Here is a 57,671-nt window from a genome sequence, read left to right on the forward strand (position 1 = left end):
CAGGGTATGCACAAACACTAAAAACTATTACGGGTAAAGTAACTGATACTACAGGACTACCTATTGCAAATGCATCAGTTAAAGTTAAGGGTAGAACTACAGGAGTAATATCGGATGCCCAGGGTAATTATTCTATCAGAGCGGCGGAAGGAGATGTAATTGAGTTTTCCTCTGTGGGATACATAACCGAATTCGGTGATGTAAGGGGAGATCAGGTCAATATTTCTCTTTCTCCTGCAGTACAAGCTGCGGGTGACGAAATTGTTGTAGTAGGTTATGCAACTCAAAGACGTGAAAATCTTACAGGCTCTGTAAGTACAGTTGATACAAAAGCACTAGAGCAGAGACCTGTAGCGAACATAAGTCAGGCTTTACAAGGTGTTGTTCCAGGTTTAAACTTTACCGTAAATAGAAATGGCGGTGAACTTAATAATACAATGAGTATGAATATTCGCGGGGTAGGTACTATCGGTACGGGTTCTAATTCTGGTCCTTTAGTATTGATTGATGGAGTTGTTGGTGATATAAATACTTTGAATCCACAAGATGTTGCAAATATATCTGTTCTAAAAGATGCGGCTGCTTCTGCTATTTATGGTGCAAGAGCTCCATTTGGCGTGATTCTAATTACGACAAAGTCCGGTAAATCAGGAAGAATGACAATAAATTATAATAATAATTTCAGATATTCTGATCCATTGAATCAGCCTAAAATGATGGATTCTTATACCTTCGCAAGGTTTTTTAATCGCGCTGCTGAGAATGGTGGCCAGGCCGGGCCATTTTCTGAGGCCACATTGCAGAAAATTTTGGATTTTCAGGCTGGCAAGATCCCATATGGAACTGAAGAAGTTAGAAATGCAGATGGGACAGGATCGAATAGGTGGGCTGAATACAGTGGAGCTTTTGGAAATACAGACTGGTTTAATACATTATATACAAGATGGGTGCCCTCACAAGATCATAATTTAAGTGTGAGCGGAGGAGGCGAAAAAATGACTTATTACGTTTCAGGAAATTATATGCGGCAGAATGGATTAAACAAATTTGGTCAGGATAAATACTATCGTTACAATTTAACCGGAAAAATCAATGCAGATATTTCTGAAAAAATAAAAATGATGTATAATACACGGTGGATACGAACAAACTACGATCGACCGGCATATATGACTGGCCTTTTTTATCATAATATTGCACGCAGATGGCCCACAAATCCGGCATATGATCCTAATGGATATCCTACAATAGGTTCTGAAATCATTCAAATCCGTGATGGAGGCCGCGATGAAGAAGAAAGAAATGATTACTTAAACCAGTTAAGATTTACCATTACGCCAATTAGAAACTGGAACGTGGTAGCAGATGGTAGTATTAAAACATTTACCCGCTTCGGTCAATGGGCGGTGCTGCCCGTTTATGCACATGACGTAGCTGGTCAGCCGTATTTAATGTCATGGGATGGCAGGGCAGCAGGCGCTACGCAGGTAAATGCCACTGCATGGAAAGATAATTATTACAGTACAAATATTTATACCGATTATAGCTTTGCTATAAATAATATGCATAATTTTAAAGTGTTGGTGGGTTCAAATACTGAAAAAAATAACAGGAGGGATCTTTCTGCACAAAGAGAAGGACTTATTACGCCTAATCTGGTTTCTGTAAATACAGCAACTACCAATGACAGAGCAACGGGAGGGTATGCAGATTGGGCTGTTGCTTCTTTCTTCGGACGCTTAAATTATGATTTCAATAATAAATATCTCCTTGAACTTAATGCTAATTATCAGGGTTCTTCAAGATTTGTTGGCGATAAAAGATGGGGCTTTTTTAAATCAGCTTCTTTTGGCTGGAATATAGCTAATGAAGAATTCTGGGCATCAATCAAAGATAAGATCAGCATGCTCAAATTAAGAGCTTCATATGGTGAACTAGGAAACCAAAATACAGAAGCTCTTTATCCATTCTATCTTACATTGCCTTATACTGTAAAAGGAAGTAGTTGGCTGCCTGATCCCAACGGCATTAGACCAAATATAGCTTCCCAAGCCGGATTAGTAAGTCAGGATATGACGTGGGAGACAGTACAAGACTGGAATATTGGTGTTGACTGGGCAATGCTTAACAGAAGATTCACAGGAACTTTGGACGTTTATAACCGTAAAACATTGAATATGATAGGACCTGCTCCTACACTGCCGGCAACACTTGGGACTTCTGTGCCACGTGTAAACAATGCAGACATGGAGTCTTACGGCTTTGACCTGGAATTAAGCTGGAGAGACAATATTGGAGCGTTCGATTATGGCATTAAAGCTGTATTGTCAGATGGCCAACAAAAAGTAACAAGATATCCCAATGAGAATTATAATCTGGCAGATTGGTATATCGGCCGTTTGAACGGAGAGATCTGGGGATACGAAACAATCGGTATAGCAAAAACACAGGAGGAGATGGATGCACATTTGGCAAAAGTTGATCAAAGCGCTATAGGAAACAACTGGGGAGCAGGAGATATTATGTATAAAGACCTGAATGGCGACGGAAAAATTAATAGTGGAGCTAATACCTTGGATAACCCTGGCGATAGAAAAATAATAGGTAACTCTAATCCTCGCTACCGATACGGTATAACTTTAGATGGTACGTGGAAAGGAATTAATTTAGCCGTTTTTTTACAAGGCATAGGTAAGAGAGATATATTTATAGGAGGCCCTTATTTCTGGGGAGCTAATGGAGGCATGTGGCAGTCTGCAGGTTTTAAAGAGCATTGGGACTTTTTCCGGCCTGAGGGAGATCCTTACGGAGCAAATGTCAACGGCTATTATCCAAGACCAGATTTTAATAGAGGAGATAAAAACCAATATGCGCAGACGCGGTACCTGCAAAATGCCGCTTATATGCGTATAAAAAACATTCAATTATCTTACGCTTTGCCACAAAATATAATCAACCAGATAAAGCTAACGAATGCAAAAGTATATATATCAGCAGAAAATATGGTTACATTTACGAAGCTCTCCACCATATTTGATCCTGAAGCTATTGACGGGCCATGGGGTGAAGGAAAGGTGTACCCCCTATCAAAAGTTATTTCATTTGGCATAAATTTAACTTTTTAAAATCATTACATTCGAATAGCAATAACATGCCTGATACCAATTGAGTATGTGTATTGGTGAGTTCATGTAAAAAAAATAAAATATATATGAAAAATAATAAATTAATACTACTTTTTACTTATGCTGTAATCACAGCTATAAGCCTGCCATCCTGCCAGAAGTTTCTTGACTTGCAACCAAAATCTTCCATTACACCGGAAGCATATTTTAGCACACAGAGCGATCTTGCTGCATATTCTTTAAATCTTTATAACAATTTCGCAGTGCCAGGAGGCTGGAATGCTTGGCCTGTGAATGCAGATGTGCATACAGATGTAATGGTAAACGGAAATCCGAGCTATCAACGCTTTGCAAAAGATCAATGGCGTGTTCCTACATCCGGCGGGGGGTGGGATTTTGCCGGTATAAGAAATACAAATTTCTTTTTTGCTAATGTATTGCCAAAATGGCAAGCAAATAAGATTCAAGGAAATGCTGAAATGATTAAATTTCATATAGGTGAAATGTATTTTTGGAGAGCTTGGACATACTTCGAAAAATTAAAGTCTTTTGGCGATTTCCCTATTATCACAAAAGTTTATCCAAATGTAGAGTCTGAATTAATAGAAGCAAGTAAAAGACAGCCTAGAAATCTTGTTGCAAGATTTATTTTATCAGATCTTGATTCCGCTGCTTTGTTAATGGGAAATACAACTTTTAATTCGGCAAAAACAATGCTTAACCGGGATATTGTCCTGATGTTCAAATCAAGGGTAGCATTGTATGAAGGCTCATTTGAAAAGTATCATTCCAAGACTCCCCGTGTACCGGATGGGGCCAACTGGCCTGGTAAAGGAAAAGAATGGAATCAGGCATATTCTTATAATAATACAACAGAAGTGAATTTTTTCTTAGAGCAAGCGATGTCAGCGGCAAAAGAAGTGGCAGATAAATACACATTAACTCCAAACTCCGGAATAATTGAACCGCAAGGTAACCAGTGGGAAGGCTGGAATGATTATTATGATCAATTCTCTGCAGAAAATCTCAGCAAGTATCCCGAGGTAATGTTGTGGAAAGCTTTTAACAAGGACCAGAATATGATGCAGAATCTTGTTGAGTACTTGGGTAGTTACGGGCCAAATTTTTTTGGACTTACTAAAAATTATGTAGATGGATTTGTAATGAAAAACGGTCTGCCTATTTACGCTGCTGGTTCAGGATATAGCAATATAATGGATACAACCATCACTACACAAAAAGAAGGCAGGGATGATCGTTTGAGGATGTTTACAAAAGGAGAAAGGCAAAGAAGAGAAAATGGGTATTATTGGGGTGTACCTCAATTACTGGGAATCCAAGAGCATCGGTCAGTTACAGGATATGATGTCATCAAAGGTCTTTCATTCAATCCTTTATTTTATACAACCTCCTATCAGGGAATTAGTAAAACCAACGGATTTCTGGTATTGAGAGCAGCTGAAGCATACATGAACTATATAGAAGCATCATATTTAAGAAGTGGAAATATTGATGGTACAGCCGATAAATATTGGAGAGCCATTCGTACAAGGGCAGGGATTAATGCCGATTATAATACAACTGTTAATGCAATTGATTTAGCCAAAGAACAGGATTGGGGCAGATATTCGGGGAAAACATTTGTAGATAAAACAATGTTTGCTATTAGAAAAGAACGCAGCAATGAATTTTTAGCAGAAGGATTCCGCTGGAGTGATCTGGTTCGCTGGAGGTCTTTGGACATGGTAAATGGCTATATTCCAAAAGGCTTTAACCTGTGGTCGGTTGATTACAAAGATCCGTACTACTACGATAGCAAAACAGGAAAATTAAGGCTGGTTGAAGCAGGCAATCCTGGAGCTAACATATCATCCAGAACAGATCCGTATGCGGAAGGAAAATATATTTTGCCATATAGAATAAATGTCAGTGATAACAATCTGGTGAGAGACGGTTATTATTTTTCGGAGGCTAATTATCTAAATCCTTTACCATTCCAGCAATTCCAATTAACCCAAACAGGAAAAGATATAGGATCTTCAGTACTATATCAAAATCCGTATTGGCCTATTGAAGCCAATGGTACAGCTTTGCAATAATCTACAGCACAGTTAAAACAACAAGGCTGCCTGAAAAGGGCAGCCTTGTTGTTTATTTATCCAATGGTCCAAATGTGGGAACGCGCCTCGAGGCGCGTTCCCACCAATCATTCTCACCAATCATTCCCACCAATCATTCCCACCAATCATTCCCACCAATCATTCCCACCAATCATTCCCACCAATCATTCCCACCAATCATTCCCGCCAATCATTCCCACCAATCGTTCCCACCAATCATTCCCACCAATCATTCCTACCAATCATTCCTACCATGATCCTTGCAAACCCGTCAAACCTAAACCAGGCTTAGTTTATAGCTCGTAGTAAAAATATGCTTCTCTTCAGGCTTTGCATCTATCAGCCCGATTTTATTGTTAAATGCATCCGGCACGGAGCTGAGGTTTTCAATGGCAATGCTCTTCCTGTGCGGCGGCGTATAGATCTGCAGGATGGGATAAGATTTGTCCGGAATGATTTCCAGTTGCACGCCTGCGTCCTGATCTCTCATCACCAGTGCCGGGCCGTCGTGGTCGTTCAGTGTAAAACTGTTGTCAAGTTCAGTTGCCCCCAAAGTCTTGAATTCATTAAAGGTGTTGTAGGGGAAAAAATTGCCTGTAGGCAATAGCTCACTGCTGAATTCTGCAACTTCTTTGGCATTGAATTTCACTTCGGCCGTATTTATGGTTTCACCCAGTTTAAAATATGGATGCCAGCCGTCGCTCAACGGCATAGGCTCTTTGGAATGGTTGGTGATGGTGGTTCTTACGGTAAGTTTATTTCCAGGTTCTAATTTATAAGCCACATTTACTGAAAAAGCAAACGGAAAACCGTGCTCTGCTGTTTTATAATCGTAGTGCAGCGATACGGTAGCTTTATGGTCATCTATATGCGTAGCGCTTACGGTAAAGTCTGCATCGAATACAAGGCCGTGTATAGCCGACGGGCCAATGTTGAATTTTTTTATTGAAAAATCTTTCCCTCCGTAAGAAAACCTGCCGGCGTTAAGGCGGCACACAAAAGGTGTAAGCTTGGCGCTTTTGTGCAATTCCGTTACCGATTCCCGGGCATGGTCAACTGAATGGTAACCGTCAATAACATTGACAGGCTTACCATCTTTCTCAATCTCAAACCTGTTTAGCAGCGCGCCGAATGTATATATTTGGGCCTGTGTGTTTGTATGTGTGTCTTTCAAAATCAAGTTGTCGTTGTTGTCGATAATTTCAAAACGCATAGTTTTTTATTTAGATTGTTCGTTAATGGCAGAAATTATTTTACGCTGTATTTCCTGCATTTCTTCGGGTGAAAATTGTAATTTTTTTCTTGTGAAATTAGTATCGTCCATTTCATTGATGGGTAACAGGTGGAGATGCGCGTGTGGTACTTCCAGGCCTATTACGGAAAGCCCTACTCTTACGCAGTTCATTGCGCTTTCCAGGGCATGGCACAAAGGTTTTGCAAACACCAGCATCTCTGAAAGGTACGTATCATCAAGATCGTAGAGCTTGTCTACTTCTGTTTTGGGTATCACCAGTACATGGCCTTCTACCAGTGGATTTATATCCAGGAAGGCAAAGAATTTGTCGTTTTCTAAGATTTTGTAAGATGGAATTTCCCCGGAAATGATCTTTGAAAAAATGGTCATGGCAACAGATTTTTATTACTAACCAAATATAAAATAAAAAACATAAATGTGTAGATGTATTTTGGTTTTAGTACATCGTTTGCGCATTTTTGCTACATGTAGCAATGCCTGATAAGTTGCAGTTGCTGTGGCATTTTTTTTCGTAAATTGTAATGCGTTTATAATGAAATAAAATTCTTCATTATGAAACATTATACAGCCTGCATTTATAGTCGCGTTTTTCTCATTGCCTGTAGCAGCACAAAACAGTAAATTCTATATGTACATCTATAGGCATCGGCGCGGAGGCGCAAAAGGAGCATTTTAAAATAATTATGGTGTACGTGCAAATAACATGTATAACTACCTGACTACACTTACACTCACTTTATTTTCAACCATGATTTTGATATTTTCCAGGATAGCTTCTGCATCGTAGCCGCAGGCCCTGTGCAGTTCTTTCAGTGTGCCATGCTCCACAACAGTGTCGGGGATGCCCATAATTTTTACATGCGCGTGGTATGAATGCTTAGCCATAAATTCCAGCACCGCGCTGCCGAAACCTCCGGCTACAGTACCGTCTTCCACGGTGATCACTTTTGTATGTTTTTGGAAAACCTCGTGCAGCAATGCTTCATCCAGCGGCTTTACAAAACGCATGTCGTAGTGGGCCACGTCTATGCCGGCATTCTTTGCTTCGCGGATGGCGGCAGTTACAAAATTGCCGGGGTGGCCGATAGATAACACTGCCACATCATTGCCGTCTTTTAGCTTGCGGCCCTTGCCGATCTCTATTGCTTCAAAAGGTTTGCGCCAGTCTGCCATAACGCCGTTGCCGCGTGGATAGCGGATTACAAAAGGATGCGTGTTGCTGTCAAGCTGGGCAGTGTACATCAGGTTGCGCAGTTCCACTTCATTCATGGGTGCGGAAATGATCATATTGGGTATGCAACGGAAATAAGCAATATCGTAAGCGCCGTGATGTGTAGGCCCGTCTTCGCCAACGAGTCCTGCCCTGTCAAGGCAAAGTATCACCGGTAGTTTTTGCAGGGCAATATCATGTACTACCTGGTCAAAAGCGCGTTGCATAAAAGATGAATATATATTGCAGTACACACGCATGCCTTGTGTGGCAAGTCCTGCGGAGAAAGTAGCTGCATGTTGTTCGCATATGCCCACATCAAAAGCGCGTGCAGGCATTTGCTCCATCATAGGCTTTAGTGAGCATCCTGTGGGCATAGCCGGCGTAACGCCCATGATGCGGTCGTTTTGCTGCGCAAGTTCTATAATAGTTTCGCCGAAAACATCCTGGTATTTGGGAGGTTGCGGCAGATCAAATTTCTTTTTATAAATCTCGCCGGAAATTTTATCAAACAGGCCGGGTGCATGCCATTTGGTCTGATCTTTTTCTGCCAGTGCATATCCTTTTCCTTTGGTGGTAACGATATGCAATATTTTGGGGCCGGCAATTTTCTTCAGCTCTTTCAAAGTATCTACCAGGTTGGTAATATTATGGCCGTCAATCGGCCCGAAGTAGCGAATTTTAAGTGATTCAAAAAAGTTAGAGCTGCTGCTGATCATACCTTTCAGGCTGTCTGCCAGCTTATGCCCCATAGCGCGTGTAATGGATTTGCCTACAGGCAATTTGCCCAAAGCATTCCAAACATCGTCTTTGAATTTATTGTAGGTAGGTGATACCGTAATGTCTGTAAGATATTCCTTCAACGCGCCCACGTTCTGGTCAATGCTCATGCAATTATCGTTCAGGATAATGAGCATATCACTGTCACTGACACCCGCATGGTTCATAGCTTCGAAGGCCATGCCCGCAGTCATGGAGCCATCGCCGATAATAGCAACTGCCTTCCTGTCTTCTCCTTTGTATTTGGCAGCAATGGACATGCCGAGGGCCGCTGAAATGGAAGTAGAGGAATGGCCTACTCCAAAGGTATCGTATTCACTTTCGCTTCTTTTAGGGAAGCCGCTGATGCCCTGGTACTTCCTGTTGGTAGGGAAAATATCTCTTCTGCCGGTAAGTATTTTGTGGCCGTAAGCCTGGTGGCCTACATCCCACACGAGCTGATCGTAAGGAGTATTGTAGACGTAATGCAATGCCACGCTCAGTTCCACAACGCCAAGGCTTGCCGCAAAGTGGCCGCCATGCACACTTACAACATCAATAATGTATTGTCTCAACTCGTCGCAGACCTGGTGCAGTTGCGCCTTGTCCAGCTGCTTGAGGTCGTCTGGTGAGTTGATCGATTGCAATAATTTTCCGGCAGTGATTTCCATTCGCGTAAATTAATCAACAAATGTATGAAAAAAATGTTTGAAGGACACGTCTAAATAACTGAAAACATTACAACGCCCTGAAGGTAAAACCAAGCTCGGCAAAATGATCCAAAGTGCGCGGAAGTGCGTAGCGCAGTCTTTCAAATGCTTTCTCACTATCGTGAAAAACTATTATTGAACCGGCTGTAGCTTTAGATGTTACATTTTTCAGGCATTTTTCCCATGAAATATCGGTATCAAAATCGCCGCTGAGCACATCCCACATAATGATTTGCTTTTCCGGGTATTTTTGTTTGAATAATTTCTCCTGGGCAAAAGACATTCGTCCATAGGGTGGCCTGAAAAGATTCGAAGAAATAATTTGATAAGCCTCGTCTATATCCTCCAGATAGTGGTCGGCATTGGTTTTCCAGCCATTGCGGTGAGAAAATGTGTGGTTGCCAACGGTGTGTGCTTCTGCCAGTATGCGGTCGTAGATATCGGGATATTTCTGCACATTATTGCCTATACAAAAAAAAGTGGCTTTGGCATTGTATCTTCTTAATTCTTTTAAAACAAATGGCGTGATGTCCGGGTGGGGGCCATCATCAAAAGTGAGGTAAAGTATCTTTTTGCCGCTGGTATTTATTTTCCAATACCTGCCGGGATACAGTATGCGCAACGCAATATTTGATTTTACTAAATACACTTTTATTATTTTTCTATTACTACAATAATATCGGGCCTGCCTTGCAAGGGCTGCTCAGGAAGCTGTATGGAAAGGCTGCCGTTTTTCAATATAGCAGGCACGCTGGTTTTCGAATCAAACATATAAACTTTTTTCATTTTCTTCAGCGGGAAAGATGGCAGGGTGATCTGTGCGCCTGCTTGCAGCACATGTAAGTACATTTTATCTTTTGTTTCGGTAATGCAACCCCATGGCTGCGGTTTTAGGTATCCGCCCGTGGTGTTGTAAATGGTTTCACCGTATTTTGCCAGCCATTTGCCGGTTTCATGCAGCGTTTTCACAAATTCAGGCTGTATGTCCCCGTTAGGCATCGGCCCGATATTCAGCAATAAATTTCCACCGTGTCCGGCAGATCTTACCAGCAGGTTAATGACTTCGCTTAAAGATTTATAAGCCGTGTCTTTAATGTCAAACCCCCATGAATTGTTAATGGTGGCGCAGGTCTCCAGCGGCAGCTTGCTGATCTGTTGAAAGCTGAGCCCATGTGCATTTTCACCGGGAACATCACGCTCAAACATCTGGAAATCTTCACCGGGAAGGGGAGTAAGGTGATGGTTATTGCCTATGAGGCACTGCGGCTGCAGTTGATGGATGTGGTCGTAAATTTCCCGCATATGCCAGTCAATGAATACATCATCATCCTTACGCGTGGCGCTCTCTTCGGGCATTTGATCCCAATAGCCATCCAGCCAGATGCCGCCGATCTCACCATAGTTCGTCAGCAATTCTGTGAGCTGGTTTTTCATGAACTGAATATAATCTTTCCATTCCCCCCTCGTAGTTCTGCCTGTGCCTTTGCCGGTTCTGCCGGTCCAGTAGGAATAGTCATCGCGTCGCCAGTCGAGTATGGAATAATACAGAAACAGCCTGATCCCCTGTTTATGACATTCGTCTGCCAATGCCTTTACAATGTCTTTTTTGTAAGGCGTGTGCATAATGCTAAAATCAGACTCTTTAGTATCCCACATGCTAAATCCATCGTGATGGCGGGTAACCAGCGTTATGTATCTCATGCCTGCATTCCTGGCCATATCTACCCATTGCCGCGCATTGAAATTTATAGGGTTAAAAAAATGCTGCAAGCGCTCATAGTTTTTAACCGTTATGTTTTTATTATTCATTACCCATTCGCCATCTCCCAGGATGCTGTACAAACCCCAGTGAATGAACAGGCCGAATTTATTACCGGTAAACCATTTTCTTGCTTCCAGGTTTTCTGCGGAAGGGAGGTAAGGTTTTGTATCTTTTACGTATTGTGCTTTTGAAACCGACATGGTAACGAAGCATGCAACAGCAATAAAGATTTTCTTGATCATGATATCAGGAAGATTTTGGTTTAAAAATAAACATTTATTATAAAAACTGCACTAAGAAGCTTAGCTTATTTTTATACCTTTGGGTTTTGTTGAATATGCTTATAGATACGCACACACATTTATACTCCGAAGAGTTTGCCGGCGACCTTGAAAGCGTTATGCTGCGCGCTTTTGAAGCCGGTGTCAGCACGTTTTACCTGCCTGCGATTGACAGCGCCACCCATGATGCTATGTTCCGGTTAGAAGAAAAGTATCCGGAAAAATGTTTTGCTATGATGGGGCTCCATCCATGCCATGTAAAAGACAATTTCAGGGAAGAGCTGGCGCTGGCGGAAGAATATTTGCAACAAAGAAAATTTGCTGCTGTCGGTGAGATAGGCCTTGACTTTTATTGGGATAAAACTTTTATAAACGAGCAATACAAAGCTTTTGAAATACAAATGCAGTGGGCATTGGAAAACAAGCTGCCCATAGTGATACATTCAAGGGATTCCATGCAGGAAACCTTAGATTTTGTAAAACCGTTTGCTGATAAAGGGTTGCGCGGTATTTTCCATTGTTTTGGCGGGGATAAAAATGCGGCAGAGCAAATCGTTTCCATGAATTTTTTATTAGGTATTGGCGGCGTGCTTACTTACAGGAAAGCAAACCTCGCTGAAGTATTGAAAGATATACCCCTGGAATATATTGTGCTGGAGACCGACTCGCCTTATCTGGCGCCTGTACCTTACAGGGGCAAGCGAAATGAGAGCGCATACCTGGAATATATTGCACAAGCATTGGCAAGCGCAAAAAATATACCTTTTGAAGAAGTGGCTTCAATAACTTCAGCAAACGCAAGGAAATTATTTGCTATTTGAATTAGCGGCACGAGCCCTTAGAAAAAACTTTCAATAAACGCTTAGGAGCAGTTTTTTTATCCTCAATGGTATTGGTTTCTTTATTCTTGACTTTACGCTTGCTGATATAACTGAAACGCCATTTGTCTCCTTGCACAAATACCACCATTGCACCGGCTACCTGCTTGGTAATATCTTTCAATAAGTTTCGTAATGCTACACGATTACGGGAAAGATTTACTCTTCATTCAGTTCAATCTCAAAAATACCGATTTTGGTGTATTCGTTGATTTCATAATTGCCCAAACTCAGACATTGATTTCTGATGGTTTTATCAGATAAAGCGATCGTTCTATCTTCGGCATTCAGCTTGTTGTTGGTAAATTGCGTTTGCAGAAAATTTTCCAAACTTTTCTGTCGTATGGGCTTTCAAGGATGTGTCGCATTTCTGATATAGTCATTGTTCAATGTTGTTGTCTAGTTTTTCAATTTCTTTTTTTACCTCGTCAATCAATTGTTGCTCTGAAGGTAGGTAAAGTTGGTATTTACTGGCTATGATGGTGTTGTTATTTTCCGGTAAGGTAATTTTCACCATTGCATCATTTTTGTCGGTACAGAGCAAAATGCCTATGCTCGGGTTTTCATATGATTGTTTCTCGTATCGGTCATAATAGTTTACATACATCTGTAGCTGCCCTATGTCTTGATGAGTAAGCTTTTGGGTCTTTATTTCAATGACAACAAAGCTCTGCAACAAGCGGTTGTAAAATACCAAATCCACAAAATACTCGTCACCTCGATATGTATTCTTTTTTGCCGTGCCACAAATGCAAAGCCGTTACCTAATTCCAAGATAAAATCCTGCAGATGTGTAATGATTGCATTTTCCAAGTCCTTTTCATAATAGGAAGATTCTCGCTTCAATCCCAAAAACTCCAGTACCATGGGGTCTTTGATGATTTCCTTGGCTTCCGTTGGCAGCTTTTCCGCTCTGGCTATCGACAAAACAGATGCTACATCATTGCTCATCAGCAAACGTTCGTACAACTGACTGTTTGTCTGCCGTTCCAGTTGTCGTGCCGTCCAGTTGTTTTTTCTGCTTCGGCGATGTAAAACTCCCTTTTTTCCTGATTATCGATGCGGACAAGTGTTCTATAATGTGTCCAGTTGAATTGCGAACGCAGTGCGTTCGTATTTGGGAAAGTACGATAAAACTGTCTGTTCAATTCTAATTGACGTACAGTAAAACCAGTTCCAAATTGTGGCTGAATCTCATCGGAGATTGATTTAATCAGAAATTTGCCATAATCCGCACGTTCTTTACCATCCTGTTCTTCTTCAAAGATGACCTTCCCGATTTGCCAATACATCAGAACCCGTTGCGTATCAATCGACCGGATAGCCCTATCCCTTGCGGTAGCAATGATGGAATGGATTTGTTGTATAAGTTCTTTTTTGATGTTCATCACACAAATGTTTCTGATATAATTATTCTGGGCTGTATCGACTTTAAATCTGCTTTTTTCGGTCGCTTTTACTTTCGACGTGTAAAAAAGAGTAGGAAAAAGATACATAAACAATGTATAACCTGTATTTGGCGACTGGAAACAAAACAGAGGTTTTCCGCCGCACTAGCCTGCGTGGCAAAGAAAAAGTATTGATTGAAATAGGCCTGGTAGCCTTGGCCCATAACCTGCAAAAGTTTACAAAGTCCGATAAGTCAGTCTAGAACAAAAGTGGTTGCCTGATGAAGCCATTTAGTAAATCATCCCGCACAAGTTGCCACAGCTAACTTACCCCTAACAACGAACCAAAATCAGCAAACTCAAAAGCAGGGGAGACGGCGGGATTCGAACTCGCGATACAGTTTTGCGTATATCCCGAAAGCATTCGGGACTTCTTCAGCCAACGGGCACTTTCAATAAAGAAAAATCAGCAAACTCAAAAGCAGCGGAGACGGCGGGACTCGAATTCGCGATACAGTTTTGCGTATATCCCGAAAGCATTCGGGACTTCTTCAGCCAACGGGCACTTTCAATAAAGAAAAATCAGCAAAACTCAAAAGCAGCGGAGACGGCGAGATTCGAACTCGCGATACAGTTTTTCGTATATCCCGAAAGCATTCGGGACTTCTTCAGCCGCCGGCACGTGTCATTAGAAAAACTTTCAATAAAGAAAAATCAGCAAACTCAAAAGCAGCGGAGACGGCGGGATTCTAATTCGTGATACAGTTTTTGACGTATATCCCGAAAGCATTGGGGACTTCTTCAGCCACCGGGCAACCGTCATTAGAAAAACTTTCAATAAAGAAAAATCAGCAAACTCAAAAGCAGCGGAGACGGCGGGACTCGAATTCGCGATACAGTTTTGCGTATATCCCGAAAGCATTCGGGACTTCTTCAGCCAACGGGCACTTTCAATAAAGAAAAATCAGCAAAACTCAAAAGCAGCGGAGACGGCGGGACTCGAATTCGGGATACAGTTTTTCGTATATCCCGAAAGCATTCGGGACTTCTTCAGCCAACGGGCACTTTCAATAAAGAAAAATCAGCAAAACTCAAAAGCAGCGGAGACGGCGAGATTCGAACTCGCGATACAGTTTCCCGTATACACACTTTCCAGGCGTGCTCCTTCAACCACTCGGACACGTCTCCAATTTTTTTATTAAGAACTTAAAAGACTTACCATACACACTTTTCTCCCGAAAGCGTTCGGGACTCCTTCACTCAGACACGTCTCCATTTTTTAGGAAATGCAAAGATAATACATATGGTTGAATTATAATTAAACGAAGCAGACATAAAATTAAATCGTCAATACAATATAATCACAGCCTCATATGGCTATGCAGCCGGATATAAAAACGCTGTTAAATTTTACCCTAAAATTTTTAAAATATCATTTTAAAAGTAGTTTTTTAATCTACTATCCAAAATATAAATGTAATTTCAATTACCTAAAAACATATTCATGGATACCAACCAACGCAAAGTACAGCATTTGCTATGGCGTTCCGGCTTTGGCCCTGCATCCGCTGATATACCACGCATAATTAACAGCTACCCGGAGGAGTACTATAAATTCATTAAGCAACCTTCGATGCAGAAGCCGCAGAACATTAGGGTTGCTGACGAGGAATTAATCAGCCTTTACGATTTACCCGGCGAAAATAAAAGAGCACAGCTGGGTGAGGCAGAAAGAAAAAAGCTTACCAGGTTGCAGCGTGAGGCCGTTAAAAGGCTCAATCTTGCATGGATGCGGGAAATGATAAACGGCCAGGATCAGTTACGTGAAAAGATGGCTTTCTTCTGGCACGGCCATTTTGCAAGCAGGAACCAGAATATTTTTTTTAACCAGTTGCTGTTGCATACTTTTCGCGAATATGCGCTTTCGGATTTTGGCACCTTGTTAAAAGAGGTTTCAAAGTCGGCTGCCATGCTGAACTTTTTGAATAACCAGCAAAATAAAAAAGGCCATCCCAATGAAAATTTTGCGCGTGAATTAATGGAGCTCTTTACGCTTGGGCGCGGCAATTATACTGAACACGATATTAAAGAAGTCGCGCGAGCTTTCACCGGCTGGACAGCTGATAAAAAAGGAAATTTTATTTTCAGAAAAAATCAGCATGACAATGGTATAAAAAATATTTTTGGTAAAACAGGCAACTTCACCGGCGACGATGTTTTGAATATTATCTTAGAAAAAAAGCAAACTGCCAGCTTTATTGTAACTAAGATATACAAAAGCTTTGTACACGAAACTGCCAATGAATCTATAGTCGCTGAACTTGCTGCTGATTTTTATAACAGCAATTACCGTATAACAAAGTTGTTGGATAAAATATTTACTGCCGGTTGGTTTTATGAAGAAAAAATTATCGGCAATAAAATCAAATCACCGGTAGAGCTGTTGGTAGGCATGCAGCGTTTAATACCACTGGATTTTAAAAAAGAGCAGGTGTTGATCAGCCTGCAGAAAATATTAGGGCAGGAATTGCTGTATCCGCCGAATGTTGCAGGATGGCCGGGCGGAAAAACCTGGATAGACAGCAGCACACTACTGATGCGCTTGCGCATTCCTCAAATGCTGTATGGCTCCGACATTATGAATGTAAAGCCAAAAGATAATGATGACGTAGACATGGGCAGGGGTGAAGAGAATATTGTTAACTTGAAAAATAAAACAAATATTGCCAGGATAAATGCAAGTGCAGACTGGGGAGCTTATGTAAAGAATTTGACTAACATACCTCAAAACCGCGTTATACCCTCTTTGCATTCTCTTTTGCTGCAAACCACAAATGCTGAAACAGCCCATACATCTAATGACCATCCACCTTTTGCTTCTATAGATTCTCTTATAAAAACAACAACGCTGCAGCTGATGAGTACACCGGAATACCAGCTTTGCTAAACATTACTCCTAAAAAATTACAGCTATGCTCCTGAAAAGAAAAGAATTTTTAAGATTAGGTTCGCTTGCTTCGGGATCGCTTTTTATACCAAAATTCCTCAAAGCATTTGAAACACAAACCCGTATTGCAACCGGCAACAAGGTTGTAGTGATTATACAGCTCAGCGGTGGAAATGATGGTTTGAATACGGTAATCCCCGTGCGCAATGATCTGTATTATAAAAACAGACCTTCCTTATCCATCACCAAAGATGCTGCTGCAAAGCTCACCGATGAGGTGAGTTTACACCCTGCACTTACTGCTTTTCAACAGCTTTACGATGCCGGCAATCTGGCTATTTTAAACAACGTAGGCTATCCGAATCCAGACCGTTCACATTTCCGCAGTATGGATATCTGGCACAGCGCCAGCGACAGCAATGAGTACTGGAGCACTGGCTGGATTGGGCGCTATCTCGACGCACAATGTAAAGGTTGCGATAAGCCTACACAGGCTTTAGAAGTAGATGATGTGCTCAGCCTGGCTATGAAAGGAAAAGTTACCAACGCTATCGCGGTTAATGATCCCGGGAGATTATTTGGCAACACCAGTGAAAAATACTTTAAAAAATTATCTGCTGCACATAAGCACAGCTATGAGGAAGAAAAGCCGGTAGATTATTTATACAAAACCTTGGCACAAACTATTTCTTCTGCCGATTATATTTTCAATCAGAGCAGGTTGCATGCATCCCAGGCAACTTACCCGGACACGCAACTTGGCAAAGGTTTAAAAACCATAGCATCGCTGATTTTTTCTGAGATCAATACAAAAGTTTATTACATATCACTTGGCAGTTTTGACACACATGTAAACCAACAAGCGCAGCAGGCAAGGCTGTTCACACAATTGAACGATGCCGTAAAATCCTTTACTGACGATTTGAAAAAAAATAGCCGCCTCGAAGATGTACTGTTATTTACATTCTCTGAATTTGGCAGACGCGTAGCTCAAAATGCCAGTAACGGTACGGATCATGGCACGGCAAACAGTATGTTTCTTATCAGCGGGGCGCTAAAAAAGAAGGGTATATTAAACGAAATGCCTGATCTTGCTGATCTGAACGAGGGCGATCTTAAATTTAAGATAGACTTTAAAAATGTTTATTCCACCGTGTTGAATAATTGGCTGAAAGCCAATGCAGACGATATCCTTGGCAAACACTATACTGCCCTTGATTTTATTTAATGTAGTACCGGTATACGGAAAACATCATCGTGGTAAAGCTATTGCCCTGTATTATATAAACCATGTGCTGCCTGCCAACTGCCCCGCAGGCCACTATTTGACTATCGCTTTGAAACCAGTTAATAAGTACAACAGATACGGGTGATGCATTGAATGCTGACACCAGTATAGTTGATACGTTAGCTGTCATGTCATGTAAGGCATGATCAGGCCTTCTCTGACAAATTGCGCGCTTTTCCTGTCGCCATTACTGCCATACTTACTGTTATAAGAATTTTTTAATCAGGCGCAGATAGAATTGGCATTATGTTTGATAAATGAATGACCATTCACTCAATTAAACATTATGGCACGACTCATTGACGCATCAAAAATGGACAGCATTAAAGAAGTAACCCTGCAAATGGTAGTGGAAAAAGGATATGGCGGTGCTTCCATTGCAGAGATTGCTAAAAAAGCCGGCGTGGCGGACGGCTATCTCTACCGTTTTTACAACAGCAAGGAAGAGCTGGTTAATGACTTGCTTTTCAATGCGGTGGGCGACATCATGGACAACCTGGAAAAGCTGATGAAAGATGAAACACTTACAGTGAGCTTAATAGTTGAAAAGCTGATCCAGTATTTATTTGATGTGGCCAACAGGCAACCGGAAAAGATCAAATTCCTGTTTGTGCTGATGCATGAATACAAATTCAACCTTGAGAAAGAGCAGCAGAAAAAAATTATGCAATTATGTCACCGGTTGAAAGTAAAGGGTGAAGATACCGGTGAAATTTCACCTGATACAGATGAGGAGATTATATACCTGATGTGCGTAAGCCTTCCTATACAATACATTAACCTGAGGTTCAAGAGGTTTTTTAACCGTTCAGAGCTGACTAAAAAACAACTGAAATCCTTATTGTCAGTTTGCTTAAAATCATTGAAATAAGTGAAATGTCCATTCCGGGTAGCGATCGGGAGGGTGCATTCCCTGTGACAACTAAAAAACAAATAAATAAACACACATGCATAAAAAATATTTATCCTTTTTTATTGCCACCTTACCATTGTTCAGCATTGCACAGTCCGGCACACAAATGCAAGCCCTGACCTTTGGTGAGGCAATGCAGATCATGGAAAAAAATCACCATGCTTTAAAGCAGGCAGATTATCATGTTAAGGAGAAGCAGGCCGAAAGGCAGGCTCGCAAAGGGTTGTACTATCCCAAAGTAGGCATTAGCGGCAATTATGTGGCCATGCAAAAAGATGTTGCCATGAACCTTTCGCCGGTACGCGATGCCCTTATGCCTTTGTACAATACACTGGGCAATTATGGAAGCTTTTCCGGCGTGCCCAACCCAGATCCTGCCACGAATAAGCAAATGCCGGTATTGCCGGATAATTTATCCACCAAAGCTGTCAGGGAAAAGTTGCTGGAAGGCGCGCAGGCAGTGCAGAATGCAGACTGGGAGCCGACACTGGTAAACAAGTTTTTTGGTTCGGTCATGGCTACAGCGCAGCTTCCCATATATACCGGTGGAAAAATTCACGCGGCCAACCAGGCAGCTATGATAGAAGAGCAGGAGGCTGCCGAAGAAGTGGCTGTAAAAAAGGCTGAATTGACAAGCGAGCTTGCAGAAAGATATTTCGGGCTGAAGCTGGCTGAGCAGGCTATACTCGTGAGGAAGCAGGTGCTTGATGGCATGAACAAGCACCTGGAAGATGCCCGTAAAATGGAGGCACGCGGTATGCTGGCTCGAGCAGAGGTTTTAAATGCACAGGTACACCAGGCGCAGGCAGAAAGGGAATATAAGAAAGCTGTACAGACCGCTGCCATACTTACAAAAGCAATGGCTAATTCTTTATCTGTGCCGGAGCTGCAGATTGTACCCGTAACAGACCTGTTTTATGTTGCAGACCTTGAGCCGGTGGATTATTTTAAGGTATCTGCATTGCAGAATAACCCTCAGCTAAAACAGGTAAAAACCAAAATGGAGCTTGCCAGACAAGGCAGCAAGGCCGAGCGCGGAGCCCTCTACCCCACAGTAGCATTGATTGGCAGCTACAATATAGTGAATGCTTCAAAGCTGGCGCCGGATTGGTTTGCAGGTATTGGCGCCAAATGGACACTGTTTGACGGCTACAGCCGCAGCAATAAAATAAAAGCAGCCGCATACAAAGTAGAGCAGGTGCGTGAAGCAGAGCTGAAAGCCATTAACGACATCAATGCTGTGATTGATAAGCTCTATACTACGCTTGGCATGTACAAAGATCAGTTGGAGGCTTTGGAAGCAAGCCAGAAGCTTGCCGATGAATACCTCTATGTACGGCAGAAAGGTTTTGAGGCGGAGATGAATACAACTACAGATATTATGGATGCACACCTGGGAGTATCTAAAATAAAAATTGAAAAGCTTGAAGCCATGTATGGCTTTGATAAAACACTGGCAGAACTATTGAAATACGCCGGCATGGCAGAACAGTTTGAAGAATACCGCAATTCACACCAGCTCGTTATCGGTAAATTTTAATGAAGAAATATTATTTGAATAAGATAAATACAGCACAAGCCCCATTTCGTAAATATTGAACGATAAAACCAGTTGCGGAGCAGCTAACTAAAAAAATACACACATGAATCGATAGTTATTTCATGTGACAACTGAAAAACAATTAAATATACACACATGAAATAACCATAAAGATTAGCAATCTTTACCAACCGAGGATGATAATAAAGATTAAGGTTTTGGTTATTCCATGTGGCAAACAGAAAAAATTAAATATTAACACATGAAATAGCCATAAAGATTAGGAATCTATACCAACCGGGAATGATAATAAAAAATGAAGGTTTTGGTTATTCCGTGTGGCAAACAGTAAAAATTAAATATACACACATGAAACAAAAAGGATTTTTTTTATTAATGATTGGCCTGGCGGTCTTCATAGGGTTTATCATTTTTTCTTTTGTGGTGATCAACAAACCACAGCCACTGGAAGTGCAGGGCGAGGTAGATGCCAAAACCATTAAGGTGGCATCAAAGCTGGTGGGCCGCATCTCAAACCTCACCGTACATAAAGGCGACACCGTGCGGCAGGGGCAACTGCTGTATACTTTCAGCAGCCCGGAGCTCGACGCAAAAATGACGCAGGCTAGCGCTGCACTCTTAGGTGCAGAAGCACAAAACAGTAAGGCAATGAATGGCGCACAAAGTGAAGATATACAAGCCGCCTACGACATGTATCAGAAAGCTTTGACCGGTGCCGAACTTGCCCGGAAAACATTCGAACGCGTAAACAGCCTGTACAAAGACGGTGTAGTGCCTGCGCAGAAGAAAGATGAAGCAGAAGCACAATACCAGGCAGCCATGCAAACAGCCAACGCTGCCAAAGCTACCTGGCAAAAAGCACGCAATGGTGCACGTACGGAAGATAAAATGGCATCCGGCGCCATGGTAAAAAATGCCAGAGGCATGATACAGGAAGTGAATTCCTATAAAAAAGAGACTTCCATTTATGCGCCGCTCAGTGCAGAGGTGGCAGATATCATTGCAGAAGAAGGCGAGCTGGTTTCAGCCGGCTATCCCGTAGTAACACTGGTAGACCTGGAAGATATCTGGGTGGTGTTTAACCTGCGTGAAGACCTGTTGGCAGATATATCAGCGGGCTCAGTGATCAACGCGCGATTTCCGGCATTGAAAAACAGGCTGGTGCCGCTGAAAGTTACGTACATCAAGGTGTTGGGCCAGTTCGCTACCTGGAATGCTACCAAAACTTCGGGCGATTTTGATATGAAAACATTTGAAGTGCATGCGGTTCCGGTCAATGCTGTCAGGGGTTTGCGCCCTGGTATGTCAGCAGTTGTTAACTGGAATGATGTAAGAAATAAAAAGAGCTGAGGATGCAGGAGATTATTAAAGTAATGATCCGTGAGTTTCGCAGGATTGCCGCATCTCCGGTAGTATTCGCCATGGTACTGGCGGGCCCGGTAATAGCTTTCGTGCTTATCACTGTGATCTTCAAGGAAGGCGTGCCCCGCGATCTGCCGGTGGCTATTGTGGATCATGACCATTCCGCGCTCTCAAGGAAAGCAGCGCTGATGATAGATGCTTCTGCAGCAGCAGCCATCAACAAAGACTTTACCAGCCTTGCTGAAGCACGTAAAGCAATGGAAGCCGGAAAGGTAGACGCTGTTGTGTTCTTGCAGCAGGGTATGCAGAAAAATATATTATCAGGAAGCAATAGTGAAGTTGCGGTGTACATCAACAATGCCAACGTGATCAAGGGAAGCCTTTTAAACAGCGGCATTCAAAAGAGCCTCCAGACTTTGAGCGCAGGCATTAAGTTGCAGACGCGCCTTAAGAGCGGTGAGTCGGGTTATGATGCTATGGCTAAAATTTTACCGGTGAATATTCACTCCCAGGTATTATCCAATCCTTATCTTAACTACTCCTATTTTATCACTTTCATCCTCATGCCGGTAATGCTGGTATTGTTCACGCTCATCGGAACGGTGTATGCTATAGGGAATGACCTGTATGAAGGCACTGCGCCATCCTGGATCCGCGCTGCAGGCGGCAATATATATGTGGCGCTTTTTGGTAAAATATTGCCCTATACTTTCATGTACTTAATGGTTGCAGCTATTATGAATATTACGCTGTTCTATGTAATTGGCGCTCCCTTGCACGGCAGCTTCCTGTTCCTGTTGCTGTCGGAGTTATTGCTGATTATCAGTTACCAGTCTATGGCAATCGTACTCATCAGTATTACGGCTAACCTGAGGCTGTCATTATCTCTTGCAAGCGCTTATTCTATGCTGGCGCTTACATACGCCGGCCTGTCTTATCCTATTTATAATATGCCTGTTGCCGGGCAGGTATTCAGCAGGATATTCCCGTTGACTTACTGGCTTGATGCTTTTATGGGCCAGTCATTAAGAGCTGCGCCGGTTGCAGACAGTTATCCTTATCTTTTATACCTGGTGTTTTTTATACTTCTTGGATTTTTCTTTATTCCGCATCTCAAATATATATGCTACAACAATAAATACTGGGGCAGGCTGTAAGGGTTTATAAATATTTCATTGAAAATTATATCATGCGAATGATCCGATCAATAATAAATGGTTTCAGGCAAATACAGGTTTACTTCATTGGCGAGGTAAAAGAAATATTTCGCGACAGCGGTACAGTTGTCTTATTCATAATCGCCATGCTGGCTTATCCCGTAATCTATGCGATAGGCTATATGGAAGAAACTGCTACTGAAATCCCTGTGGCATTTGTAAACCTCAACGATGGTGCACTCAGCCACAAGCTGGGAAGAATGATAGATGCCACAGAACAGGTGCGTATTGTATCGCGGGTGAGCAGTTTGCAGGAGGCGGAAGAGCTGTATTACAGAAATGAAGTTGCCGGGGTAATTGTGGTAGACAGGGATTTTGAAAAAGATATTCTTTCCGGCAGGCAGGGCAATGTAAGTGTGTATAGCGATGCCAGCCACTTTTTATTGTACAAACAGGTTTACTCTGCTACCGTATATGCATCTCAGACGCTTGGAGCCGCTGTAGAGGTGAATAGTCTTATAAATAAAGGCAAAACCATGGAGCAGGCGCTGGTAATGAGAGAGCCGTTGAGCATAAAAACATACAATCTGTACAATCCTGCAGGTGGCTACGCCAGCTTTATTGTTCCGGCCATACTGATCATCCTGGTACAGCAAACCCTGCTCATCGGCATCGGGCTTTTGTATGGCAAGCACAATGAGCGCCGCAGTTATCATTACCTGAAAGATGGCATGCGAAGGCCTTTTGAAGAGATAAAAATAATTATCGGGCAAACTATGGCGTTCATGCTCATCTACCTGGTTACAACATTTTTGATCATGGGACTGTTTTACAGGTGGATGGCTTTGCCTGATAAAAGCGGCCTGCTGAACACATACTTGTTGATGATACCTTACCTTGCAGCGGTTTCTTTCATGGGCATCAGCATTGGCCTTTTATTCTCCAAGCGCGTTTATGCGCTGCTTTTCCTGGTATTTCTTTCTCCCATACTCTTTTTTATCAGCGGGGTGGCATGGCCTGTAGAAGCATTGCCGCCGCTGCTTTACAAGGCCTCTTATATTTTGCCAAGCACACCTATGGTAAATGCTTTTATCAGGTTAAGGGTAATGGGAGCAAGCCTGCAGTCTGTAAGCCCCGAATTCAACATATTGTTGGTTCAAATGCTGGCTTACTTCCTGCTTGCTGCCATTGTATATCGTATAAAATTAAAAAGATTGCGACAGGAAATGGCGGCTCTATAATTTATAAGTATATGGTGTACACATTTCTTAGAGGGAAAGATTCTAAAAATTTATTTAAAAAAATATTTTTTTAATTGTTTGGTAATTAGGAAAATATTTTTGTACATTTGTTATAGAAAAATTAATTATAACAATGTGCAACGTTTTTACTGGTAAATTTTTCTTAATAGTCGCCTTGTTTAGCTTTCAGGCAAGATTTGCAGCAGCGCAGCAATATGATGTAATCATCCTGGGAGGTGGCGCCAGCGGTACAACTGCAGGCATACAGGCTTCCAGGATGGGTGCCAAAACACTGATCGTGGAAGAAACAGAATGGCTTGGGGGCATGCTTACTGCTGCAGGCGTTTCAGCTATTGATGGCAATCATAACCTTCCTTCCGGTCTGTGGAATGAATTCAGGGAAGCATTATACAACTACTATGGCGGCCCCGCTGCAGTGGAAACCGGCTGGGTAAGCAACACACTCTTTGAACCTTCCGTTGGAAATAAAATCCTCAAAAAGCTGGCTGATGAAAAACAGCTCACAATACTGCATAAAGCAAAGTGTACCGGCGTAAACAAAAAAGCTGGCTTGTGGGAAGTAACTGTTTTTCAAAACAAGAAAACGCGTACATATACTTCTAAGATCATTATCGATGCTACTGAGCTGGGCGATGTGGCCGCGCTTCTCGGTGTAAAGTATAACATTGGGATGGACAGCCGCCACGAGACCAATGAATTTATTGCGCCTGAAAAAGCCAACCATTTTATACAGGATGTAACTTATGTGGCCACGCTGAAAGATTATGGCAAAAATGCCGATAAAACCATTCCAAAGCCACAAGGCTATAATGAAGCAGCGTTTGCCAATGCCTGCGATATTGCCGACCCGCTACATTACGAAAACCCCAACAGCAACTGCCACCGCATGATGGAGTACGGCAAGCTGCCCAACAATAAATACATGATTAACTGGCCGCGCGATGGCAACGACATCTACATGAATGTGATAGACAGCTCCGCCGCTGCCAGGGCGCGTGAATACGAAAAAGCCAAGCTGCATACGCTGCGTTTTGTGTATTTTATACAAACCAAGCTGGGTTATAAGCACCTGGGCCTTGCTGACGATGAATTTCCTACCAAAGACAAGCTGCCCATGTTCCCGTACTTCCGCGAATCAAGAAGAATCCAGGGTTTGGTACGCCTGACATTGAATGATATGCTGGAACCTTTCAGCCAGAAAACCGCTTTGTACCGCACAGGTATTGCCGTGGGAGATTACCCGCTTGACCACCACAGCAACGAAAACAAAGACGCTCCAAAAATTGACTTCATCAAAGTAAAAATACCTTCTTACAATGTGCCGCTGGGCAGCCTCATTCCTAAAGATGTTGACGGATTGATAGTAGCAGAAAAAAGTATCAGCGTTACCAACATCGTCAACGGCGCCACACGCCTGCAGCCGGTGGTGTTGCTGATAGGACAGGCAGCAGGATCGCTGGCAGCCATATCCGCCATGCAGAATGTAGAGCCTAAGCAGGTGCCCGTAAGGGCAGTACAAAAAGCATTGCTGGCATCTAAAGCTTACCTGATGCCTTATATTGACGTAAAACCGCAGGACAAATATTTTGATGCCATACAAAGAGTCGGGGCAACGGGTATACTCAAAGGCTATGGTGTACCTTACAACTGGGCAAACCAGACCTGGTTTTATCCCGAAAGGCCGATCAGCGAATATGAATTATTGCAGGGCCTCCGAACCTATTATCCCATACTGGATGGCTTCCAGGGCTCAGGCAGGGCGCTGACTGCGGGCTATGCATGGCAGGCTTTCTCTAAAATAGATTCAACACTCACAGAAGATAAATTTTCACTTATGTGGAAAAATATTTCCGGAGAAAAAACCTACAGCGCAACGGCAGCTGTAAACAGGGGCCTGGCTGCCGCAATGATTGATGCCTGTCTGCATCCTTTTGATATCCCCGTGGATATGAATGGTATTCCTCTTAAATAAAAACTTTACAGCAATATGTCTTTAAAAAACAGAAGAGATTTTATTAAGAACAGCGCACTGTTAGGCGCATCTGCATTCATAGGCGCCAATGCATTAGGTAGCACGCTTCACGAGGCCCAGCTATCTTCTGAAACCGAAAGCGGGCCGTTCGGCAATTTATTGGCTCCGAAGAACCAGGGGCTCAAGATCACCGGTACTTTCCTCGATGAAATTTCTCACGATATTCCACATCAGAACTGGAGCGAAAAGGAGTGGGACCGCGATTTCCGCCACATGAAAGCCATTGGCATAGATACGGTGATCCTGATCCGTTGCGGCTATAGGAAGTTCATTACTTACCCATCCAAATACCTCTTAAGCAAAGGCTGCTATAAACCTTCAACGGATTTGCTGGAAATGTACTTAAAGCTGGCAGATAAATACGCGATGAAATTTTACTTCGGCCTCTACGACTCCGGTAAATACTGGGATACAGGCGATATGAGCTACGAAGTGGAATCCAACATGCACGTGATTGAAGAAGTGTGGAAACATTACGGCGAAAGGCACAAAAGTTTCAAAGGCTGGTACATCAGCACCGAGATCAGCAGGGGCACCAGGAGCGCCATCCCTTCTTTCCGCGCCATGGGCAAGCAATGCAAAGATATGTCTAAAGGACTGCACACATTTATCTCTCCCTGGATAGATGGTAAAAAAGCCGTGGCAGCAAGCGGCAGCACGCTTACCAAAGAAGATGCCGTATCGGTAGAGCAACATGAAAAAGAGTGGAACGAAATCTTTGCCGGCATTCATGAATACGTAGATGCATGCGCCTTCCAGGATGGCCAGATCGACTACCATGAATTAGATGCTTTTTTTGAAGTGAATAAAAAACTGGCAGATAAATACAATATGGATTGCTGGACCAACGCGGAAACTTTTGACCGGGACATGCCCATAAAATTTCTGCCTATCAAGTTTGATAAGCTGCGCATGAAGCTGGAAGCGGCAAAACGGGCGAAATACGATAAGGCCATCACCTTTGAATTTTCTCACTTCATGAGCCCTCAATCAGCTTACCTGCAGGCCGGACATCTGTACAACAGATACAAGGAGTATTTTAATATAAAATAATTTACAAATTTCAATTAAAAAAGTAAGCATCACACACATTCCAAATTACCCATTATCCATTGTCAACTGTCAATTCAAATGAAATAACCATAAAGATTAGGAATCTATACCAGTGTAAATGATAATATAGAATTAAAAATGTAAAGTTATTCCGTGTGGCAAACAGAAAAAATAAATATTAACACATGAATAAACCTGTAAACATCGGCTATGTAGCATTTCTCTCCGTTGTGGCTGCGCTGGGCGGCTTGCTCTTCGGCTACGATACGGCTGTAATCTCCGGAACCATCTCGCAGGTCACTGCACAGTTTCATCTCGATACCATTGAAAGCGGCTGGTATGTAGGCTGTGCGCTGGTGGGCTGTATTCTTGGTGTGATCGTAGCCGGCAAATTGAGCGATGGCATCGGCAGAAAATGGACAATGATCATTGCTGCCGTATTCTTTACCGCCTCCGGCCTCGGTTGCGCCTTGTCTGAAACTTTTAACGAGCTGATCTTCTGGCGTATTATCGGCGGTGCAGGCATCGGTATCGTATCCGTAGTTTGTCCTTTGTATATTTCAGAGATCTCACCTGCATCGCACAGAGGCAGGCTGGTGTCGCTGTATCAACTGGCCATAACGGTTGGCTTTCTTGCAGCGTACCTGGTAAATTTTTACCTGCTCGAGCATTCGGCAACTTATACTTCCTCATCAGCATTGATGCAAAAAATATTCGGGGCTGAAGTGTGGCGCGGCATGCTGGGTTTTGGTGCATTGCCGGCAGTTGTATTCCTTATTGTTTCATTCCTGCTGCCTGAAAGCCCGCGCTGGCTGCTGGTGAAAAAACGTGAGGGCGAGGCGTCTGAAACCTTTTATAAAATATATGGCAGCCGGGAAGAAGTAGCTTTCCAGGTAAATGAAACAAAGCAGATGCTTCTGCAATCTACTCAACAACAATCGAGCTTTAAACTATTGCTGCAGCCGGGCTTCAGAAGCGCGGTGTGGATAGGTTGCGCCATTGCTATTTTAGGGCAGTTTATGGGTGTGAATGCCGTGCTCTACTACGGCCCGTCTATATTTGAAGCCAGCGGCCTGTCAAGCGGCGATTCGCTTTTTTACCAGTCACTGATCGGTGTGGTGAATATGGTTACTACCATCATCGCCTTGCTCATTATTGATAAAGTGGGCAGGAAAAAGCTGGTTTATTTTGGTGTGTCGGGCATGATCCTTTCTTTGGTGATGATCGGCATTTATTTCCTGTATAGCAAAGCCTGGGATTTGTCCGCTACGTTCCTGCTGGTGTGTTTCCTGGCCTATATATTTTTCACAGCCATTTCCATCAGTGCGGTAATTTTCGTATTTCTTTCAGAAATGTATCCCACCAAAGTGCGCGGCCAGGCAATGTCTATCGCTACGCTTTCCCTGTGGATAGGCACTTTTCTCATTGGTCAGCTTACCCCGTGGATGCTTGAAACACTGGAACCGTCGGGCACCTTCTTCCTGTTTGCTTTCATGTGCATACCGTATATGCTTATCGTGTGGAAGCTGATGCCGGAGACTGCCGGAAAATCGCTGGAAGAAATAGAACGTTTCTGGCTGAAACAAAAAACAAAAATTTAAAATTAAAGATAATGGACCTTAAAGAACTTGAACAGCTCTATGCCGATGAATTGTTAAACAATGTTGTGCCTTTCTGGCTGCAGAAATCGCAGGACAAAGAATACGGCGGATATTTCTCCTGCCTGGATCGGGAAGGAAATGTATATGATACTGATAAATTCATCTGGCTGCAAGGCCGTCAGGTGTGGATGTTTTCGCTGCTGTACAATAAAGTGGAGCAACGCCCTGAGTGGCTGGAATGTGCTGTGCAGGGAGGAGAATTTTTAAAAAAATACGGCCATGACGGCAACCTGAACTGGTACTTTGCACTTGACCGGAAAGGCAACCCGCTGGTGCAGCCTTATAATATTTTTTCCTACACGTTTGCCACTATGGCATTTGCGCAATTAGGCCTTGCTACAGGCAACGCGGAATATGCAGACATCGCTAAAAAAACATTCGACATTATTCTTTCAAAAAAAGATAATCCCAAAGGCAGGTGGAACAAGGCTTTTCCCGGAACCCGCAACCTCAAAGGGTTTTCGCTGCCCATGATCCTGTGTAATCTGTCGCTGCAAATAGAGCATCTTTTAGAAGAAGATTTTCTACAGCAAACTATAGAGCATTGTATTCAGGAAGTGATGGAGGTATTCCTGCGGCCCGAGCTCGGCGGCATTATTGTAGAAAATGTAAATACCGACGGCAGCCTTTCAGATACTTTCCAGGGCAGGCTGGTAAACCCAGGGCATGCCATTGAAGCCATGTGGTTTATTATGGACATCGGTGTACGGCTCAACAGGAAAGACCTGGTAAAAAAAGCAGTGCAGACAACCCTTACCATGCTGGAATACGGGTGGGATAAACAATACGGCGGCATCTTTTACTTTATGGATCGCAAAGGTTATCCTCCGCAGGAGCTCGAATGGGATCAGAAACTATGGTGGGTACACGTGGAGGCGCTTATCTCACTGCTGAAAGGGTACCAGCTTACCGGCTCTGAAGAATGTTTGCAATGGTTTGAAAAATTGCACAGCTACACATGGGATCATTTCAAAGACCCGCAGCATCCCGAATGGTGGGGCTACCTGAACCGCCAAGGAGAAGTGCTGCTTGACCTGAAAGGGGGCAAATGGAAAGGCTGCTTCCACGTGCCGAGAGGGCTGTACCAATGCCGCAACATCCTGCGCGAAATCAATCAGCGTGAAAACAAACCTCGGGTCAACATCCGAGAAAATAGTATAGTGTAAAAAGTGTAAACAATAACAACATGCATCCACAGGAATCAAAAGGACGAAGAAATTTTCTCAGGAACATAGCCATGAGCTCTGCGGGTATGGTGGTGCCGGGTATGGTGGGATATGGCAGTGTATCAACAAGCACGCAGAAGGAATCTATAAGAAATGTGGCTGGAGAAAAGTTGTCTAATAAAATGTTCGAGACGCCACATGTCTTAAAAGGAATGAAAATTCATGCCACTTTCTTAGATGAGGTTAGTTGGGATATCCCACACCAGAATTGGGGTGTTGCAGAATGGGATAAAGATTTTAAAGCCATGAAAGCGATAGGTATTAATACTGTTGTAATGATACGTTCAGGCCTGGGCAAATGGATATCTTCACCTTTTGACTGTATTTTAAAAACCGAAGATGTATACTATCCTCCTGTTGATCTCACAAAAATGTTCCTTACCCTGGCAGATAGACACAATATGCATTTTTTCTTTGGCATGTACGATTCAGGCAAGTATTGGATAGAAGGCAAGTTTCATAAAGAAATTGACATTAACCGGAGGTTGATAGATGAAGTTTGGAAAAAATACGGACATCATAAGTCGTTCAAAGGGTGGTATCTGTCCCAAGAGGTTAGCAGGCGCACTAAGAACATGTCGAAAATTTATGCCGAAGTAGGAAAACATGCCAAAGCAGTTTCTAATAATCTTACTACGCTCGTTTCGCCTTACATACATGGTTTAAAGACTGACCAGGTAATGTCGGGCGACAAACCTATCACACTGCGCCAGCATGAAGAAGAATGGAATGAAATTCTGACTAATGTAGAAGGAGCAGTAGATATTTTAGCCTTCCAGGACGGGCAGGTAGATTATCATGAGTTGCCGGAATATTTGTCTGTAAATAAAAAACTTGCTGATGCACACAAAATGCGATGTTGGACAAACATTGAATCTTTTGATCGTGATATGCCTATCAGGTTTCCGCCCATAAAATGGGAAAAGCTGCTGGTAAAGTTAGAAGCCGCACGCCTGGCAGGCATGGAAGATGCCATAACCTTTGAATTCTCACATTTTATGAGCCCAAATTCTACGTATTCACAAGCCCCATATCTTTATGAAAGATACAAGGAGCATTTTAATATCAAATAAATTCAATCTATTTTTTAAAAATTGAAATAATGAAAAAACAACAAAAACTCTTCGTGGGTATTAAGTGTCTCAGACTCTTACCGGTTGGTATTATGTTGCTTTGTACAGGTATTATTGCAAGTGCACAGATTGCCATTAAGGGGAAGGTCACGAACGCAAATGGAGAACCTTTGCAAGGCGTGAATGTGTTGGTTGTAAACGCACAGGGTGGAACAATTACAAATGATAATGGCGAATACAATGTTTCAGTTCCTAATTTAAACAGCGTTATTGAGTTTTCCTATGTTGGTTATAAGACAACAGCACTGCCCGTAAATGGAAGAACGGTACTGAATGTAACTTTAGTTGAAGATGCCCAGACATTAGATGATGTGGTAGTTGTTGGTTACGGCACACAAAGAAGGTTAAGCATCACCGGCGCTGTCTCTACGCTTTCTGATAAAGAGTTGCTCAAGTCACCGACTATTGGTGTAACAAACGTTTTGGGCTCACGCGTTGCGGGGGTTACTATGCTCCAGTCAACGGGACAGCCGGGTTATGATGCTGCTTCGTTATTAGTTCGTGGTGAAGGAGCTACTTATATTGTAGATGGTGTTCAACGCAGCATCAATGAAATTGATCCTAATGAAATAGAATCAGTTTCTGTATTGAAAGATGCTACTTCGGCTTCTGTGTATGGATTGAATGCCACCTCGGTAGTTATTGTTACTACCAAAAAGGGACAATCTGGCAAGACAAATATCACTTATAACGGATCCTATGGCATCAGCCAGAATGCCAATCAGCTTGAATGGCTGGACGCTCCCGGTTATGCCTATTGGTATAATCAGGCAAGAGAATTAGACGGAGATAAACCGGTATTTAATTCAGAACAAGTACAAAAGATGATTGATGGTGTAGATGGATGGGGTAATACAAACTGGTACAAAAAAGTATTTGGCACTGGTTCAAATTCCCATCATAATTTGAATGCTTCAGGTGGTAATGACAGAGTAAAGTTCTTTACATCTGTTGGTGCATTTCAGCAACAGGGTAATGTAGATAAATTCCTGTACGACCGTTACAACTTCCGTACAAATGTTGACGCCAAAATCACGGAACATCTATTGCTTTCTGTAGGCTTTTCCGGCAGAGAGGAAAAAAGAGATAATCCCCGCTACCCTGCAGATCCTAACAGCTGGCATAATATTCCTCAACAGGCGGTACGCTCATTGCCTTATGTGCCCGAGAAATGGACTGTAGATGGTAAAGAGTATTATGTTTCCACACCCACAGCGTCATCACCCGTGAGCCCACTGGCCGCAATTTACGAGTCTGGGTATGCAAGGTATAAGAACACGTTTGTGCAATCAAACTTTACATTAGAATATAAAGCACCCTGGCTGGAAGGGCTAAGCTTTAAATTTATGGGCGCTTACGACAGGTTCTTTCAGTTTAATAAAGTGCTTGCCATCCCGTATAAAACAATGCTTGCTACACAGCCTAATATATCAACAGAAACTATTAGCTACCGCTTATTCAGTGATAATTCGGGCAATACTTCTCTGACAGAATCTTCTCATAGCTCTACAAACGTGGTTACTCAAAGCAGTATACATTTTAACCGCACATTTGACAAACATAAAATTAATTTCCTTGGACTGGCAGAAACAAGAAACGAGTTTGGAAATGGACTGGGTGCTACCGGTTTTGGACTTGACTTCATCAGCCTGGCTGAGCTTAGTAAAATTACCAATCAGACAGGGAATGGTGCAGAGAAGATTCCATCTATAAGTGGCGGCAGCAGCCAGTCTCGCCTGGTTGGGTATGTTGGCAGGTTAAACTATGAATATAGTAATAAATATCTTGGAGAATTCTCTATCCGCCGTGATGGCAGTTATTTGTTCAGCGGTATGAATGGTGCGCGTTGGATCAATCTGCCGGCATTTTCGCTTGGATGGAGAATAAATAATGAAAGCTGGTTTAATGCACCCTGGGTTGATAATTTAAAACTTAGGGGCGGAATCGGAAAAACGGCTACTTCTGCTGTAAGCCCTTTTCAATATCTGAACCTGATGGTAATAGCTCCGAATCAATTTGTCCTGGGCCAGTCAAGCCAAAGTATAGTTTACACAAGTACACTGGGCAACCCCAATCTTTCATGGGCTAAAGCAATAACCTACAACATGGGCTTGGATTTCAATGCATGGAAAGGTTTGTTCGGTTTCGAATTTGACGTATTCTACAAATACCAGTACGATTTACTGGGAACTATTGCAGGCGCTTACCCTCCGTCAATGGGCGGCTATTACTTCAATACAGCTAATGTAAACAAAATTGATTACAGGGGTTTTGATATGACTTTAAGCCACAACAATCGTTTAGGAGATTTCCATTATGGCGTAAAACTTATTGCATCTTATGCAAAAAGAAGGTGGCTGTATTTTGCAGGCGATTCCGAGAATACTCCTGATTACAGAAAGCTTACCGGAAAAGAAGTGGGCTCTCAACTTGGTTTTATTGCTGATGGGCTGTTTCAATCACAGGAAGATATTGCTAACTCTCCCACAATTCCAGGTGCCCCGGTATTGCCCGGATACATAAGATATGTAGACAGGAACGGCGATGGTAAAATTACTTATGCACAAGACATGGGTTATGTAGGAAAAAGCGCTTTCCCTAAGTATCAGACATCTTTAAACTTGTTCGGTAGTTGGAAAGGTTTTGATTTTGACTTGTTGTTGCAAGCTGGTCTTGGCCGTACAGTAGCTTTAACCGGCGTGTATACTGCAGATGGAGCAGCCGGTGTGATGGATAATACAGCGTTTACCAAGTTGTTTTACCATGGAGGTAACTCACCGAAGTTCCTGCCCGAAAATTCATGGACGCCTGATAATACTAATGCACAGTTTCCACGATTGTCTTTGGTTACAGTCAGTTCCAACAATGCTTACTCTTCAACTTTCTGGTACAGGCCGGGAGATTACTTACGCTTAAAGTCTTTCCAGGTAGGCTATAGCATACCGGCATACATCATGAAGCGGGTAGGTATAGAACGTGTAAGGCTTTTCGTACAGGGCTCTAACCTTTTAACGTTTAGCGGACTTACAAAATACAACATTGACCCGGAACAGCCGGGAGTAAACAATGGATATTATCCTCAACAGAAAACTTTTTCTTTTGGTCTTAATTTATCAATATAAATATAAAAAAATGAGAAAGATACTTCAACTGATTACCGTAACTATACTCGCTATGTGTTTGCATAGTTGTAAAAAATGGTTGGATCTAACACCAACAGATCAGCTTACGGACAAAATTGTCTGGAACGATCCGTCGAGCGTAAATCTGTACGTTAATGGATTCTATACCTATTTACATCAGTATAGCCAGTTTGGTTCTGCGCAATTTTCGGGCAGCCTTACCGAAAGCCTTACCAACACTTTTAAATATGGTTCTTACGCACTCGGCCACAAGGCAGGCCATCCTAACAACTATGTTTTTAATCCAAGTGTTATCACCTCCGCAAGTGTATTCTATGATAACTGGAGCGATGCGTACAACAAGATCAGGCGCATGAACGAGTTTTTGAGTTCTATGGGTAAATACTCTTCATTTTCTGCGGAACAAAATGCAAAGTGGGAGGCCCAAACCCGCTTCTTCCGGGCATTTATTTACTTCCAGCTTGCAAAGCGTCATGGCGAAACAATTATATATACAAGCCTTGATCAAATGGAAAAAGACAAAGCGCTGAGTTCTGAACAGGAAACCTGGAACCTTGTTGAGTCTGATTTAGACTTTGCCATAGCTAACCTGCCGGAAGACTGGCCGGTTGCAGAAAAGGGCCGGGTAACAAAATATGCTGCATTAGCATTTAAGTCCCGCGCTATGATGTATGCACAAAGATGGCAGAAAGCTTATGATGCTGCAAATGCAGTAATAAGTTCAGGCCGCTATGCTTTGGTGGCTAATTATGCAACTGCCTGGAAAGGAAACAATGCGGAATCTATTTTAGAATACAGATATAATGTAGCCGGCCCGAACCATATATTCGATAAAGATTATGTACCGTTAAGCGATGGATATGAGTTCGGAGCATTGGGCACGCCCACTCAGGAAATGGTTGAGAGTTATGAGAAGAAAGACGGCACAAAAATGAATTGGTCAGATTACCATAAATCCAACGCTTCCCGTCCTCCTTACGAAGACCTTGAACCACGTTTCAAAGCAACCATTATCTATCCCGGAAGTGTTTGGAAAGGTAAAGTAATGGAAAACTCTGTAAATGGAACTAACGGAACATTTATGGCATACAGGGCGCAGCCATATTCATATGGGTTTACAACTACCGGTTATTTCTTAAAGAAATTGCTCGATGAGAACCTTATTGATATTAAGGGTACACCAAGCACCCAACCATGGGTAGAAATACGGTATGCAGAAGTTTTGCTCAATAAAGCTGAAGCAGCATACCGTCTCAATAAAATGGGTGAAGCAAGAGAAGCAATGAACCTTGTACGTGCCAGGGTTGCATTGCCTGCTAAATCTTCCGGTGGCGATGAATGGTTTAAGGATTATGTAAATGAGCGGAAAGTAGAACTTGCATATGAAGGTCATTTGTTTTGGGATATGCGCAGGTGGAAGTTGGCACATATAGAGTACAATAATATCCGTGCGCATGGTTTTAAAATCACCGGCAGCAATTATGAGTATATAGATGTAGACTACCAGGATCGTAAATTCCTGGAGAAAACCTATATACTTCCTATTCCTGATAGTGAATTAGAAAATAACTCTTTGGTTCAACAGCATCCTGTATGGAAATAAATCAAAAAATTTATTTTATGAAATGACCATTAAGATGGAGGATGTACACCAACCGGTAATAAGTATTGAATCTAAAAAAGATGGTTATTCCATGTGACAACTGAAAAACAATAAATATACACACACATGAAATAGCCATAAAGATTAGAAATCTATACCAACCAGGAATGATAATAGAGAATTAAGGTTTTGGTTATTCCATGTGACAAACAGAAAAAATTAAATATACACACATGAAATAGCCATAAGCAAAGTTGCCTACCAACCGCGGATGAATAAAGGCTATTCCATGTGACCATAAAAAAAATAAAAAATATACACATGAAATAGCCATAAGCAAAGGTGCATACCAACCGCGGATGAATAAAGGCTATTGCATGTGGCAACTAAAAAACAAATAAAATAAATACACATGAAAAAAGATATTTTATTAAAGCTCCTGTACGTTACAGCTGTTTTCCTCGGAATATATAGTTGTCAGAAAGTAGCGGATCTTACGCCTTCTGTCTCAAGACAGGGTATAAATAGTATAACTGCTTCTTTTGAAAATGACAATAGCTCGGAAAATGTATTTGAAAGTGTGATAGATCATGAAAATAAACTCATCACCATCATTTTCCCATACAATTATCCGCGCACGTCAAACAATGTATTGGAGAAAGAGAAACTCTCAAGAGTAAGAGTTGTGGCGAACCTGGATGATAATGTTACCATTTCTCCGGCTTTGCTTTACCTGGATTTGAGGAAGGAAAACTACATTACAATAACAGACCAGTCAAAAAATACAAAAGAATACAAGATTGTTGCGGAGATCAGGAAAAGCACTGAAGCAAAAATCACAAATTTTGAGCTGAAATCAATTGGCATAAACGGTGTTATTAATGAAGAGCAAAAGACAATTTCTCTTATCTCCATTGAGCCTCTTGGCGCTGTTGCGGCACATGTGGATATATCTCACGGAGCTACAATTACTCCTGACCCGGCTAAAACAGCTTTAAATTATGACCAGGAAGTAAAGTTAACAGTTACTGCCCAGGACGGGAAAAACACATCAGTATATACTGTAAAAAAAGCTGTTCCGGCCAAAATTCCATTGGGCATAAGGCAGGGTAGCGCCAAAATACTTTGGGCGAAGAAATTAAATACCGATTTAGGTATTACAACCCTCAACATCACTGGCGGCCTGGCAGCTACAAAAGACTATGTTGTTTTAAACACAAGAGGCCAAAATAGTATCTACCTTGACCGTAAAACTGGCGAAATTGCAGGTACAGTCAATTTGGGAAGCTATGCCGGCAACCTTACTAATTTCTATAGCACTGCAGATGACAACAACAATATTTTGGTATGTAACCTGGCTCCAAACGCAGGTGCGTTTAAAGTTGTGAGAATAAAAGGAGTGAATGGTACGCCTGAGCCTTACATAGAATGGAACGGAGGCGTGCCTATCGGCAGGAAACTATCAGTGAAAGGAAGCCTTGATGCAGCTGCAGTGATCACAGCGCCAATATTGGCAGCAGGCAATATGTTTGCGCGTTGGGAAGTGAAAGGCGGCGTTCTGCAATCTCAGCAGCCGTCAATTATTACTATTACAGGTTTGGGAGGCAACTGGAATAACAATGCAGATGTAGTACATACCGAAGCTACTGTCAACAGTGATTATTTTGTAGCTTATTATGCAGCGCCATATAAGTTTGCATGGGTAAACGGCGCCACCAACACGGTGAAAGCATTCGGACCTGCCATCAGCTCTAATTGGGTATCTAATGCCGCCGACTACGTTATGTTTAATGGCAATGGCTATGCTGCGCAAAATTCCATTAACTCATTTACTTGGGGAAGTGATGATGCAGTTTACTTGTACGACGTAAGTGCAGCTTCTAGTTTTGCATCAGCTGTATGGAGCGCGCCCATTGGTACTTATGGCGGTAAAGATAACGGAGGCCAGAATGCCAACGCTACGGGAGATGTAGCTCTGAAAATCTCTGATAACGGATATTATATGTACCTCTATTTTATGTTTACCAACGGACAGGTAGTCTGTGTGCAATTTGATTGTATTGACATGTAAAAAAAAATAAAAACTATGCGTAAACTGAATTTCATAAAAACAGCGCTGTTGTTAGCGGGTATTGTCTTCTACTCATGCGCTCAAAAAAGTAAAAACATTGAATATACATTCCCGGATCCCCCTAAGACCAATGATAAGAAGCCGAGGTTTATCTGGATAGATGCGGCTGCCAACTTTAATGACTTTGCTAATAGCAAAGAAAATATTGCAAGAGATTTATCGCTGGCAAAAGATGCAGGTTTTACAGATATTGTTGTAGACATCAGGCCCACATCCGGGGATATATTGTACAAGTCTGCGGTGGAAGGTGCAAAGCAGGTAGAATGGCTGCCTGCCTGGGTGAAAGGTACTTACACAAAAGTGCAGCGTACTGAAAGCTGGGATTATTTACAGGCTTTTATTGATAAGGGTCATGCCTTAGGATTAAAAGTACATGCAGGTTTTAACACCATGGTAGGCGGCCATGGAGGTGTTTTGGGCAACCAGGGCCTGCTTTACCGTGATGCAGGAAAAAAATCCTGGGCCACTTCCGAAAACTTATCCACAGGCATAAAAAATACCATGGATAACGGTTCCGGCACTAAGTTCTTTAATCCGGTAAATGAAGAGGTTCAAACATACTTGGTTAATCTCTTAAAAGATCTTGCAAAATATGATCTCGACGGCATATTCATTGACAGGGGGCGTTTTGACGGGATTCAGTCCGATTTTTCAGAGATTACCCGGCAAAAGTTTCAGGCATACCTGGGAAGTACAGTAGCCAATTTCCCAGGCGACATCCTTCCGCCGGGAGCAACAATGACTAATGTTATGGCTATGTCTACCTACCCGCAGCACTTTACAAAGTGGCTGGAGTTCAGAGCAAAAGTTATTTATGATTTTATGGCCAAAGCACGAACTGCTATTAAGTCTGTAAACGCTAAGGTGAAATTTGGCGTATACGTCGGAGGCTGGTATTCTACCTATTACGATGTAGGCGTAAATTGGGCCAGTCCAAAATACGATCCTTCCGCAACCTATAAATGGGCTACTAAAGATTACAGGAATTATGGCTATGCTGCTTTGATGGATCAAATGCTGATAGGAGCCTACGCTTCTCCCCTGAAAGTGAATGGAAGTACTGAGTGGACCATGGAAGGCTTTGCAAAGCTTGCAAAAGAAAAGACAAGAAACGATTGCCCCATGGTTGCCGCCGGGCCTGATGTAGGCAATTGGGACCCGGACAATAAAGCTACTGCTGCTGAAGAAAATCAGGCAATTGTCAACTCTGTTAAAGCTTGCATGGATGTATGTGACGGCTATTTCCTATTTGACATGATTCACCTGAAACTTGCGAATCAGTGGCAGTTTGTGAAAGAAGGCATTCAAAAAGCTACAGCTCAGAAATAAGCTTCTGGAGGGTTGACAGCAAGCGTCCCCGTACGGAACAGCCGCAGCTGTATTTTATACGGCTGGTTATTATGTATCTATTTATTGATGATATTGAAAAACCTACTAAAGATGAATTTATATTTTAAGCAAAGAATCTTTCTATTAGTGCTAACTGTGATTTTTGTTCAGTCGGCACCTGCCCAGCACTTATCCGCCCAGCTCAACAGTGTTATTCTTAATACGCAGCAAGGGCACATCCTTCAACTTCCCGGTTTTCTAACTGAAAAACTGCCGTCAATTGACTATCAAAAAGTTGTTCTGCCCGGCCCTCAATATATTATTTCCGACGATCCGGAATATATACGTGTGCCGGAAATTATAGCTGTAAAAGAAGCAGTACAGCCAGGTTCAGTGAGGTTGTATGTTTACAATGTTAATGGGATTAAAGAGCCCGGGAAGATTGACCGCAAGATCACTGCCGTTATTAAAAATACAGGCACTGGAAACATGCATATGCGCATGTTGAGGTATTCTTCACAACCCCCGACTACCAATTATTTTCTGGCAGGGAAGAATGGATTGCGCGATTATTTTTTGTCGAAACCTGATGAGAAGTCCAGGTTGGTGAAGCCCGGAGCAATTATTCCTATTGATGAAAAATTAGAGCGCCAGTTGGTGAAATATGATGAGCTTGTGCATGGATTCTACGAATTTGTAATTGACCAGCCGGCGGAAATCAGCATACTGCAAACCAGCCCGGAAACACCCGGGCCAAAGGCGGCTGCCCGTATCACGGAGGTAGCATCTTCAAGGCACACAAATGCCGGCCGCGGCCTGTTTGGCGTAAGTAATTATTTAATTATTGCGAAGGATACCTTAGATACAAACAATGGTCCGGTTAATCTCATAGTTGCTGACGGCAAATCCGATCCGTGGGTGATCGGGAAAGACGCAAGTACAGGCGGTTTGGCTAAGTTGGCAGGAAATTATGGGGTGATGTATAACATAGAGATGAAATGGAAAAGCACAAACGGTAAGGGATTAGCTCTGGTGACCTGGAATGCAAGGGCAGGCGACAATAAATGGTGTGGTGGCATGGCTAATACTATTATTATCAGCAAAGGTAAATTTAAAGAGGGCGTGGTGCAGCTGCCTGCCAATGAACTGCTTACAAAAGCTGCACCTGAAGCTGTGCTTGTGCAAATATTTCCACCGGGAAAGCAAGGAGAAATACAAACCATACATATGACTTATTCACCACCGGGTGCATCTTGCCTGCCCACACCATTTGTTTTTATACCTGTTGATATGAAATAGGAATTTGGTGCAATTGCATAATTGTTTTTGTGAGGATATGTCAAAAGTAAAAATGAAAGCGTTGAGAATCGCTTAGACAACAACTTCCTCCACCGCTTATCAAATAAAAGAGGCTGCCCCGGACTTTGAGATAGCCACTTTTTAAATTCACTTTGCATGCATTATTCTTGGTGGTTATGAAGTATAAAAGGCTTGGCGCCAGGTAAACAGACTAAACCATACTTTGCAGCAGCCTGTAGCAATACCATTCCTGTCTGGGCAGATGAAAGGGTCCTTTGAACAGGTTGCCTTTGGCGGTTTGTGCTATACTTCCGTCGCGGTGCAGGTAGCCAAACCATTCGCCATTTTCTTTATCATGAAAATGCTTGTATGCGTAATTGTGGATCTGCTCATGCATGAATTTATATTTCTCGTTCCCCGTAAGGGTATATGCCAGTAAGGTCGCAATGATCGCTTCGTTTTGCGGCCACCAGAATTTCATATCCTGCCAGTATTCCTGTACAGGTTTGCCATATACATCTCTGTAATATATAATACCTCCGTACTCTTGATCCCATCCGCGTTCCCACATATAATCCAGCATCCTTAAGCCTAAAGATATCAGCTGCTCATCATGGTTCCTGCATTTTGCCTCGTGCAGGATAAACCATGCTCCCTCAATGGCATGTCCCGGGTTAAGGGTGCGCTGGTCAATGTGGTCTATAATGGCCCCGTCGGGAGCTACCTGCTCCATTACACAACGTATATCGTCTTTTACGAAATAAGTTTCTATCTCCTTTATCCATTTGCCTATCCATTCATCGCATCGCGGATCGCCGATAGTATCTCTTAACTGTTGTGCAGTGTTGAGCATGATCATAGGCGCCCCGATACCTCTTACGGGCCTGGTATCTGTAAATTTTGGCGGCAGCTTTTTTTCTCCATTGATATAAGCCAGGCAATTCCCGAAAACTTCTCTGGCCTTTGCAGCATATTTTTCATCGCCGGAAGCCTGGGCATACGCCGCAAGTGCAATCACTGCAAAGGTTTCTGAAAAATAGTATCTGCGCTTTCTGATAGGTTTTCCATCGCGCGTTACGTGAAAAAACATTTGCCCGTCGGCATCAAAACAATGATTGAGCAGGAAGTCTACACCGCTCTTTGCGCCTGTAAGCCATTCTTGTTTTTTTTCAACAGTATTGTACAGTGTAGCTAACAACCAGCTAGCCCGCCCCTGGATCCATACAGCTTTATCGTCATCTATTAAGGAGCCATCTGCATCGCGCATCAGCAAAAAACCGCCATACTCTTCATCAATGCTGCGCGGGAACCAGAACGGCACGGTATCGTTGAGTAGCTGATCCCTGTAAAATTCTTTCAGTTTTTTTAAATATTGTATATCCATAGTATGTAAGTATAAATTTTTGTTTGATTGTTATTACATGCATCCAGTTTTTCTATGAATTTCTCATTTGAATATGCCCCTATTTGCAATCAATCATTTTCGGCCGTAAGCATAACAACTGGATGATCAGCGCTAAGGCTACAATTGCAGCTAAAACAGCAAAGCCGGAGCCTAAATCCCCGTCATCAGTGAATATTCCTAAAACCTGTGTAACTGCCGCGCCTGCAAATACACCTACCATATTCATAAAACCATAAGCAGTAGCCCTTAGGTTTGGCGGTACGAACTGGCAGAGTATGGGCATGTTGTTTGCATCGAACATGCCAAAACCAATACCGAACAACACTGCTGCGCCCACAACCGATACAAACGTATCTCCGTAGCCTAAAAGTATTAAAGAGGGAATGGTCAGCGCCAGGCCAATGGCGCCGGTGTATACCCGGCCTCGTAAATTTTTCATAACCCATTTGTCGGATAAAATACCTCCTGCTATAACGCCGGCAAAGGAAGAAACTGCAATAGTTATTGTAGACATCGGCCCTGCTTCAGACATAGGTATGCTGAGGCTTTCTGCAAATAATGTAGGCAGCCAGTTTTTAGTAGCCCAACCCGGAAGGCTTGGCGCGGCAAAGTAAAAAAGTATTACCCAGAAAGCAATCATAGAGAAAAGCATGCTCAGGCCTTTTATGAAGGGTATTTTGTCCGGCGCAGTTCCTGCTGGTGTAGATGCCGGCTGAGTTGCAGTTTTCTTTTCCCGCAGGAAAAATATTAATACGGCAGCGTATACAATGCCGGCAATGCCAAACCAGTGAAAGGCTGTATGCCATGTGTAGTTAGCTGCCACAGTTGCACCAAACCCGCCTAATGCCTGGCCGGTATACAAACCTGTCATGTGTATGCCTACTGCAAGCGAGCGCGTTTTACCGGTGTGATAGTCTGCGATCATTGCCAGGCCGGCAGGAATATACAAAGCTTCACTTACACCCATTAATGCCCGCAGCCACAGCAATTGATTGTAGCTGGTGGCCATGCCCATACCATAAGTAACCATGCTCCACACAAACAAGCTGGCTACGATCAGCCATTTCCTGTTTACTCTATCGGCAATACTGCCTGCAACAGGACTCATAAAACCATATATGTACAGGAATATAGCCATTAAGAAACCGAAGGCTTCGGCAGACTGCAGTTCTGCAATGTCTGTCTGCATAGCATCCTTCATAGTACTGAGCATTTGCCTGTCCATATAATTGAGCAATGCTACCATCCACAATAAACCTACCACTACCCAGGGGTAATATTTTTTATTTTGCATTGTGCTGCTGTTTTTCTAATTGTATTCTTATTATTTTAGGGCTTCTTACACCCGGGCGTATTTCGCCGCTGCAAATAAACAGGTCTTTTCCCCATGGCACAGCGCTGGTGGTAACCTGCGCTGCATAAGGCATTCCGGCAATTTTGCTCCATGCGTTATTTTGTATGTTGTATAACAAAACATCGGTGCTAAATCCCTGGTGATGCAGTATCAATTGATTTTTCTCTGCAAGCAGCTGAGCCTTCTGATTATCAGATGCCGTATGCGCCATTTGGTACAAGTAATTTTCTATGCGGTGAAATACATCTCCTTTATCTCCTCCAGCGAGCATAATGTTTTCATCACCGATATTGAAAGCCGCTGTTGCCGTAAACGGAGTATTGTAGTTGCCATCGGAAATATTTGCCGCGTTATACCATTTGTTTTTATCTAAATCAAAATAATAAACACTGCTGTGCAGCCGGCTTATTCCTGCCGGGCTTTTGGTGCGCCCGCCGATCAGGAATAGCTTTTTTTTCACCGCCACCAGCGCAGCATTTGCCAGGGGTACAGGTATATCCGGCAATCTCTGCCACTCAGGTTTTTTGGCAGTAATATTTATATAAAAAAATTTACCGGAAGAATTTACCGCTTCATCGCCGCCGGCTATATACACAATGTTGCCGACAGACGCAACCCCGGCAGCCGTTACCGCGGCCGGCAGATCCGGCAGTGAGGCTTTTTCTACCTGCTGTGTACGTTTATTCCAGCTAAGAACATAAGCTTTGGAAGAAATGCCTTTTTCATTTTCGCCGCCTATATACACAATGCCACCGGGCGTAGCGGTATGGCCTGCATAGGCTATAGGTTCGGCAAGCTTGGTTTTATTTTTTTTATTCCAATAAAAAGAATCATTTATTCTTTCAAGGATAAATATGCTGTCTGAAAAATGTTTTTTGCCCCCCTGGAACGGAAGCTTGTCAGGAAAGTTTGCTCCTCCGGCTATGATCAGTGCATCGTTAGACACGCCGCCTACCATACCTGCAAAACCAAGAGCGGCGCTGCTTCCATTCATCAATTCGGCTGCTACAGACCAGTGTAGCACTACATCAACCGGAGCTTGTGCTTTTAAATTTTTACCTATCATAATAACCTGAAGAAGTATAAAAATGTATTTAAAATTCATAACATGTATCTTTATAGTTTGATACAATTTCAAAATTTATTGACTCATACGTGGTAGATGGTCATGCATATGCCGTTGAGTTTACTGCGCTATACAGCGCTAATAAACTACGGTACTGGCATTTGCTTCATTTCAATAAAAAATATTTACCTGGAACAGAAAGACTCAAAATTCAAAGCGTGCACGTCTTTCCTGAATGCTTCGAATTGTTCATCGCTCATATTTCTAACAGGCAATCTGAATCCGCCGCAATCAATGCCAACCAGCTTCATATAAGCTTTTCCTGTAGCAATACCTCCATATTTGCCCAAAAGCCTTATCATATCTATAGATAGTTGTTGCAGGTCGCGTGCTTTTAGTAGATCGCCGTCTTTAAATGCCTGCTGCATATCGTTGTACAAAGGAGCGGCATAATTGTATGTACTGCCTACTGCTCCAAAGGCGCCTAAGGCAAGTGCAGACAACATGTTCTCATCTCTGCCCCAAAGCATATCATACCTTCCATTATCTACATACATGCAAGAGAGGAAGTCCATAAAATCTTCATGTGTATACTTAATGCCCGCAAAGTTAGGAATAGCGCCGTTTACAGCATTTAGCAAATCATACATAGCTATATGGCAGCCTGTAAGTACCGGGATATGGTAATAATAAAAGGCTGTATCAGGCGCGGCAGCAGCTACTTCGGCGCAACATTCGGCCAGCGCCTGTGCCGAGCCCGGTTTAAAATAAAAAGGCGCCGTAAACGAAACTGCATACAAGCCTGTTTCCTGTGTATGCTTAGCCATTTCCTTACAATCGGCCAACGAAGTACCGCCTACGAGATTGATCACTTTAAAATCTTTATCGTTCCTGGTAGCTGCCGCCCACGCTTCTGCCACTTTCTTTTTTTCTTCTTTTGTTTGCGAAACCCCCTCTCCGGTTGAGCCGTTGATAAAAGCGCCTATTACTTTGTTCCTTTTTAAAAGCGCATAATACTGTGGTATCACGGATAGATTCAGCTCACCGTCCTTATTCATTGGTGTGAAAGGCGCTGCAATTAAGCCTTCCAGTTTTTCATTTTTCATTTATTCATATTTAGCCTGCTCAATTCTCCAACAGAAATAAGAAAGCAGTAAAAAAAACTTATTATTTCAAAATATCATCCACAGGAATGCGCATGAAGTATATATATCTTACGCCTTCGTATAAGATGCCAATCGTTTTATCATCGATCGGGGTCATACACGAATATCCGAACTGTTCTCTTTCGTCCAGCAATAGCTGATCGGCGGGATTCCAGCTTTCTGCCAGATCGCGGCTGGCTTTAATAGTCATATCTACACGCTTATAAGAATGAGCAGGGTTGCTGAAAAATACAATGTCTTTTTTTGTGCCGTTTATGTTCACATTTGCTTTGATAATACTTGCCATACAAACCGGATCTTTTAAAACCGAGTAGGATGTTGCATGTTCTTTCCAGGTTTTGCCCATGTCGGCAGTAGTGGCTACGCTGCGGAATTTACCCCTGTTGTCGCGCATGGAAATCATAATAGTTCCCGGTGTAGTTTCTATCACTTGTGCTTCGGTAGTATTTGACTTGGCCCCAACACCTGCCTGCCATGTTTTGCCATGATCTTTTGAATAAACAATGGTAGACCAGGGCAGTTTATTTTCATCCCAGTACTGCGCAGCAAATACAATAGTCCCGTCCTGCATAGCGATTCCGTTTCCGGGGCCGTTGAAAAATATTTTCCATTTAGGATCTTTGATGTGGGGTGTAATGCTATAGGGCTTGCTCCAGGTGTTGCCATCGTCTTTACTGGACACCAATACAAACTGGCCTGTAGAATCAGGAGATATGCCGCCTAAAGAACCATGGATAGAGCGATTGCCTTTGCTCCACAAGGCGGCTGTCCATAAGGTTTTGGTTGCCGGATCGAATAATACAGCAGGATCGCCAACCCCGTTGTTTTTATGCGGCTCACCCATATCCATGATCTTTTGCATGGGCAGCCATGTGCGGCCTCCATCAGTACTTTTATTCATGCCCACATCAATATTGGCGGGCAGGTCACCGGAATGTTCGTATCGGATATCATACACGGCTATTAAAGCGCCGGTATTAGTATGTATTAAACCAGGTATGCGGTAGGAGTGCGAGTTATCATCCATAGGTTTTCTAAGTGCAATACCTAATCTTCTCACCACATCTCCCTGCTCTGAAAAATTGATGTGCCGATTGCCGGAAGTTTTTATTTTATGTACTTTTAGCATCACTTTATCGTCTATGCCGGCATCATCTTTCAGCACAACGCTTATCCAGTAATTGCTTTTACCTGTTACGGGCATACCATCTAATTTTAAGGAAGCATTTTTACCGGTTGGCACAAGGGAGGTTACCAATACATTGGCTGAGAATTTAGCTGATGTATCAGTACTATATAAGTCGATCCGTGCAAAATTCTTTACTGCCGCATCGTTTAGCAGCAATTCAATCTGGTTTAACTGTATGCTTTCCGCGGCGGCCATATGAATATGCGCCACGAGATTATGGGTTTCCCTTGTAAATATGGGCGCTTTGATATTTTTTACTGAAGCTTGTGCCATGGAGCTGTCCAGAGGTTTGTAAGTAGCATTACAAGCTATAAGCAACATGTTTAATATGATGGCAAGCTGAAATTTTTTTTTGTTTATCATGATAAAAAAAGCTGATGGTTAAAAATAGCACAAAGGTTGCCCATAAAAAAGCAACCTTTGTTTTTTATTCAAAAATTATGTGCCTGGATAGCCCGGGTTTTGTTCGAGAGTTTCATCCTGGTTAAGTGTGCTCCTGTCTATCGGTAATAAGAGTTTGTGTTTTTCAGTAGCTTCGTTTAGCACACCCACCAAAGGTAAGTCTGTTCTAAATGCTAAAGGCTTTCCATTTGCATCCTGCATTCTTCTAAGATCATACCAGCGTTTCCCTTCTCCTACCAGCTCTTTTGTTCTTTCCCAGAAAATGGCAAGTTCATTTTGTTCAAACGTGCCGTTTACAAATTCCTGTCCGGCAGGAATGGCTCCTCCGAAAGCTCTTTTTCTTACAATATTCACTTCATTGCCTGGATCTTGTCCTTGTTTGTTTTTGATTTCTGCTAAAAGAAGATATGCTTCTGCCAGCCTGTAAACAGGCACATCGTCGGAAAAACTTCTGTTGTTGTTTACCACAGTTCCAATAAATTTTTTCATGAGAATGTATCCATTGGCGTTACTAACAGGTTTTTTGTAGATGGGGAAGAAGGTAAGGTCGGCTCTTTGGTCGCCGGAAGCGTATTGTTTGTACAAATTGTAGGTGTATTCGTAACGCAGTATAGATCCTCCGCCTGCGATATTCAGCGGGTCGCCTGAAAAAGCAACGCCGTTTTTATCTACAAAACTTCCCATTGCATCAGCTTGCGCGTAAAGAAATTGACCAAAATTGTTTGTTGCCTCACCCTGTAGGTATCTAAGGGCAAAGATGATTTCACTATTGCCTTTTTTGTTATAGTTAAACACATCTGCAAAAGAGGGTTGCAGGCTATATCTTGGTATTACGTCTTCCACCGCGGACCTTGCTGTGGCTAAATCCGCTACTGTATTTGCGGGTGCTGCATTATCCATATTTACCTTTGCCGTCCACAGATACACTTCTGTCTTGAGCATTTGCGTCGCGGCCAGGCTCCATTGGCCTTTATTTGCCTTGGTGGTATAATCCCCATTGAAGTTGGTGATTGATTTATCAATGTCCGATTTAATTAAATCAAAAGTCTCTTTTTCGGTTTTGCTTCTTGGTACGAAAGCTTCTGTTTGTGATTTCGGCGTATTGACAACCACCGTTGGCTGTATAACCAAAGGAACTCTTCCATATGCGCGCGCTAACTGAAAATAATAAAACGCTCGTAAACCATAGGCCTGTCCGAGATAATAGCTTTTTTGGGCATCCAGTAAAAAGCTCGCATTATTTTCAACCTGATAAATGAAATTGTTTACCTGCACTAAGGCTCGGTAAAGTTGCCCCCATGATGATACGCCGGGATTTGATTCCCTTAGATCCTGTGTGATATAAGAACCGGAGTTTAAAGAAGAAGTGCCTGTTGCGCCGGTGCCTGTCTTCAGCAGGCCGCCTCTCATTTCGCCAAAAATATAAAAGGTAAACTGGTAGTCTCTTAGTTGTGCATGCAGGCCGGTCATAGCTCCGTCTACTTGCGCAGCATTTTTCCAGAAGTTGCCGCTTGCATAATAATCTTCGGGCGCCAGATCAAGTTTACCGCAACTGCTAACCTCAAATAAACTGATCAGGATGAGACTGTATATGAATATTTTTTTCATAAGATTTATTTTAAGTATTAAAATTTGAATTGGAAGGATAAAACAAATATTCTGGGTAAGGGATAGCCCGCTTCTCCTGCACCTCCAGTGCCGATGCTTCCCGACTCAGGAGAAAATAGCGTTGATTTGCTTAAGTATCCCAGATTCTGGCCGGTAAGGCTTATCTGCACACCCTGGCTTTTAATTCTTTCAGCATATTTTAAGGGTAAACTGTACATTAAGCTAATTTCTCTGAATGAAAGATAGTCTCCTCTGCTGTAAAACATGCTGCTCGGCCTGTCAACATTTCTTTTATACAACTGATCTGCCCAATAATAGGTAGGATATTTTGCATTGACATTTTCAGGAGTATAGGTGTCGAACACTTCAGAAATGGTATTGAAGGAGCCCTGCATATTGCCCATAAACCAAGCCCGCGGACCGTCATATGCCCAGAAGCCCAGTGCATAGTCCATGCGTGCAGATAAAGAAAATGCTTTGTAAGACGCGAACACAGAAAAGCCACCTGTCCAGCGCGGGATTGTACTTCCAATATACTGCCGGTCTCTAAAGTCAATCGTATCGTTGTTGTCCAAATCTTTCCACATTATATCTCCTAAAGCGATTGGAAAATAGGTTTTGTCCTTTTCAGCCTGAGTCAATGTATTGTAAATGGCAGGAGAAACCAGCTTTCTGTACCCTTCCAGGTCTACACGTTTAGCATGTTTATCTAAGTCTGCCTGGGTTCTGTAAAGATTTTCTGCAACAAAGGCGTAAGCTACACTTGGATTTTGCCCTTCCTGAAAACCTCCTACCCATATTATTTTTCCAGATGACGGATCATAAACCTGAAAGCCGCCTTGCCTGTTATTGGGCAACCCGTTGTAAGGAAGTTTAAGAATTTTATTGTAATTGTACGCGCCATTCAGGTTAACGGTAACTCTCCAGTCCTGATTTTGTAAAGCACGGTAGTTTATATTAAATTCCACCCCTTGGTTTTGCAGGCTTCCATTATTGGTGGTAAGACTTGTAAAGCCGGAGGTAGCAGGGAGAGTAAGGGAAGAAATTTTATCAGTAGTAATTCGGTTATAATAAACTGTTGACAAATCTATTTTACGAATAAAGGTAGCATCAAAGCCGAACTCAAATGTTGATGATCTTTCCCAAAGCAGATTTGGAAAAGGCAATCCGGTAAGCAGATATCCAATGTTAGAATTGTATTTATTGGTGCCATAAGAACCCTGAAGACTATACCGACCGATACCTGAAACGTTACCATTTTGTCCATAGCTACCTTTTAGCTTCAATTGATTGATAGTACCTGCGAGATTTTCAAAAAATTTCTCACGATGTACGTTCCAGCCTAATGAAATGCCCGGGAAGGTGCCCCAGCGGTTATTGAGCAATTTGGAATATCCGTCTCTTCTTAAGGTAAAAGTCATTAAATACCTGTTATCATAATCATAGTTTAAGCGCCCGAAGAACGACAATATTCTTTCTCTTGAATGATAAGAGTCTATGTCTCTGAACGGCGCCGCATCTTTTATTGTCAATACTAAATCCATGAAGTCGTCCGTTGGCGCTCCTTCGCCTGCAGCAGAGAAGCCTTGGGAATAAATATTGTAGTATTCGGTTCCTGCCATAGCATTTACATTGTGTTTAGACCCCAAAGTGGATGTGTAATTCAGATAGGCGTTGTACAACTGGCTTACTGCTTTATCTGTGCTTGCCGACGACCTCCTGCTCCTGTAATAGCTGCCGGGGCTTCTTAAATAATCTCTGTCAAACGATTCATAATATCCTAAGTCATAATAATAAGTAGCATTGGCTTTCAAATAAAGCTCTTTCAAAAAATCAACTCTTATGCCCTGCACCATTGTAAATTTATCGGTATTATTCCTTCGGATAAAAGCTGAATCTGTTACCTGCGGATTGCCATCCTGATAGTCTCTTCCTACAAGCAGCTCGCCTTTTTCATTTAGGCCGCGCATAGTCGGAGGAGCTCCTAATGACCTTGCCATGTATCTTCCCTCAGTGTTTGTTACCGGGTCTCTCCAGTTAGCGGTTACAAAATTCAAATTCGAATTGGTTGTTAGCCATGGCTTTATTTTGTATTCGCCATTAAGTACAAAAGATAGTCTTTTATAATAAGTATTTATCGGCAAGCCCAGTTCGTGATAATAGCCTACGCCTGCATAATACTTTCCTTTATCATTGCCACCCATAGCGGAAACATTTACGTCATTTGTATTGGCATGATCTCTAAGGGCGGCTTTCTTATAATCAAAAAAATTATAAATGAGTGTGTCCCCATATACAGGATCTATCATTGTTTTCCATCCATCGGCAAGTTTTTTGCGATTATACTGGTCGAGTTTCATTGTACTCCAAACAGCTGAGGCGGTTTGATTGCCATCATAATATGTATTGTTAGTTGGGTTGTAAAACAAATTTCCTGTACCGAAAGGGCTTGCTGCTGTTAGCTGCGACAATCTGCCTGGCTCGTAAATACCCGAAACCTGAATAGCTTTTCTTGACCAATAGATATAATCTTCTGCATTGAGAAAATCATAGGGGTTGTTTATAGTATTGATGCCTCTCTGATATTTTATCTCTATTTCAGAACGGCCTGTTCTACCTTGTTTCGTAGTGATTAAAATCACCCCATTATTAGCGCGCGCTCCGTAAATGGCAGTTGCAGAAGCATCTTTTAGAACTTCAATACTTTCAATATCGTTTTGATTGATGTCGCTCATGCTTCCTCTGATAATACCGTCTACTACTACGAGAGGCGAACCGCTCCCATCGTAATTTGTGCCCCCTCTGAGCACAACCGAAGGCATGGCGCCCGGCCGGCCGGATGTTTGCTGAACCCGTAAGCCGGGTATCGTTCCGGCTAAAGCTGAGGCCGGATTGGCACGAACGCCTGTTTCCAAAACTCTTTCATCTAATTTTGAAACTGAACCGGTGATTTGAGATCTTCTCATTGTACCATAGCCAACCACAACTATTTCATCCATTGCATTATCGCTTAATACAAGAGAAATATTAATTGTGGTATTGTCTCCTACAGTTACCCGTTGCGATTCGTAACCTGTAAAAGACACATTTAATACATCTCCCTTTTCAGCATTGATAGCGTACTTGCCAAAATCATCGGTAAGTGTACCGGTAGTTGGTTTACCAACTATCTGCACCGCCGCACCTTCCAAAGGTTTCTGCCCCTCTCCTGTAACAGTACCCACAACTCTCTGGATTTGCGCATCCGTAAAATATCCCAAACAAAGCATTGCCAATAACAGCAATAGTTTGAGCTTGAAGAATTGTTTCATAATTAATTTTTTTATTTTGATAAATATGTATGACATACCAAATATATCATACATATTCTTATTAACAAAAAATTTTTATAATTTTTTTTATTTTTAAAAACTAATCTTTTATGTTTAACTTGCATTGTGAATTTACTATGAAACAAAATCATGAGTTCCTGGTAGACCAGGTAGAAAAAAGACTGATCAATTATCTTAATAAAAACGACATTAAAATAGGGCAGTCTATACCTAAAGAAATGGAACTCGTTGATATTTTGGGTGTGAGCCGCACTGTGGTAAGGGAAGCTTTGAGCAGGCTGCGAACACAAGGTCTCCTGGAAAGTAAAAGAAGACGGGGAACTATATTGACAAGCCCCGACATTTCTGTTGTATTGGGCAATAGCCTTAATCCAAATGTACTGGACAATAACACGCTGATGGATTATTTTGAGATGCGCCTTTCTCTGGAAATAGGTATGGCAGACCTCATTATGGTAAGAAAAACCAAAAAAGATATCCAGGAGCTGAAGGAAATTATCGGTGAAGAACCAGTCATTACTAATAATATTATTTTTAAAACAGATCACGAGATTAAGTTTCACGGGAAGCTATACAGTATTACACGTAACCAATCTATGATGAAGTTTCAAAAATTATTGTTGCCCATATTTGATTATGTACACAGAAGCGGGTTAATGAAAAAGCCGGTACGGCCGGAAAATTTTGTTTCACATGCAGATATTGTCAACATTATTGAAAACGGAAATGGTGATGATTTGCGCAATGCAATGCGAAAGCACCTCGATACGCATTTTCAGCGCATTTTAGGATAATGGATCGTTCAAAATCCTGGTGACAAATATTTCAAAAGTCATGCAATAACCATTAAGATTGAGCATCTGCAACAACGGGATGAGTATAAAATCTAAAAGATGGTTATTCCATGTGGGAAATGAAAACAAATAAATATACACACATACAATAGAGCGATAAGATTACTGCGTATAAAATCGTGTGATTATTTATAAAGAAAATTCAATGAAGCAAATTCTACTACCTCTCTTCCTGTTTGCATCAATCTGTCTTTCAGCACAGACAAAATATTACGATGCTGCGCAGTTCCCGCTGCTGGGAAAAGTATCACAGGAGACGGAAACGCGCTATGAACGATTGCCTGCAGCTTTAAATGGGAATGCGCGTGCGCCGGTCTGGGCATTGGGGAAAAATACTTCCGGCCTGGCAGTGCGTTTTCGCAGTAATACTACTTCGGTAAGCGCCAAGTGGGAGCTGCTGCAAAACAATCATATGGATCATATGACGGATGTGGGAATCAAAGGCCTCGACCTGTATGCCTGGGAGTCCGGCCGCTGGCAGTTTGTAAATTCAGCACGCCCCACCGGTAAGAGCAATGAAAAACCGATCATCTCCCACATGGCCATGAAAGAAAGGGAATATCTTTTGTTTCTACCACTTTACGATGGCGTTACGAAATTAGAGATCGGTATAGATTCAGCTGCTGTGATCGCGCAGCCGGCGTTGGAATTGCCGCAGTCAAAAAAGGCCGTTGTAGTTTACGGTACAAGCATTACCCAGGGAGGCTGCGCTAACCGGCCGGGGATGTCGTTTACAAATATATTGATGAGGAAACTTAACCGTGAATTTATCAACCTGGGTTTTAGCGGTAATGGAAAGCTTGATTATGAGATTGCAGAGGTAATGGCTAACAAACACGATGCAGGCCTTTTTATACTTGATTTTATACCCAACGTACATGCATCACAGATTAAGGAAAGAACCGGAAGGTTTGTAAACATCATCCGCAGTAAAAATAAAACCACGCCGCTTTTATTTGTGGAGACCATCATGTTTCCTCATGCCGTTTTTGATAAAGCTACTCACGAAGTTCTTACCATAAAAAATAAAGCGCTTTACGAAGAATACTTAAAAGTAAAAAACAGCGGTGACAAAAATGTATACTACCTCTCTGGTAAAAACCTGATCGGCGCTGACGGCGAAGCTACCGTTGATGGCATACACTTAACCGACCTGGGTTATATGCGCATGGCAGATGCACTTTATCCTGTCATAAAAAATATCCTGGAGAAGCGGGCAGTACGGTAAGAAGGCTTTTGTAATAGTGCCAGTCGAGGTTTTCCACAGCTTCATTCCCGCCGCCCAAAGCTTCGCTATATGGTGGAATGCTTACACGTAAAACAATTGTTGTTGCCCCGAACTCTGGTCTTGGCGAGCGAGGTAGGAGCGAAGCACTTGCTCATCCCGGCCTTCTCCTTGATGAGAAGGCCGGATTATAAATGATAATGATGACTTTTTAGACGTTTCTTTGCAAAAACCGCAGCAAGTATTGAAGCGTAAGAAAGGAATCCCATCCTTAGGTACTATCTAAACCATGTGAATAATTGAGAAGCAATAATATCATGGCCTTTTTTATTAGGATGATTTACATGCGACATGTATTTTTTCACTGAACCTTTTTTCTGCATTACTTTTTGGAACTCAGCAAAAGGATCAGCCAGGCCAACATGATATTTTGCAGCCAGCCATCGTATCTGCTCGGCATGTTTTGTAAGAACATTTTCAGGGTCTGTTATATCCTGCCGCTGGTCGGGCGAAGTAGTAACAAGGATTACCTTAATCTGATTTGCAAGCGCTTCTTCTATCATTTTACTCCAGGCAGCTTCGGACCGCTCCAATCCGATGCCCACATCATTTAAGGCGTAATCAATAAAAATCACATCGGGTTTATGAGGCAGTACATCTTTTGCAAAACGTTTCTGACCCTTTTCAGCCCATTCCCCTCCAATAGAAGTTGTAATAATGTTGATAACCGCATAAGGATATTCGGCCTTCAGTTTTTTAAGCAACAGATGAGGGTACGATTCCAGGGTATGTACTTTTGATTTTGACCAATAACCGGTTGGAACGGAATGGCCGTGAAAAACCAAATTTATCGTCCGGTTTTTAGGAAAAACAGCCTTTAATTCTTCTTTAATCTCTGCCAAATAACCTGAGGTTTTGGCTGGCTGTGCCTTAACGCTTAAATAAAGCAAGGCAGCGAACGCTATGAATAATGCTTTTTTCATTTTCTTCGTTTACCAGGAGACTACTAAATCTCCTGTTACATTTTCGACTATATAATTATTTCCAAACTCAGGCTCGCCCTTTTTAAACTGCAGCTTTCCTTCTTTCCAGGGATAGCTGGCATTCAGGTAAAAGTGAATTAAATCCGCTGTTATATTATCATCAGGGAATATTCTTACCACCGCGTTTTTCAGTCCCGAGATATGAAGCCGCCGGGAAATACCCAATTCGCCGGAGTGCATCTCCTTACAGCCGACAATACCACCTTCCTGCTCCACAAAAACGCGTGCCTCCAGATGCCATGCAGTTGGAAAAGAATAAACAGCTTTTTGGTTTTCCAAGCTGGCGTCGTATCCTGTGAATATGGGAGCTCCCTGGGGGAATTTAAAACTATGTTTTACCGTAGTATTTGGTACATAGCCTGAAAAAATAAAGGCATTATTGCTTCTTGCAATTCCTAAAACCGGATTTTTAACCTCCGGCTCCTCTTTTACAACAGCATATTCCAAACCGAACTCCTGAAGCACATAACGCATATACATTGGCCCGGTAAAATATTTTTTGGGATTATCAGGCTGTAGCAGCCGGCCACCGTCAAAATGACTGGAGTTTGTGCCACGTACATATACTATTTTACCGCCATTCCATTCCGGAAGCGCTCTTACATAGACCGCATCCCGGCTTTGTCCGGACTGTTCCATTTTAACAAGCACTTCAGTGTACTGGTCGGCAAGGTCAGCAATTTTTGTCCGCAAACCTCCACCAGAGAAAAGTGCCTGATGATTAATTAAAGAAGGATATTTTTTCTTTAGATTATCCAATTGACAGCTTTCTGAAATCTGAAACTCACCTTCAAGCGGTGCGTCATTTTTCAGGTTTAACAATTTTAAAAAGGCCGGGCCCGCATAATCTGCCGGACCGTAAATAATAAGTTTACCGCCGGAGCTTACATAATCCATCAAGGCCTTTTCATAATCTGAACCGGCATCGGGAACGATGGAAACCAGGATAGACTGGTCAAACAGGTTTTTATTCAGTTTCAAAGCCGACTGCAAAGACTGTGTGGATACCACGGTATTTAACGGGAAGCCGTTATTGATGGCCTGACGGATGAACCAGTCGCCGTAATAAATTTCATCCAGCCGCTTTTGCTGTGCTGCCCAGTCATGGTATTCCTTAAAAGGATAAACCCAAACCAGCGGGCCTGGTGCAGTTGGACTGTCATAACGAGCCTTCAGAATATGTGGAATAACTTCATCAGGAACCTGCGTGGGCATATTACCGAAAGAATCATCAATAGTAAGGAAGTTTAAATGAGTAGGCAGCGTAATTTTTCCATTTTGATCTATCCTTGATACTGACATGGGAAGATAAATATCGTGCGGTTCACGGCCGTAGCGGTCTAACCAGGGGCTGTTTAACCACCAGGGGTCATGCGTATAATACCTGAAAATGTACCGATTGTCAGGCAGTTCCGCCATCCGCGACATATAGCCAATCATTTCCAGGCCGAAATCGCCGTCGAGTGCTGCCCACGGAGAATTTGGAGGAGGCAGGATATTAAAGCCTCCATTATATATTGCCCTTAAATCTACCCCGTCTTTTGCGAGGTCAATCCCTGTAGATAAGTTTGTACCACGGGTTTCTATTCTGAAATCGGGGCATTCTTCTCTGAAAAGCTTCCAAAAGTTTATAATCTTCTCTTTAGTTTCTGCAAGTTTTCCTGTATTAAAGCCCTTACCTGTAAAAATAACACCGGTTGAAGCCCAAGGCTCCATTCCAAAGCCAAAGCCATTGCTGAACCAGATATAATCAAAACCTAAATCTTTTAGAAAATGCTGACTCTGGCGGCCAAAAAAAGTACCAAACGGCGTGCCTTCCGGAATCCCTTTTGGAAAGCCTGCATAGGGTTGTTTATCAGCATGAAGGGTTGCATAGCTGAACACAAAGCTTTTATGTCCCATGGCGCTGCCTTCCAGGATTTCAGGATGCTTTTTGTATTTAAATTCTGATTTGGCAAATTCCGGGCCTGGATCAAATGTTGCCCCAATTCTTATAGGTTTTCCGGTAATAGCCTCGCCGGCTTCTTTCAATGCCTGAATAATAAACTTCAGGTCTTTATAAGTAAAATTGGGTGGGTTTTCTATATAAAGATAAGCCCGTTCGTGTAGTGAAAGTTCTTTCGGCCCAGAACCTATCTCATGTTCTGTGTTCGGGTTACCGATATATTTGGCCCATTCCAGCGGCTGGCTGAGCTTTCCGCTGTAATCCAATATTTCCGAACCATCGGCTGTCCAGAGCATCACTGAAATCGTATCCGCATGGCGCAGCAGTGAATGCCACTGCATAAACATCTCGGCCGCGGTTTTTTCGATATAAGCTTTATCATTCTTTTTAAAAGGCTTCAGGGAAACTTCCAATGTAATATTCTCGAAAGATTTGCCTTTCAGATTCGTTTCAGGAAGCTGGTAAAGTGCAGATTTTGTACCTGCACAGCTGTA

41 protein-coding genes, 1 tRNA gene and 1 pseudogene (1 of these 43 running past the window's edge) are annotated in these 57,671 nt (G+C 42.5%); 23 read left to right on the forward strand and 20 right to left on the reverse strand.

The features are described from left to right. The coding region (locus OD355_RS09455; RefSeq protein ID WP_263038225.1) for a SusC/RagA family TonB-linked outer membrane protein at nt 1–3,125 on the forward strand (3,125 nt) is incomplete at its 5' end. A gap of 86 nt (nt 3,126–3,211) precedes the next feature. Further along, nucleotides 3,212–5,224, forward strand: a complete 2,013-nt coding sequence (locus OD355_RS09460) for a RagB/SusD family nutrient uptake outer membrane protein (protein WP_263038226.1) — start codon at nt 3,212–3,214, stop codon at nt 5,222–5,224. 298 nt (nt 5,225–5,522) lie between these two features. Here OD355_RS09460 and OD355_RS09465 read toward each other — a convergent pair whose 3' ends face one another. The 5 genes from OD355_RS09465 to OD355_RS09485 form a co-directional block, all read right to left on the reverse strand. Beyond that, entirely contained in the window at nt 5,523–6,458 is a 936-nt protein-coding gene (locus OD355_RS09465) for an aldose 1-epimerase (protein ID WP_263038227.1), read from the reverse strand. A gap of 6 nt (nt 6,459–6,464) precedes the next feature. Then, the gene (locus OD355_RS09470; protein WP_263038228.1) at nt 6,465–6,869 is read right to left on the reverse strand and encodes an HIT family protein; all 405 of its coding nucleotides are present in this window, start codon (nt 6,867–6,869) and stop codon (nt 6,465–6,467) included. A 342-nt stretch (nt 6,870–7,211) separates the two neighbouring features. Continuing rightward, nucleotides 7,212–9,140, reverse strand: coding sequence for a 1-deoxy-D-xylulose-5-phosphate synthase (gene dxs / locus OD355_RS09475; RefSeq protein ID WP_263038229.1), 1,929 nt, complete (start codon nt 9,138–9,140; stop codon nt 7,212–7,214). A 67-nt stretch (nt 9,141–9,207) separates the two neighbouring features. Then, the gene (locus tag OD355_RS09480; protein WP_263038230.1) at nt 9,208–9,828 is read right to left on the reverse strand and encodes a polysaccharide deacetylase family protein; all 621 of its coding nucleotides are present in this window, start codon (nt 9,826–9,828) and stop codon (nt 9,208–9,210) included. A 5-nt stretch (nt 9,829–9,833) separates the two neighbouring features. Beyond that, the gene (locus OD355_RS09485) at nt 9,834–11,183 is read right to left on the reverse strand and encodes an alpha-L-fucosidase (protein ID WP_263038231.1); all 1,350 of its coding nucleotides are present in this window, start codon (nt 11,181–11,183) and stop codon (nt 9,834–9,836) included. 95 nt (nt 11,184–11,278) lie between these two features. Here OD355_RS09485 and OD355_RS09490 point away from each other — a divergent pair, with 95 nt between their 5' ends. After that, on the forward strand, nt 11,279–12,043 hold the full coding sequence (locus tag OD355_RS09490; protein ID WP_263038232.1) for a TatD family hydrolase: 765 nt from the start codon (nt 11,279–11,281) through the stop codon (nt 12,041–12,043). Between the two features lies 1 nt (nt 12,044). Here OD355_RS09490 and OD355_RS09495 read toward each other — a convergent pair whose 3' ends face one another. From OD355_RS09495 to OD355_RS09515, 4 genes and pseudogenes are all read right to left on the reverse strand, one after another. Further along, nucleotides 12,045–12,224 (reverse strand): hypothetical protein, encoded by a 180-nt coding sequence (locus OD355_RS09495; protein WP_263038233.1) that lies wholly within the window; start codon nt 12,222–12,224, stop codon nt 12,045–12,047. 35 nt (nt 12,225–12,259) lie between these two features. Continuing rightward, complete coding sequence (locus OD355_RS09500) at nt 12,260–12,430, reverse strand: hypothetical protein (RefSeq protein ID WP_263038234.1); 171 nt, start codon at nt 12,428–12,430, stop codon at nt 12,260–12,262. 49 nt (nt 12,431–12,479) lie between these two features. Beyond that, nucleotides 12,480–13,051: pseudogene (locus OD355_RS13960) on the reverse strand (PDDEXK nuclease domain-containing protein). Beyond that, on the reverse strand, nt 13,051–13,488 hold the full coding sequence (locus OD355_RS09515) for a DUF1016 N-terminal domain-containing protein (RefSeq protein ID WP_263038237.1): 438 nt from the start codon (nt 13,486–13,488) through the stop codon (nt 13,051–13,053). Before OD355_RS09515 ends, OD355_RS13960 begins: the two are co-directional and overlap by 1 nt. Nucleotides 13,489–13,601: 113 nt before the next feature. Here OD355_RS09515 and OD355_RS13965 point away from each other — a divergent pair, with 113 nt between their 5' ends. Then, nucleotides 13,602–13,751: a transposase gene (locus OD355_RS13965; protein WP_382303453.1), complete on the forward strand. Its 150-nt coding sequence runs from the start codon at nt 13,602–13,604 to the stop codon at nt 13,749–13,751. Nucleotides 13,752–14,589: 838 nt separating this feature from the next. Here OD355_RS13965 and OD355_RS09520 read toward each other — a convergent pair. Beyond that, nucleotides 14,590–14,676, reverse strand: a tRNA-Ser gene (locus OD355_RS09520). A 316-nt stretch (nt 14,677–14,992) separates the two neighbouring features. On the opposite strand from OD355_RS09520, the gene OD355_RS09525 reads away from it, so the two are divergent. Further along, a complete protein-coding gene (locus OD355_RS09525) occupies nt 14,993–16,435 on the forward strand; it encodes a DUF1800 domain-containing protein (RefSeq protein ID WP_263038238.1) in 1,443 nt (480 codons plus the stop codon). Nucleotides 16,436–16,460: 25 nt separating this feature from the next. Further along, a complete protein-coding gene (locus OD355_RS09530) occupies nt 16,461–17,663 on the forward strand; it encodes a DUF1501 domain-containing protein (RefSeq protein WP_263038239.1) in 1,203 nt (400 codons plus the stop codon). Here OD355_RS09530 and OD355_RS09535 read toward each other — a convergent pair. Next, nucleotides 17,656–17,853 carry a hypothetical protein gene (locus OD355_RS09535; RefSeq protein ID WP_263038240.1) on the reverse strand — a complete coding sequence of 66 codons (198 nt, stop codon included), beginning with the start codon at nt 17,851–17,853 and terminating at the stop codon, nt 17,656–17,658. The two genes, OD355_RS09530 and OD355_RS09535, sit on opposite strands and share 8 nt — an antisense overlap. A 156-nt stretch (nt 17,854–18,009) precedes the next feature. Here OD355_RS09535 and OD355_RS09540 point away from each other — a divergent pair, with 156 nt between their 5' ends. The 15 genes from OD355_RS09540 (at nt 18,010) to OD355_RS09610 (ending at nt 40,588) form a co-directional block, all read left to right on the forward strand. After that, nucleotides 18,010–18,594, forward strand: a complete 585-nt coding sequence (locus OD355_RS09540) for a TetR/AcrR family transcriptional regulator (RefSeq protein ID WP_263038241.1) — start codon at nt 18,010–18,012, stop codon at nt 18,592–18,594. Between the two features lie 76 nt (nt 18,595–18,670). After that, nucleotides 18,671–20,176, forward strand: a complete 1,506-nt coding sequence (locus OD355_RS09545) for a TolC family protein (protein WP_263038242.1) — start codon at nt 18,671–18,673, stop codon at nt 20,174–20,176. Between the two features lie 369 nt (nt 20,177–20,545). Next, nucleotides 20,546–21,547, forward strand: a complete 1,002-nt coding sequence (locus OD355_RS09550; RefSeq protein ID WP_263038243.1) for an HlyD family secretion protein — start codon at nt 20,546–20,548, stop codon at nt 21,545–21,547. Between the two features lie 2 nt (nt 21,548–21,549). Then, the gene (locus OD355_RS09555) at nt 21,550–22,716 is read left to right on the forward strand and encodes an ABC transporter permease (RefSeq protein WP_263038244.1); all 1,167 of its coding nucleotides are present in this window, start codon (nt 21,550–21,552) and stop codon (nt 22,714–22,716) included. 38 nt (nt 22,717–22,754) lie between these two features. After that, entirely contained in the window at nt 22,755–23,957 is a 1,203-nt protein-coding gene (locus OD355_RS09560; protein WP_263038245.1) for an ABC transporter permease, read from the forward strand. Between the two features lie 133 nt (nt 23,958–24,090). Further along, the gene (locus OD355_RS09565) at nt 24,091–25,950 is read left to right on the forward strand and encodes an FAD-dependent oxidoreductase (RefSeq protein WP_263038246.1); all 1,860 of its coding nucleotides are present in this window, start codon (nt 24,091–24,093) and stop codon (nt 25,948–25,950) included. 15 nt (nt 25,951–25,965) lie between these two features. Continuing rightward, entirely contained in the window at nt 25,966–27,063 is a 1,098-nt protein-coding gene (locus tag OD355_RS09570; protein ID WP_263038247.1) for a DUF4434 domain-containing protein, read from the forward strand. Nucleotides 27,064–27,248: 185 nt separating this feature from the next. Next, entirely contained in the window at nt 27,249–28,664 is a 1,416-nt protein-coding gene (locus OD355_RS09575) for a sugar porter family MFS transporter (RefSeq protein ID WP_263038248.1), read from the forward strand. Between the two features lie 11 nt (nt 28,665–28,675). Further along, the gene (locus OD355_RS09580; RefSeq protein ID WP_263038249.1) at nt 28,676–29,890 is read left to right on the forward strand and encodes an AGE family epimerase/isomerase; all 1,215 of its coding nucleotides are present in this window, start codon (nt 28,676–28,678) and stop codon (nt 29,888–29,890) included. A 20-nt stretch (nt 29,891–29,910) separates the two neighbouring features. Further along, a complete protein-coding gene (locus tag OD355_RS09585) occupies nt 29,911–31,023 on the forward strand; it encodes a DUF4434 domain-containing protein (protein WP_263038250.1) in 1,113 nt (370 codons plus the stop codon). Between the two features lie 29 nt (nt 31,024–31,052). Beyond that, on the forward strand, nt 31,053–34,205 hold the full coding sequence (locus OD355_RS09590; protein WP_263038251.1) for a SusC/RagA family TonB-linked outer membrane protein: 3,153 nt from the start codon (nt 31,053–31,055) through the stop codon (nt 34,203–34,205). Between the two features lie 10 nt (nt 34,206–34,215). After that, nucleotides 34,216–35,829 carry a RagB/SusD family nutrient uptake outer membrane protein gene (locus tag OD355_RS09595; RefSeq protein ID WP_263038252.1) on the forward strand — a complete coding sequence of 538 codons (1,614 nt, stop codon included), beginning with the start codon at nt 34,216–34,218 and terminating at the stop codon, nt 35,827–35,829. Nucleotides 35,830–36,241: 412 nt separating this feature from the next. After that, a complete protein-coding gene (locus tag OD355_RS09600) occupies nt 36,242–37,900 on the forward strand; it encodes a DUF5018 domain-containing protein (protein WP_263038253.1) in 1,659 nt (552 codons plus the stop codon). A gap of 15 nt (nt 37,901–37,915) precedes the next feature. Next, nucleotides 37,916–39,289, forward strand: a complete 1,374-nt coding sequence (locus OD355_RS09605) for an alpha amylase family protein (RefSeq protein ID WP_263038254.1) — start codon at nt 37,916–37,918, stop codon at nt 39,287–39,289. Between the two features lie 111 nt (nt 39,290–39,400). After that, nucleotides 39,401–40,588 (forward strand): copper amine oxidase, encoded by a 1,188-nt coding sequence (locus tag OD355_RS09610; protein ID WP_263038255.1) that lies wholly within the window; start codon nt 39,401–39,403, stop codon nt 40,586–40,588. A 211-nt stretch (nt 40,589–40,799) separates the two neighbouring features. Here OD355_RS09610 and OD355_RS09615 read toward each other — a convergent pair whose 3' ends face one another. The 7 genes from OD355_RS09615 to OD355_RS09645 form a co-directional block, all read right to left on the reverse strand. Beyond that, nucleotides 40,800–41,972: an AGE family epimerase/isomerase gene (locus OD355_RS09615; RefSeq protein ID WP_263038256.1), complete on the reverse strand. Its 1,173-nt coding sequence runs from the start codon at nt 41,970–41,972 to the stop codon at nt 40,800–40,802. A gap of 79 nt (nt 41,973–42,051) precedes the next feature. After that, nucleotides 42,052–43,287 (reverse strand): MFS transporter, encoded by a 1,236-nt coding sequence (locus tag OD355_RS09620; RefSeq protein WP_263038257.1) that lies wholly within the window; start codon nt 43,285–43,287, stop codon nt 42,052–42,054. After that, entirely contained in the window at nt 43,277–44,452 is a 1,176-nt protein-coding gene (locus OD355_RS09625) for a Kelch repeat-containing protein (RefSeq protein WP_263038258.1), read from the reverse strand. Before OD355_RS09625 ends, OD355_RS09620 begins: the two co-directional genes overlap by 11 nt. A 146-nt stretch (nt 44,453–44,598) precedes the next feature. Beyond that, on the reverse strand, nt 44,599–45,519 hold the full coding sequence (locus OD355_RS09630; RefSeq protein ID WP_263038259.1) for a dihydrodipicolinate synthase family protein: 921 nt from the start codon (nt 45,517–45,519) through the stop codon (nt 44,599–44,601). Nucleotides 45,520–45,580: 61 nt separating this feature from the next. Then, nucleotides 45,581–47,131: a sialidase family protein gene (locus OD355_RS09635; protein ID WP_263038260.1), complete on the reverse strand. Its 1,551-nt coding sequence runs from the start codon at nt 47,129–47,131 to the stop codon at nt 45,581–45,583. Nucleotides 47,132–47,206: 75 nt separating this feature from the next. Further along, on the reverse strand, nt 47,207–48,778 hold the full coding sequence (locus OD355_RS09640) for a RagB/SusD family nutrient uptake outer membrane protein (RefSeq protein WP_263038261.1): 1,572 nt from the start codon (nt 48,776–48,778) through the stop codon (nt 47,207–47,209). A gap of 17 nt (nt 48,779–48,795) precedes the next feature. Next, nucleotides 48,796–52,089, reverse strand: coding sequence for a SusC/RagA family TonB-linked outer membrane protein (locus OD355_RS09645; protein WP_263038262.1), 3,294 nt, complete (start codon nt 52,087–52,089; stop codon nt 48,796–48,798). Nucleotides 52,090–52,199: 110 nt separating this feature from the next. Between OD355_RS09645 and OD355_RS09650 the strand changes: the two genes are divergently transcribed. Together OD355_RS09650 and OD355_RS09655 are read left to right on the forward strand one after the other, a co-directional pair. Continuing rightward, nucleotides 52,200–52,904: a FadR/GntR family transcriptional regulator gene (locus OD355_RS09650; RefSeq protein WP_263038263.1), complete on the forward strand. Its 705-nt coding sequence runs from the start codon at nt 52,200–52,202 to the stop codon at nt 52,902–52,904. Nucleotides 52,905–53,109: 205 nt separating this feature from the next. Next, on the forward strand, nt 53,110–54,192 hold the full coding sequence (locus OD355_RS09655; RefSeq protein WP_263038264.1) for an SGNH/GDSL hydrolase family protein: 1,083 nt from the start codon (nt 53,110–53,112) through the stop codon (nt 54,190–54,192). 275 nt (nt 54,193–54,467) lie between these two features. Here the strand turns inward: OD355_RS09655 and OD355_RS09660 are convergent, their stop codons facing one another. Both OD355_RS09660 and OD355_RS09665 read right to left on the reverse strand, forming a co-directional pair. Further along, the gene (locus OD355_RS09660; RefSeq protein ID WP_263038265.1) at nt 54,468–55,172 is read right to left on the reverse strand and encodes an SGNH/GDSL hydrolase family protein; all 705 of its coding nucleotides are present in this window, start codon (nt 55,170–55,172) and stop codon (nt 54,468–54,470) included. Nucleotides 55,173–55,181: 9 nt separating this feature from the next. Next, nucleotides 55,182–57,671, reverse strand: partial view of a hypothetical protein gene (locus OD355_RS09665; RefSeq protein WP_263038266.1) — the 3' portion only. 51 nt of this gene lie beyond the right edge of the window; 2,490 of the gene's 2,541 nt are visible here — the last part of the coding sequence; its start codon lies beyond the right edge, outside the window — the gene reads right to left on this strand; it ends in the stop codon at nt 55,182–55,184.

The organism is Haoranjiania flava (genome assembly GCF_025631005.1).
GTDB classification, from domain to species: domain Bacteria; phylum Bacteroidota; class Bacteroidia; order Chitinophagales; family Chitinophagaceae; genus Haoranjiania; species Haoranjiania flava.

Coding starts and splice junctions, on each gene's coding strand:
- OD355_RS09460 (WP_263038226.1), top strand. CDS start 3,212: ATGAAAAATAATAAATTAATACTACTTTTTACTTATGCTGTAATCACA.
- OD355_RS09465 (WP_263038227.1), bottom strand. CDS start 6,458: ATGCGTTTTGAAATTATCGACAACAACGACAACTTGATTTTGAAAGAC.
- OD355_RS09470 (WP_263038228.1), bottom strand. CDS start 6,869: ATGACCATTTTTTCAAAGATCATTTCCGGGGAAATTCCATCTTACAAA.
- dxs (WP_263038229.1), bottom strand. CDS start 9,140: ATGGAAATCACTGCCGGAAAATTATTGCAATCGATCAACTCACCAGAC.
- OD355_RS09485 (WP_263038231.1), bottom strand. CDS start 11,183: ATGATCAAGAAAATCTTTATTGCTGTTGCATGCTTCGTTACCATGTCG.
- OD355_RS09490 (WP_263038232.1), top strand. CDS start 11,279: ATGCTTATAGATACGCACACACATTTATACTCCGAAGAGTTTGCCGGC.
- OD355_RS09515 (WP_263038237.1), bottom strand. CDS start 13,488: ATGAACATCAAAAAAGAACTTATACAACAAATCCATTCCATCATTGCT.
- OD355_RS13965 (WP_382303453.1), top strand. CDS start 13,602: ATGTATAACCTGTATTTGGCGACTGGAAACAAAACAGAGGTTTTCCGC.
- OD355_RS09525 (WP_263038238.1), top strand. CDS start 14,993: ATGGATACCAACCAACGCAAAGTACAGCATTTGCTATGGCGTTCCGGC.
- OD355_RS09530 (WP_263038239.1), top strand. CDS start 16,461: ATGCTCCTGAAAAGAAAAGAATTTTTAAGATTAGGTTCGCTTGCTTCG.
- OD355_RS09535 (WP_263038240.1), bottom strand. CDS start 17,853: ATGACAGCTAACGTATCAACTATACTGGTGTCAGCATTCAATGCATCA.
- OD355_RS09540 (WP_263038241.1), top strand. CDS start 18,010: ATGGCACGACTCATTGACGCATCAAAAATGGACAGCATTAAAGAAGTA.
- OD355_RS09545 (WP_263038242.1), top strand. CDS start 18,671: ATGCATAAAAAATATTTATCCTTTTTTATTGCCACCTTACCATTGTTC.
- OD355_RS09550 (WP_263038243.1), top strand. CDS start 20,546: ATGAAACAAAAAGGATTTTTTTTATTAATGATTGGCCTGGCGGTCTTC.
- OD355_RS09555 (WP_263038244.1), top strand. CDS start 21,550: ATGCAGGAGATTATTAAAGTAATGATCCGTGAGTTTCGCAGGATTGCC.
- OD355_RS09560 (WP_263038245.1), top strand. CDS start 22,755: ATGATCCGATCAATAATAAATGGTTTCAGGCAAATACAGGTTTACTTC.
- OD355_RS09565 (WP_263038246.1), top strand. CDS start 24,091: ATGTGCAACGTTTTTACTGGTAAATTTTTCTTAATAGTCGCCTTGTTT.
- OD355_RS09570 (WP_263038247.1), top strand. CDS start 25,966: ATGTCTTTAAAAAACAGAAGAGATTTTATTAAGAACAGCGCACTGTTA.
- OD355_RS09575 (WP_263038248.1), top strand. CDS start 27,249: ATGAATAAACCTGTAAACATCGGCTATGTAGCATTTCTCTCCGTTGTG.
- OD355_RS09580 (WP_263038249.1), top strand. CDS start 28,676: ATGGACCTTAAAGAACTTGAACAGCTCTATGCCGATGAATTGTTAAAC.
- OD355_RS09585 (WP_263038250.1), top strand. CDS start 29,911: ATGCATCCACAGGAATCAAAAGGACGAAGAAATTTTCTCAGGAACATA.
- OD355_RS09590 (WP_263038251.1), top strand. CDS start 31,053: ATGAAAAAACAACAAAAACTCTTCGTGGGTATTAAGTGTCTCAGACTC.
- OD355_RS09595 (WP_263038252.1), top strand. CDS start 34,216: ATGAGAAAGATACTTCAACTGATTACCGTAACTATACTCGCTATGTGT.
- OD355_RS09600 (WP_263038253.1), top strand. CDS start 36,242: ATGAAAAAAGATATTTTATTAAAGCTCCTGTACGTTACAGCTGTTTTC.
- OD355_RS09605 (WP_263038254.1), top strand. CDS start 37,916: ATGCGTAAACTGAATTTCATAAAAACAGCGCTGTTGTTAGCGGGTATT.
- OD355_RS09610 (WP_263038255.1), top strand. CDS start 39,401: ATGAATTTATATTTTAAGCAAAGAATCTTTCTATTAGTGCTAACTGTG.
- OD355_RS09615 (WP_263038256.1), bottom strand. CDS start 41,972: ATGGATATACAATATTTAAAAAAACTGAAAGAATTTTACAGGGATCAG.
- OD355_RS09620 (WP_263038257.1), bottom strand. CDS start 43,287: ATGCAAAATAAAAAATATTACCCCTGGGTAGTGGTAGGTTTATTGTGG.
- OD355_RS09625 (WP_263038258.1), bottom strand. CDS start 44,452: ATGAATTTTAAATACATTTTTATACTTCTTCAGGTTATTATGATAGGT.
- OD355_RS09630 (WP_263038259.1), bottom strand. CDS start 45,519: ATGAAAAATGAAAAACTGGAAGGCTTAATTGCAGCGCCTTTCACACCA.
- OD355_RS09635 (WP_263038260.1), bottom strand. CDS start 47,131: ATGATAAACAAAAAAAAATTTCAGCTTGCCATCATATTAAACATGTTG.
- OD355_RS09640 (WP_263038261.1), bottom strand. CDS start 48,778: ATGAAAAAAATATTCATATACAGTCTCATCCTGATCAGTTTATTTGAG.
- OD355_RS09645 (WP_263038262.1), bottom strand. CDS start 52,089: ATGAAACAATTCTTCAAGCTCAAACTATTGCTGTTATTGGCAATGCTT.
- OD355_RS09650 (WP_263038263.1), top strand. CDS start 52,200: ATGTTTAACTTGCATTGTGAATTTACTATGAAACAAAATCATGAGTTC.
- OD355_RS09655 (WP_263038264.1), top strand. CDS start 53,110: ATGAAGCAAATTCTACTACCTCTCTTCCTGTTTGCATCAATCTGTCTT.
- OD355_RS09660 (WP_263038265.1), bottom strand. CDS start 55,172: ATGAAAAAAGCATTATTCATAGCGTTCGCTGCCTTGCTTTATTTAAGC.